The 55,640-nt window shown below is 65.3% G+C and carries 55 protein-coding genes and 1 pseudogene (2 of these 56 only partly in view); 17 read left to right on the forward strand and 39 right to left on the reverse strand.

What is annotated here, in order from left to right; all coding sequences use genetic code 11:
- Positions 1–816, reverse strand: the 5' portion of a protein-coding gene (locus AC1DIO_RS06600) for a M20 family metallopeptidase (protein ID WP_441505956.1). The gene continues 300 nt to the left of window position 1, outside the view; only the first 816 of its 1,116 coding nucleotides appear in the window; its start codon is at positions 814–816; the stop codon falls past the left edge of the window.
- A gap of 175 nt (positions 817–991) precedes the next feature.
- Between AC1DIO_RS06600 and AC1DIO_RS06605 the strand changes: the two genes are divergently transcribed.
- The 3 genes from AC1DIO_RS06605 to AC1DIO_RS06615 all read left to right on the forward strand — a co-directional run bounded on the left by AC1DIO_RS06605 (position 992) and on the right by AC1DIO_RS06615 (position 2,379).
- The gene (locus AC1DIO_RS06605; RefSeq protein ID WP_441505957.1) at positions 992–1,345 is read left to right on the forward strand and encodes an ArsR/SmtB family transcription factor; all 354 of its coding nucleotides are present in this window, start codon (positions 992–994) and stop codon (positions 1,343–1,345) included.
- A 2-nt stretch (positions 1,346–1,347) separates the two neighbouring features.
- On the forward strand, positions 1,348–1,842 hold the full coding sequence (locus tag AC1DIO_RS06610) for an SRPBCC family protein (protein WP_441505958.1): 495 nt from the start codon (positions 1,348–1,350) through the stop codon (positions 1,840–1,842).
- A 102-nt stretch (positions 1,843–1,944) separates the two neighbouring features.
- On the forward strand, positions 1,945–2,379 hold the full coding sequence (locus AC1DIO_RS06615) for a VOC family protein (RefSeq protein ID WP_441505959.1): 435 nt from the start codon (positions 1,945–1,947) through the stop codon (positions 2,377–2,379).
- Positions 2,380–2,861: 482 nt separating this feature from the next.
- On the opposite strand, the gene AC1DIO_RS06620 is transcribed toward AC1DIO_RS06615, so the two are convergent.
- Positions 2,862–3,398, reverse strand: coding sequence for a single-stranded DNA-binding protein (locus AC1DIO_RS06620; RefSeq protein WP_441505960.1), 537 nt, complete (start codon positions 3,396–3,398; stop codon positions 2,862–2,864).
- A 396-nt stretch (positions 3,399–3,794) separates the two neighbouring features.
- On the opposite strand from AC1DIO_RS06620, the gene uvrA reads away from it, so the two are divergent.
- Both uvrA and AC1DIO_RS06630 read left to right on the forward strand, forming a co-directional pair.
- On the forward strand, positions 3,795–6,716 hold the full coding sequence (uvrA, locus tag AC1DIO_RS06625) for an excinuclease ABC subunit UvrA (protein WP_476853280.1): 2,922 nt from the start codon (positions 3,795–3,797) through the stop codon (positions 6,714–6,716).
- A gap of 437 nt (positions 6,717–7,153) precedes the next feature.
- Complete coding sequence (locus tag AC1DIO_RS06630; RefSeq protein ID WP_441489723.1) at positions 7,154–7,651, forward strand: invasion associated locus B family protein; 498 nt, start codon at positions 7,154–7,156, stop codon at positions 7,649–7,651.
- Between the two features lie 33 nt (positions 7,652–7,684).
- On the opposite strand, the gene AC1DIO_RS06635 is transcribed toward AC1DIO_RS06630, so the two are convergent.
- Positions 7,685–8,764: a citrate synthase/methylcitrate synthase gene (locus AC1DIO_RS06635; protein WP_476769770.1), complete on the reverse strand. Its 1,080-nt coding sequence runs from the start codon at positions 8,762–8,764 to the stop codon at positions 7,685–7,687.
- Between the two features lie 84 nt (positions 8,765–8,848).
- Between AC1DIO_RS06635 and AC1DIO_RS06640 the strand changes: the two genes are divergently transcribed.
- The gene (locus AC1DIO_RS06640; protein ID WP_476832176.1) at positions 8,849–9,994 is read left to right on the forward strand and encodes a citrate synthase family protein; all 1,146 of its coding nucleotides are present in this window, start codon (positions 8,849–8,851) and stop codon (positions 9,992–9,994) included.
- A 19-nt stretch (positions 9,995–10,013) separates the two neighbouring features.
- On the opposite strand, the gene AC1DIO_RS06645 is transcribed toward AC1DIO_RS06640, so the two are convergent.
- Entirely contained in the window at positions 10,014–10,688 is a 675-nt protein-coding gene (locus AC1DIO_RS06645; protein ID WP_441505962.1) for an RraA family protein, read from the reverse strand.
- A gap of 116 nt (positions 10,689–10,804) precedes the next feature.
- A complete protein-coding gene (locus AC1DIO_RS06650) occupies positions 10,805–12,358 on the reverse strand; it encodes a phospholipase D family protein (RefSeq protein ID WP_441506014.1) in 1,554 nt (517 codons plus the stop codon).
- A gap of 284 nt (positions 12,359–12,642) precedes the next feature.
- Here AC1DIO_RS06650 and AC1DIO_RS06655 point away from each other — a divergent pair, with 284 nt between their 5' ends.
- The 3 genes and pseudogenes from AC1DIO_RS06655 to AC1DIO_RS06665 all read left to right on the forward strand — a co-directional run.
- On the forward strand, positions 12,643–13,500 hold the full coding sequence (locus tag AC1DIO_RS06655) for an endonuclease/exonuclease/phosphatase family protein (RefSeq protein ID WP_441505963.1): 858 nt from the start codon (positions 12,643–12,645) through the stop codon (positions 13,498–13,500).
- 215 nt (positions 13,501–13,715) lie between these two features.
- Positions 13,716–14,351 (forward strand): pyridoxamine 5'-phosphate oxidase family protein, encoded by a 636-nt coding sequence (locus AC1DIO_RS06660; protein WP_441505964.1) that lies wholly within the window; start codon positions 13,716–13,718, stop codon positions 14,349–14,351.
- A gap of 15 nt (positions 14,352–14,366) precedes the next feature.
- A pseudogene (locus AC1DIO_RS06665) lies at positions 14,367–14,717 on the forward strand (SH3 domain-containing protein); the annotation flags it as partial.
- A 205-nt stretch (positions 14,718–14,922) separates the two neighbouring features.
- On the opposite strand, the gene AC1DIO_RS06670 reads toward AC1DIO_RS06665, so the two are convergent.
- The 3 genes from AC1DIO_RS06670 to AC1DIO_RS06680 form a co-directional block, all read right to left on the reverse strand.
- Positions 14,923–15,612, reverse strand: coding sequence for an isochorismatase family protein (locus AC1DIO_RS06670; protein ID WP_441505965.1), 690 nt, complete (start codon positions 15,610–15,612; stop codon positions 14,923–14,925).
- A 43-nt stretch (positions 15,613–15,655) separates the two neighbouring features.
- Positions 15,656–16,282 (reverse strand): isochorismate family cysteine hydrolase YcaC, encoded by a 627-nt coding sequence (ycaC, locus tag AC1DIO_RS06675; protein ID WP_441505966.1) that lies wholly within the window; start codon positions 16,280–16,282, stop codon positions 15,656–15,658.
- A gap of 100 nt (positions 16,283–16,382) precedes the next feature.
- On the reverse strand, positions 16,383–17,264 hold the full coding sequence (locus AC1DIO_RS06680) for a pirin family protein (protein WP_441505967.1): 882 nt from the start codon (positions 17,262–17,264) through the stop codon (positions 16,383–16,385).
- Between the two features lie 125 nt (positions 17,265–17,389).
- On the opposite strand from AC1DIO_RS06680, the gene AC1DIO_RS06685 reads away from it, so the two are divergent.
- Positions 17,390–18,328: a LysR family transcriptional regulator gene (locus AC1DIO_RS06685; RefSeq protein WP_441505968.1), complete on the forward strand. Its 939-nt coding sequence runs from the start codon at positions 17,390–17,392 to the stop codon at positions 18,326–18,328.
- Positions 18,329–18,349: 21 nt separating this feature from the next.
- Here the strand turns inward: AC1DIO_RS06685 and AC1DIO_RS06690 are convergent, their stop codons facing one another.
- Entirely contained in the window at positions 18,350–19,018 is a 669-nt protein-coding gene (locus AC1DIO_RS06690; RefSeq protein ID WP_441505969.1) for a ceramidase domain-containing protein, read from the reverse strand.
- Between the two features lie 449 nt (positions 19,019–19,467).
- Between AC1DIO_RS06690 and AC1DIO_RS06695 the strand changes: the two genes are divergently transcribed.
- Both AC1DIO_RS06695 and trmFO read left to right on the forward strand, forming a co-directional pair.
- Complete coding sequence (locus tag AC1DIO_RS06695) at positions 19,468–19,620, forward strand: DUF1127 domain-containing protein (protein WP_113515780.1); 153 nt, start codon at positions 19,468–19,470, stop codon at positions 19,618–19,620.
- Positions 19,621–19,790: 170 nt separating this feature from the next.
- Positions 19,791–21,203, forward strand: a complete 1,413-nt coding sequence (gene trmFO / locus AC1DIO_RS06700; protein ID WP_476776244.1) for a methylenetetrahydrofolate--tRNA-(uracil(54)-C(5))-methyltransferase (FADH(2)-oxidizing) TrmFO — start codon at positions 19,791–19,793, stop codon at positions 21,201–21,203.
- A gap of 146 nt (positions 21,204–21,349) precedes the next feature.
- On the opposite strand, the gene AC1DIO_RS06705 is transcribed toward trmFO, so the two are convergent.
- The 5 genes from AC1DIO_RS06705 to yajC all read right to left on the reverse strand — a co-directional run bounded on the left by AC1DIO_RS06705 (position 21,350) and on the right by yajC (position 25,680).
- Positions 21,350–22,243 carry a phytoene/squalene synthase family protein gene (locus tag AC1DIO_RS06705; protein ID WP_441505971.1) on the reverse strand — a complete coding sequence of 298 codons (894 nt, stop codon included), beginning with the start codon at positions 22,241–22,243 and terminating at the stop codon, positions 21,350–21,352.
- A gap of 116 nt (positions 22,244–22,359) precedes the next feature.
- On the reverse strand, positions 22,360–22,737 hold the full coding sequence (locus AC1DIO_RS06710; protein WP_441505972.1) for an Mth938-like domain-containing protein: 378 nt from the start codon (positions 22,735–22,737) through the stop codon (positions 22,360–22,362).
- Positions 22,738–22,757: 20 nt separating this feature from the next.
- Positions 22,758–23,711, reverse strand: a complete 954-nt coding sequence (gene secF, locus AC1DIO_RS06715; RefSeq protein WP_441489709.1) for a protein translocase subunit SecF — start codon at positions 23,709–23,711, stop codon at positions 22,758–22,760.
- A gap of 28 nt (positions 23,712–23,739) precedes the next feature.
- Entirely contained in the window at positions 23,740–25,350 is a 1,611-nt protein-coding gene (gene secD / locus AC1DIO_RS06720) for a protein translocase subunit SecD (RefSeq protein ID WP_441505973.1), read from the reverse strand.
- A 54-nt stretch (positions 25,351–25,404) separates the two neighbouring features.
- A complete protein-coding gene (yajC, locus tag AC1DIO_RS06725; protein WP_441490031.1) occupies positions 25,405–25,680 on the reverse strand; it encodes a preprotein translocase subunit YajC in 276 nt (91 codons plus the stop codon).
- Between the two features lie 383 nt (positions 25,681–26,063).
- Here yajC and AC1DIO_RS06730 point away from each other — a divergent pair, with 383 nt between their 5' ends.
- Positions 26,064–26,942 carry an ATP-binding protein gene (locus AC1DIO_RS06730; protein WP_441489707.1) on the forward strand — a complete coding sequence of 293 codons (879 nt, stop codon included), beginning with the start codon at positions 26,064–26,066 and terminating at the stop codon, positions 26,940–26,942.
- 308 nt (positions 26,943–27,250) lie between these two features.
- Here AC1DIO_RS06730 and AC1DIO_RS06735 read toward each other — a convergent pair whose 3' ends face one another.
- The 15 genes from AC1DIO_RS06735 to AC1DIO_RS06805 form a co-directional block, all read right to left on the reverse strand.
- A complete protein-coding gene (locus tag AC1DIO_RS06735) occupies positions 27,251–28,450 on the reverse strand; it encodes a peptidoglycan DD-metalloendopeptidase family protein (protein ID WP_441489706.1) in 1,200 nt (399 codons plus the stop codon).
- A 282-nt stretch (positions 28,451–28,732) separates the two neighbouring features.
- The gene (locus AC1DIO_RS06740) at positions 28,733–29,401 is read right to left on the reverse strand and encodes a protein-L-isoaspartate O-methyltransferase family protein (RefSeq protein WP_441489705.1); all 669 of its coding nucleotides are present in this window, start codon (positions 29,399–29,401) and stop codon (positions 28,733–28,735) included.
- A gap of 29 nt (positions 29,402–29,430) precedes the next feature.
- Positions 29,431–30,192 (reverse strand): 5'/3'-nucleotidase SurE, encoded by a 762-nt coding sequence (gene surE, locus AC1DIO_RS06745; RefSeq protein ID WP_069880263.1) that lies wholly within the window; start codon positions 30,190–30,192, stop codon positions 29,431–29,433.
- A 4-nt stretch (positions 30,193–30,196) separates the two neighbouring features.
- Complete coding sequence (gene serS / locus AC1DIO_RS06750) at positions 30,197–31,498, reverse strand: serine--tRNA ligase (RefSeq protein ID WP_441505975.1); 1,302 nt, start codon at positions 31,496–31,498, stop codon at positions 30,197–30,199.
- Between the two features lie 52 nt (positions 31,499–31,550).
- Entirely contained in the window at positions 31,551–32,366 is an 816-nt protein-coding gene (tatC, locus tag AC1DIO_RS06755) for a twin-arginine translocase subunit TatC (protein WP_441505976.1), read from the reverse strand.
- Positions 32,363–32,857 (reverse strand): Sec-independent protein translocase protein TatB, encoded by a 495-nt coding sequence (gene tatB, locus AC1DIO_RS06760; protein ID WP_441505977.1) that lies wholly within the window; start codon positions 32,855–32,857, stop codon positions 32,363–32,365. The genes tatC and tatB overlap by 4 nt, the downstream gene beginning before the upstream one ends.
- A 47-nt stretch (positions 32,858–32,904) precedes the next feature.
- On the reverse strand, positions 32,905–33,147 hold the full coding sequence (locus tag AC1DIO_RS06765) for a twin-arginine translocase TatA/TatE family subunit (protein WP_043232977.1): 243 nt from the start codon (positions 33,145–33,147) through the stop codon (positions 32,905–32,907).
- 66 nt (positions 33,148–33,213) lie between these two features.
- Positions 33,214–34,254, reverse strand: a complete 1,041-nt coding sequence (locus AC1DIO_RS06770; RefSeq protein ID WP_441479260.1) for an ABC transporter ATP-binding protein — start codon at positions 34,252–34,254, stop codon at positions 33,214–33,216.
- A gap of 219 nt (positions 34,255–34,473) precedes the next feature.
- On the reverse strand, positions 34,474–35,175 hold the full coding sequence (gene scpB, locus AC1DIO_RS06775) for an SMC-Scp complex subunit ScpB (RefSeq protein WP_441506015.1): 702 nt from the start codon (positions 35,173–35,175) through the stop codon (positions 34,474–34,476).
- Between the two features lie 13 nt (positions 35,176–35,188).
- Entirely contained in the window at positions 35,189–36,007 is an 819-nt protein-coding gene (locus AC1DIO_RS06780; protein ID WP_441505979.1) for a segregation and condensation protein A, read from the reverse strand.
- A gap of 46 nt (positions 36,008–36,053) precedes the next feature.
- The gene (gene nagZ / locus AC1DIO_RS06785) at positions 36,054–37,067 is read right to left on the reverse strand and encodes a beta-N-acetylhexosaminidase (RefSeq protein ID WP_476853270.1); all 1,014 of its coding nucleotides are present in this window, start codon (positions 37,065–37,067) and stop codon (positions 36,054–36,056) included.
- A gap of 154 nt (positions 37,068–37,221) precedes the next feature.
- Positions 37,222–38,319, reverse strand: coding sequence for a TRAP transporter substrate-binding protein (locus AC1DIO_RS06790; RefSeq protein ID WP_441505981.1), 1,098 nt, complete (start codon positions 38,317–38,319; stop codon positions 37,222–37,224).
- Positions 38,320–38,520: 201 nt separating this feature from the next.
- Positions 38,521–40,170 carry an SPOR domain-containing protein gene (locus AC1DIO_RS06795; RefSeq protein WP_441505982.1) on the reverse strand — a complete coding sequence of 550 codons (1,650 nt, stop codon included), beginning with the start codon at positions 40,168–40,170 and terminating at the stop codon, positions 38,521–38,523.
- Between the two features lie 99 nt (positions 40,171–40,269).
- On the reverse strand, positions 40,270–42,036 hold the full coding sequence (gene argS / locus AC1DIO_RS06800) for an arginine--tRNA ligase (protein ID WP_441489698.1): 1,767 nt from the start codon (positions 42,034–42,036) through the stop codon (positions 40,270–40,272).
- A gap of 45 nt (positions 42,037–42,081) precedes the next feature.
- Complete coding sequence (locus AC1DIO_RS06805) at positions 42,082–43,317, reverse strand: deoxyguanosinetriphosphate triphosphohydrolase (RefSeq protein ID WP_476853271.1); 1,236 nt, start codon at positions 43,315–43,317, stop codon at positions 42,082–42,084.
- Positions 43,318–43,403: 86 nt separating this feature from the next.
- On the opposite strand from AC1DIO_RS06805, the gene AC1DIO_RS06810 reads away from it, so the two are divergent.
- Complete coding sequence (locus AC1DIO_RS06810) at positions 43,404–43,754, forward strand: HesB/IscA family protein (RefSeq protein WP_441505984.1); 351 nt, start codon at positions 43,404–43,406, stop codon at positions 43,752–43,754.
- Positions 43,755–43,970: 216 nt separating this feature from the next.
- Here AC1DIO_RS06810 and AC1DIO_RS06815 read toward each other — a convergent pair whose 3' ends face one another.
- Positions 43,971–44,585, reverse strand: coding sequence for a cold-shock protein (locus AC1DIO_RS06815; RefSeq protein ID WP_441489695.1), 615 nt, complete (start codon positions 44,583–44,585; stop codon positions 43,971–43,973).
- A gap of 138 nt (positions 44,586–44,723) precedes the next feature.
- The gene (locus AC1DIO_RS06820) at positions 44,724–45,479 is read right to left on the reverse strand and encodes an SIR2 family NAD-dependent protein deacylase (RefSeq protein WP_441505985.1); all 756 of its coding nucleotides are present in this window, start codon (positions 45,477–45,479) and stop codon (positions 44,724–44,726) included.
- Positions 45,480–45,579: 100 nt separating this feature from the next.
- On the opposite strand from AC1DIO_RS06820, the gene AC1DIO_RS06825 reads away from it, so the two are divergent.
- Complete coding sequence (locus AC1DIO_RS06825) at positions 45,580–46,764, forward strand: aminotransferase (RefSeq protein ID WP_441505986.1); 1,185 nt, start codon at positions 45,580–45,582, stop codon at positions 46,762–46,764.
- Between the two features lie 60 nt (positions 46,765–46,824).
- On the opposite strand, the gene AC1DIO_RS06830 is transcribed toward AC1DIO_RS06825, so the two are convergent.
- The 4 genes from AC1DIO_RS06830 to AC1DIO_RS06845 form a co-directional block, all read right to left on the reverse strand.
- On the reverse strand, positions 46,825–47,217 hold the full coding sequence (locus AC1DIO_RS06830; protein WP_441505987.1) for a hypothetical protein: 393 nt from the start codon (positions 47,215–47,217) through the stop codon (positions 46,825–46,827).
- Positions 47,218–47,294: 77 nt separating this feature from the next.
- Positions 47,295–48,824 (reverse strand): UxaA family hydrolase, encoded by a 1,530-nt coding sequence (locus AC1DIO_RS06835; RefSeq protein ID WP_069880244.1) that lies wholly within the window; start codon positions 48,822–48,824, stop codon positions 47,295–47,297.
- 131 nt (positions 48,825–48,955) lie between these two features.
- On the reverse strand, positions 48,956–50,290 hold the full coding sequence (locus tag AC1DIO_RS06840) for a cytochrome c peroxidase (protein ID WP_476776246.1): 1,335 nt from the start codon (positions 50,288–50,290) through the stop codon (positions 48,956–48,958).
- Between the two features lie 9 nt (positions 50,291–50,299).
- On the reverse strand, positions 50,300–51,166 hold the full coding sequence (locus AC1DIO_RS06845; protein WP_441505989.1) for a hypothetical protein: 867 nt from the start codon (positions 51,164–51,166) through the stop codon (positions 50,300–50,302).
- A 247-nt stretch (positions 51,167–51,413) separates the two neighbouring features.
- Between AC1DIO_RS06845 and AC1DIO_RS06850 the strand changes: the two genes are divergently transcribed.
- Positions 51,414–52,073 (forward strand): Fe2+-dependent dioxygenase, encoded by a 660-nt coding sequence (locus AC1DIO_RS06850; RefSeq protein WP_441505990.1) that lies wholly within the window; start codon positions 51,414–51,416, stop codon positions 52,071–52,073.
- Positions 52,074–52,173: 100 nt separating this feature from the next.
- Here AC1DIO_RS06850 and AC1DIO_RS06855 read toward each other — a convergent pair whose 3' ends face one another.
- From AC1DIO_RS06855 to AC1DIO_RS06865, 3 genes are all read right to left on the reverse strand, one after another.
- Positions 52,174–52,725: a gluconokinase gene (locus AC1DIO_RS06855; protein ID WP_441489689.1), complete on the reverse strand. Its 552-nt coding sequence runs from the start codon at positions 52,723–52,725 to the stop codon at positions 52,174–52,176.
- 5 nt (positions 52,726–52,730) lie between these two features.
- The gene (gene gnd / locus AC1DIO_RS06860) at positions 52,731–53,714 is read right to left on the reverse strand and encodes a phosphogluconate dehydrogenase (NAD(+)-dependent, decarboxylating) (RefSeq protein WP_476776247.1); all 984 of its coding nucleotides are present in this window, start codon (positions 53,712–53,714) and stop codon (positions 52,731–52,733) included.
- 90 nt (positions 53,715–53,804) lie between these two features.
- Positions 53,805–54,668, reverse strand: coding sequence for an AraC family transcriptional regulator (locus AC1DIO_RS06865; RefSeq protein WP_441505992.1), 864 nt, complete (start codon positions 54,666–54,668; stop codon positions 53,805–53,807).
- Here AC1DIO_RS06865 and AC1DIO_RS06870 point away from each other — a divergent pair.
- Positions 54,667–55,077, forward strand: coding sequence for a DUF2000 family protein (locus AC1DIO_RS06870; RefSeq protein WP_441489686.1), 411 nt, complete (start codon positions 54,667–54,669; stop codon positions 55,075–55,077). The genes AC1DIO_RS06865 and AC1DIO_RS06870 overlap by 2 nt on opposite strands.
- Here the strand turns inward: AC1DIO_RS06870 and urtE are convergent.
- Positions 55,068–55,640, reverse strand: partial view of an urea ABC transporter ATP-binding subunit UrtE gene (urtE, locus tag AC1DIO_RS06875; RefSeq protein ID WP_441505993.1) — the 3' portion only. Its footprint extends 123 nt past the window's final position; 573 of the gene's 696 nt are visible here — the last part of the coding sequence; its start codon lies beyond the right edge, outside the window; it ends in the stop codon at positions 55,068–55,070. The genes AC1DIO_RS06870 and urtE overlap by 10 nt on opposite strands.

The following is a 55,640-nucleotide window of genomic DNA, read 5'->3' on the forward strand; positions in this document are numbered from 1 at the left end:
ATCGCGGGGCGTGAGCCCAAGAATGCGGTTCTCCATCATCTGACCGTCGGCAAGCGTGGTGACGCGCACATCGACGCTGAACCAGGCATGCTGCGGAATCACGTTCGCCGCCGTGCCGCCGCCGATCAAGGCGACCGACGTGGTGATGCCGCGCGCATAGTCCGTCATGCCCTCGATGGCGAGGATCTGATGCGCCGCCTCGCGGATGGCGCTGCGTCCGTCAGCATGGCGTGAGCCTGAATGGGCCGGGCGCCCCTCGAGCCTGACGTCGAAGCGGCCGACACCCTTGCGGGCCGTGACGATGCGGCCACCTTCGCGCGCCGGCTCGGTGACCAGCACCGCCGCCGACTGCCGCCCGATATCCTCGATCACCGAACGGGTGGTCGGCGAGCCGATCTCCTCGTCGGGCGTGAACAGGAAGATCATCGGCCGCTTGGCCGAGCCCGCCTTGGCCACATCCTTGAAGGCTTGCAGGGCGAGCCAGGCACCGCCCTTCATATCATAGACGCCAGGACCATAGAGCCTGTCGCCCTCGATCCGGACAGGCAAATCCTTGGCACTCGTCCCGACCGGGTGGACCGTGTCGAGATGTGACATGACCGAAATGGCCTTCTCGCCATTATCGAGCCCGGCCCTCAGGATCACGCTGTCTCCGAGGCCGTCGCGCCCCGGCAGGCGCTCGACCGCGATCGGCAGGCCTTCGACCTCCTTGGCGACGAGGTCCATCATGCCGTTCACGCCAGGAGCGTGATGGGTGGGGCTTTCCAGCGCGATCCAGACGGACAGGGCTGAGGCGGCGGGATCAGTGTTGCTCATGAGCGCTGCACATACGCCCGTTCCCCCATTGCGCACAAGGATTTCACACGCCGGGGCGGAGATGCCTGCCCCGCATGACAGATCGATCGGAAGGGCCGGGCTGCCCGCCCTCAGCCTTKACAACGGCTGCGCCACGTTAAATAACAACTACGTTATATAACCAATTGGTAATTAAATGACGCCATCCAGCCGGCTCGACACCACCTTCGCCGCCCTGGCCGATCCGACACGGCGGGCGATCCTGGCACGCCTCGCCCTTGGCGAGGCTTCGGTGACCGAGCTGGCCCAGCCCTTCGCTATGAGCCAGCCGGCCATCTCCAAGCATCTCAAGATGCTGGAGCGCGCTGGACTGATTTCGCGCGGACGGGACGCACAACGTCGCCCCTGCCGGCTCGAGCCCCAAGCTCTCGCCGACGCAAATGGCTGGCTCGAAGGCTATCGCCAGTTCTGGGAGACGACCTTCCAGCGCCTCGACCTCCTTCTCGACGAGATGAAGGCCGAGAAAGGCATGAAACCCAAAGGAGAGTGACGATGATGACGACCGCCGATCTGTCCGTCTCGACGCCCAGCGACCGCGAGGTCCTGATGACCCGCCTCTTCAACGCACCGCGCGAGCTGGTCTTCGAGGCCATGAACCGGCCTGAGCTGCTGAAGAGGTGGTTGAGCGGCCCTCCAGGCTGGTCACTGCAGCATTGCGAGGTCGATTTTCGGGTCGGCGGCAGCTTCCGCCACGTCTGGCACGGACCGGACGGCACCGTGATGGGAATGGGCGGGATCTACCGCGAGATCGCGCGCCCTGAGCGTATCGTCCGAACCGAACTGTTCGACCAGGACTGGACCGGGGGCGAGGCCATCGCGACGCTGGTTCTGACGGAGCAGGCGGGCAAGACCGAACTCGCGCTGACCGTACTCTATTCCTCGCGCGAGGCCCGCGACGGCGCGCTCAGGAGCGGCATGAAGGAAGGCGTCGCCGCAAGCTACGGGAAGCTCGACACCCTGTTCGCTGAAAGGCGGCAGGCCGCCTGAGCCATTCCACCTGAGCCGTTTCACCGATCAGTTCCGGAAGCCCTGCACTCGCAGCATTCGGGCGACCGCCCCGCGCTCAGCAAGCAAGAGGAGGAGACGACCATGCAGAAGATCACCCCGTTCCTGTGGTTCGATGGCCAGGCTGAGGAGGCGGCAAAATTCTACACCTCCATCTTCAAGAATTCGAAGCTCGGCGGCGTCTCGCCTATGGCCGCATCCTTCGAGCTCGAAGGCCTGCAATTCACGGCACTCAATGGCGGCCCACGCTTCAAGTTCACGGAAGCGATCTCGCTCTATGTGAACTGCGAAACCCAGGACGAGGTCGATTACTACTGGGACAGGCTCGGAGACGGTGGACAGATCCAGCAATGCGGCTGGCTGAAGGACAGGTTCGGCATCTCCTGGCAGGTCATCCCGTCAGTGCTGCCCAAGCTGTTGAGCAGTCCCGAACAGGAGAAGGCCGGCCGGGCCATGCAGGCGATGATGCAGATGCAGAAGATCGACATCGCCGCGCTTCAGAGGGCCTATGACGGCTAAAGCATCGGCCCGAAAAGTAGATTGCGGTTTTCGGGAAAGCCGATGCAAACACAGAAGCTTAGAACATCGGACCGGATATGATATCCGGTCCGATGTTCTAAGCGGCGCGCAGTCACGGCTAGGCCCGGCGCGCGCGTCAGACGCGCCTGACGTTCTAGAAGGTCGGGAAGCTCCGCGCTCAAGTCCGTTCCTCAGCTTGCGCGACAGCGCAGCTTCAGCCCACTCGTTATTGCGGGTGCCCGATAGACGGTCCTTCGCGCCTGGACGGCGGTCGGGTCTGACTGCTCGAGCGCGAATAAATGCAATCTCGCACCGAGATTCGCGATCTAAGTCATCGAATGCCGCTTGCCGCTCTTGGCAATGATGGAGGGAGAGCCGCCCCGTCCTTCGGATATCAACAAAAAGGCCGCTCCGAACGGTCGGGAGCGACCTTCTGATCCTGAGGAGATTGCGATCCGCAAAGCGGTTCGCCCTCGCTTGCCCTAGAACGGGATATCGTCGTCCAGGTGGGTGCTCGACGAACGCCCGCCGCCGCCGCTGGACATAGCCGGCTGGCGCGAGCCGCCACCGCTGCCCATCGGGCTCGAACGCCCGAAGGAACCGCCGCCGCCCGAACGGTCCTCGACCGAACCGCCGCCCTCGCCATACTCGTCCGATCCGCCCTGCCCGCGGCTGTCGAGAATGGTGAGTTCGCCGCGGAAGCGCTGCAGCACGATTTCGGTCGTGTACTTCTCGACGCCGGACTGATCCTGCCACTTGCGCGTCTGGAGCTGGCCCTCGATGTAAACCTTCGAGCCCTTCTTCAGATACTGCTCCGCGACCTTGGCGAGATTCTCGTTGAAGATCACCACCGAGTGCCACTCGGTCTTTTCCTTGCGCTCACCGGACTGCTTGTCGCGCCAGGTCTCGGACGTGGCGATGCGCAGATTGACGACCGGCTCGCCGCTGCCGAGCCGGCGCACCTCGGGGTCGCGCCCGAGATTACCGACCAGAATGACCTTGTTGACGCTACCAGCCATGAGAGGCTCCATTTCCTGCGCACATCTGCAAATCCGATCGACGACCGGAGCCGGACCCTAGCGCCCGCAGACGTCACTATCAACAATGTTCTTGCTTTGTTCAAGCTCGTTTTGCAGAGTTGTCCCCTGTCTTCATCAGGATTCGCGAGGCAGCCGCCGGAGGTCGGACGAGCCTCGGCGGACGGCGGCACCGATCGCCAAACCGGACGCCCTACTCCTGACGCGAATTGTCAGGAGAAAGACAGCAGCCTATCCCGCTGCATGATATTCATGCCTGCCAGACCGCCGTGAGGCTGGCATGGCCGGGCATTTGCCCTATCTCTACGCCTTACCCGAACGGACGCCCCGATGGCCCGCAAGACCTCTTTGGCTGAACAAGCCGCCACGCTTGAGGACATGTTCGACCGCAACCGCGCGGCCGATCCGAATGCACGCGTGATTTCCGTGCGCGGCGCGCGCGAGCACAATCTCAAGAATGTCGACCTGGCGATTCCGCGCGACAAGCTCGTGGTCTTCACCGGCCTTTCAGGCTCGGGCAAATCCTCGCTCGCCTTCGACACGATCTACGCCGAGGGCCAGCGCCGCTATGTCGAGTCCCTCTCGGCCTATGCCCGCCAGTTCCTCGAGATGATGCAGAAGCCCGATGTCGACCAGATCGACGGGCTCTCGCCGGCCATCTCGATCGAGCAGAAGACGACCTCGAAGAACCCGCGCTCGACAGTCGGCACCGTCACCGAGATCCACGACTACATGCGCCTGCTCTGGGCACGTGCCGGCATCCCCTACTCGCCGGCGACGGGCCTGCCGATCGAGAGCCAGACGGTCAGCCAGATGGTCGACCGGCTGCTGGAGTTGCCGGAGAAGACGCGCGGCTATCTGCTGGCGCCCGTGGTGCGCGGTCGCAAGGGCGAATACCGCAAGGAACTGGCCGACTGGCTGAAGCGCGGCTTCCAGCGCGTCAAGATCGACGGCCAGTTCTACGAGATCCCGGACGCTCCCGCCCTCGACAAGAAGTTCAAGCACGACATCGACGTGGTGGTCGACCGCATCGTCATACGCCCCGACCTCGCCGCACGCCTGTCCGACTCGCTGGAACAGGCTCTGGAGCTCGCCGAGGGTATCGCGGTCTTCGAATATGCCGACGAGAAGGAGGAGAGCGGCGAGGCCAGGCGCATCACCTTCTCCTCGAAATTCGCCTGCCCCGTCTCCGGCTTCACCATCCCCGAGATCGAGCCCAGGCTCTTTTCATTCAACAACCCGTTCGGCGCCTGCCCGACCTGCGATGGTCTCGGCCACGAGATGCGCATCGATGCCAATCTGATCGTGCCCGACAATTCCATCTCACTGAAGAAGGGGGCGATCGCGCCCTGGGCCAAGTCGACCTCGCCCTATTACGGCCAGACACTGGACGCGCTCGCCAAGCATTTCGGCTTCTCGATGACCAAGCCCTGGTCCGAGCTGCCGAAGCAGGCGCACGATGCCATCCTGTTCGGCACCGGCACCGAGCCGGTGCGGTTCGCCTATAATGACGGCCTGCGCGCCTATGAGGTGAAGAAGCCCTTCGAGGGCGTCATCACAAACATGGAGCGGCGCTGGAAGGAGACGGAGTCCGACTGGGCGCGTGAGGAAATCGGCCGCTTCATGTCCGAGACGCCCTGCGCCGCCTGCAACGGTTTTCGCCTGAAGCCCGAGGCGCTGGCGGTGAAGATCGCCGGTAGTCATATCGGCGAGATTTCCCGCCTCTCGGTTCGCGATGCGCTGGCCTGGGTCTCCGATCTGCCGCGCCATCTCACGCCGAAGCAGACCGAGATCGCGACGCGCATCCTCAAGGAGATCCGCGACCGCCTGACCTTCCTGCTCGACGTCGGGCTGGAATATCTGACGCTGGCGCGCGGCTCCGGCACGCTCTCGGGCGGCGAGAGCCAGCGTATCCGCCTCGCCTCGCAGATCGGCTCGGGCCTCACCGGCGTCCTCTATGTGCTGGACGAGCCCTCGATCGGCCTGCACCAACGCGACAATGAGCGCCTGCTCGGGACGCTGCGGCGCCTGCGCGACCTCGGCAATACCGTGATCGTCGTCGAGCATGACGAGGACGCGATCCTGACCGCCGACTACGTCGTCGATGTCGGCCCCGGAGCCGGCATCCATGGCGGCGAGATCGTCTCGAAGGGCACGCCGGAGCAGATCCTGGCCGACCCGAACTCGCTGACCGGCCGCTACCTCACGGGCGAGCTCTCGGTGCCGGTGCCGGCCAAGCGCCGCAAACCGCAGAAGGGGCGTTCGCTCAAGATCGTCGGCGCCAGGGGCAACAACCTCAAGGACGTCTCCGTCGAGATCCCGCTCGGGCTCTTCACCTGCATCACCGGCGTCTCCGGCGGCGGCAAGTCGACGCTGGTCATCGACACGCTCTACAAGGCCGTCGCCCGCAAGCTCAACGGCTCGATCGAGCATCCCGCCCAGCATGATCGCATCGAGGGCATGGAGCATCTCGACAAGGTCATCGACATCGACCAGTCGCCGATCGGCCGCACCCCGCGCTCCAATCCCGCGACCTATACCGGCGCCTTCACGCCGATGCGCGAATGGTTCGCCGGCCTGCCCGAGGCGAAGGCGCGCGGCTATCAGCCGGGGCGCTTCTCCTTCAACGTCAAGGGCGGGCGCTGCGAAGCCTGCCAGGGCGACGGCGTCATCAAAATCGAGATGCATTTCCTGCCCGACGTCTACGTCACCTGCGATGTCTGCAAGGGCAAGCGTTACGACCGTGAAACGCTCGAGGTGAAATACCGCGAGCGCTCGATCGCGGATGTGCTCGACATGACCGTCGAGGAGGCGAAGGACCTGTTCAAGGCCGTGCCCTCGATCCGCGACAAGATGGAAACGCTCTCCCGCGTCGGCCTCGGCTATGTCCATGTCGGCCAGCAGGCGACCACGCTGTCCGGCGGCGAAGCCCAGCGCGTGAAACTGTCGAAGGAACTCTCGAAGCGTGCCACCGGCCGCACGCTCTACATCCTGGACGAGCCGACGACCGGCCTGCATTTCCACGATGTCGCCAAGCTCATGGAAGTGCTGCATGAGCTGGTCGAGCAGGGCAATACGGTGGTGGTGATCGAGCACAATCTCGAGGTCATCAAGACCTCCGACTGGATCATCGACATGGGTCCGGAAGGTGGCGATRGCGGCGGCGAGGTCGTGGCTCAGGGCACGCCGGAGGATGTCGTCAAGGTCAGCCGCAGCCATACCGCCCGGTTCCTCAAGGAGGTGCTGGAGCGCCGACCGCTGAAGAAGCCCGCCAAGGCCCCCGCACAAGCGGCGGAATAGGTGTCGAGGAAACGCCGGCTGGCGCCTTGATTCGCGTGAAATTGCACGACCGGCCATGTGCCTGCCGGTGAATTCCGGTCGTTCCAATCATCGAGCGCGGATGCGGCCCCTCCGCTCTGCGTACGGCCCGCGGGACGTAAGGCCCGAAGCTGACGCACCGAGGCGCACAGCCACGTCTCGCAGTCAGGTCTCACAGTCAGGGTAGACCGGCGCCAGTGTGTCCGTAGCCTGCGACGGCAACTTCGCGGAGCGCCGCTTCTTCCTCAACGTTACGCATCTCGCGACATTCCGCCGACTTTCGCCCCGCCGGGCGATGCCGAAAGCAGCCGCGGGCGCGTGCCGCTGCGCCGCAAGGTCGCACGCGCTTTCCGCCGCCTTGTTTACGCCTCGTTAGGCTTCAGGTTCCATCCCTTGAGAACACAAAAGGAGATGAAGCAATGATGAGACTGGCGATCCCGGCGACCTTCGTATTCCTCGCGGTTTCGACCGGAGCAATGGCGAATCCGGCCAAGCCGCTCGGTCAGTTCAAGAACTGGAATGCCTCGTCCTATGCGAGCGGTAATAGCCAACGTTGCTATATCTCCAGCAACCCAATCGCTGAGAAACCTGCCGAGCTTCGCCATGGCGACGTGTATTTCTTCGTCCAGAGCGGCGAGAGCGCTGGCCGCACGGAGTCGAGTTTCCAGACCGGGTACGACTTCGCCAAGGATTCGACCGTCGAGGTCACGATCGGCGAGGAGCGCTTCCGCATGCTGACCGCCGGCCGCAATGCCTGGCTCCAGCGCGTCGAACGCGAGGGCGAGCTGTTCGCGGCGATGAAGGCTGGCGACGAGATGGTGCTCGCAGCGCGCTCGGCCCGCGGCAATGAGACCAGCTACACCTTCTCGCTGGACGGCGTGACCGCCGCCTCGCGGCAACTGCAGCAATGCAGCTGATGGCGGCAGCCGACGCTCACGGCAGCGAGCCCATCAGGCAGCGCGTCTCGGCGCCGGACCGACATAGGTTGACTGCGGGCGAATGAGCCGACCGCCGGCAACCTGCTCCTGGGCATGGGCGATCCAGCCGATCGTCCGTCCCATTGCGAAGACGCAGGTGAAACTGTCGGGCGGGAATGCGAGCGCTTCGAGCAGGAGGGCGGTGTAGAATTCGACATTCGTCTGCAATGCGCGGTTCGGCTTCCGCTCACGAAGAATAGCCAAGGCGGCCTGCTCGACCGCCTCCGCGTAAGCGAGGCGGCCGGAATCCGTATCGAGCTGGCGTATCGCGCGCTTCAATGCGTCGGCACGTGGGTCACGCACGCGATAGACGCGGTGACCGAACCCCATCAGGCGATCACCGCGCTGCAACGCGGCTTCCAGCCAGGCTCGTGCGTTGCCCACCTCGCCGATCTGGTCGAGCATGTCGATCACCGGCCCGGGCGCTCCCCCATGCAGCGGGCCCTTCAGCGCACTCAGCCCGGCCAGCACGGCCGACCCCAGTCCTGCCTGCGTCGACGCGACGACACGGGCGGCGAAGGTCGAGGCATTCAGCCCATGATCGCAAACCGTGACGAGATAAGTATCCAATGCCGCGGCCTGCGCCGGGCTGGCTGCCTCGCCGCGCATCATCCGCAGGATATCGGCCGAGTGGCCCAACCGCCCATCGGGCATGATCGGTGCGAGCCCGCGCTGCAGCCGTATGATCGCCGGCGTGAAGACGGCCGGTGCCGCCAGGAGGCGCAAGGCGGTCGCAGCATCATCGCCATCGGCCAACCGCGCCATCAGCGCGCGAAGCGCTTCGACCGGAGCTCGCCGGACAAGCGTCTCATCGAGACTGGCCACCTCGCCGAACACATCCACCCTGCCCTGGCCGAGCGCAGCTTCGAAGGCATCACCGGGCGGCAATGCGTCGAAGAAGCCAGTCAGCATCAACTGCGCCGCCTCGGCGAAGGTCACGCGGCCGGCAAGGTCGTCGAGACGATGCCCCCGGATGACCAGCTGGCCAGCTGCCCCGTCCACATCCGACAGGACCGTCTGTGCTGCAACGACATTTTCCAACCCATCCGACATCAGGCACTCCCTTGAAGAACTGCCTTGAGGATCGGTTCGGACCGAACTAGAATCAATCTTGAACAATAAAATCAATATATGGCAATGAGCGACTGGTTGACCGCGCAGGAGGTGATGACGCGTCTGCAGCTGAAGCCGCAGACGCTCTATGCCTATGTGAGCCGGGGGCGGATCGAAGCACGGGCGGATACCGGCGCCCCGCGGCGCAGCCTCTACCGCGCTGCCGATGTCGCGCGGCTGGAATACCGGAAGTCACGAGGGCGACGAAACGCGGCGATTGCCGAGGACGCCATCGCCTGGGGCGAGCCGGTGCTGGCATCGAGCATCACGACGATCGCGCATGGGCGGCTGTGGTATCGCGGCCAGGATGCCGAAGCGCTGGCCCGGGCCGCCCGTCTCGAGGATATCGCCCGCCTGCTCTGGGCCTGCGGCGACGCGCGCTTTCCGCCCCAGTTCAATATCGTCGGCCCGGGAACCGGCAATCAGCGGATGTTCGCGATGATCGCGGCACGCGCCGCAGCAGACCCGGTAATCGGCAGCCGGACCCCGAAGGCCTTGTATTTCGAAGCAGCCTCGGTGCTGGACGCACTCGTCGATGCGGTTGCCGGCCGTCCCGGCGAAGGCCCCATTCATGACCGCATCGCGCGCGCCTGGGGTTGCGACCCGACGGGTGCCGATTTCATTCGTACCTGCCTCGTCCTGCTGGCGGACCATGAGCTGAACGCATCGACCTTCGCGGTCCGCGTCACCGCCTCGACACGGGCCTCGCTGGCTGCCTGCGTCCTGGCAGGGCTGTCCGCGCTGTCAGGCCCCTTGCACGGCGGCATGTCGGCCCGGGTTCGCGCCTTCTTCGGCGAAGCGCGGCGGGAGGGTGTCGAGGCCGCGGTCCAATCGCGGCTGGCGCTCGGGACGCCGGTACCGGGGTTCGGGCACCCGCTCTATCCCGAAGGGGATCCCCGGGCGCGGGGGCTGCTGTCGGCCTTCGCTCTTCCCGCCGAATACCAGGAGATTCGTCGCGTCACGGAAGCGATCACCGGCGACGTTCCGAACATAGACTTTGCCTTGACGGCCCTGGCTTCCACACTGGGCCTGCCGCAGGACGCCCCCTTTCAGATTTTCGCTGCGGCACGGTGCACCGGCTGGATCGCCCATGCCCTGGAGCAATTTCAGACTGGCCGCCTCATCCGGCCGCGAGCGCGCTATGTCGGGGTGGCGCCGGGCTCGGCGTGACCCGAAACGGAGGTGCCCGCTAGAGCACACCGTGCCGTTCGAAAACCGAGCGCAAGCTCGCGCCGGCGAGAAGCTCCTCGCGCGTCGTGTCCTCCGCCTCGATCTTGGCAAGGGCGAGCTTCACCACCTCCTCGGCAATGCGCTGCGGCACGACCACCACGCCATCGGCATCACCGAAGATAAAGTCGCCCGGCTCGACCCTTGCTCCGCCGACTTCGACGGCCTCGTCGACCGCCATCATCTCAGCCCGCCCCCTGGTGTCGAGCGGGCCGATGCCGCCATGGAAGAGCGGGAAGCCGAGCTCGCGGATGCGGCGCACGTCGCGAACCAGCCCGTCGGTCAGGCAGCCGGCGGCGCCGCGCACCATCGAGGCCGTGGTCAGGAGCTCGCCCCAGGGCGCGATCCGGTCGGTCGGCCCGTCGCAGGCCAGCACGGCAATCTCGCCGGGTTTCAGGCTGTCGATCAGATCCATCTCGAGCGCGTAGGGATTATGGCCCTCGGCAAGGTGATAGCGCTTCATGTAGAGCCCCGTCCGGGCGAAGCCGCAGAGCATCGTCGCGTCGTCGAGCGGCCGCACGAACGGCTTCACCGCCTGGTTGGGAAAGCCGAGCTGATCGAGCACATCGGAAAGGACAGCGGAGTAGAGCCTGCCCTTCAAGGTTTCCAGATCAGGCAGGGCGGTCAAGGCTGACATCGCGATCTCCTCATGCGGTGCCAGCTTCCGTCCGCCATTCCGGTGCGTCAAGCCGCTCGGAGTTCTGCTCGTGGAACAGGGCGGGTTCCATTCGACAGAAAATCGCTCTGGCGGATCTATAGCTGCGACTGGATCGGCAAGAGGCCGACGATGAACGCCAGCGCGCGGCGGGACGGGCTTGCATCCGGCTCATGTCCGAGACGCCGCGGCTTGCCGTCGCGCTTGCCGTTCCAGTGCAGGCCGCCATCCTCGAGCGAGAGCTCGTAACTGACTTCAGGCGCCGTATCAGCCCTGAAGAGCTGCCGCATCTCGGCCACCAGTGCGGGTTGTTCGAACAGCACCCCCATCTCGGTGTTCAGCGAGGCCGAGCGCGGGTCAAAATTGAACGAGCCGATGAAGCCGGTCTTCCGATCGACCGTGAATGCCTTTGTGTGGAGGCTGGCGCCGCTCGAGCCGAATACGGAGATCTGCTGCCGGCTCGCATAGCGCTGCAGCTCGTAGAGACGCACGCCTCCTTTCAACAGACGCTCGCGGTACTGGGCATAGGCCCCGTGGACTGCAGCGACATCCGTCGCCGCCAGCGAGTTGGTCAGGATCGCGACATCGACCCCCCTTGCGACCAGACCGCTCAACTGCGCCGTCCCGTCGCTGCCGGGAATGAAATAGGGAGACGTGATCTCGAGCACATCCCGGCTGGCGGCGATGCTGGGCATGAGCGCGCCCAGCAACCAGTTCTCCCGCTTGCCGCCGAAAGCCTTCTCGGGTGGATCCGAAATGATCTTGGCCTCGCGTGCCCAGTGGATCTTCTCGGAGAGATTGAGCGTGTCCGTCAGCGACATGCGCTCGCGGACACGCTCGATATAGGGACGCGCGCGAGCGCTCTTGAGCAGCTTCGCGAGTGCGTTGCGCAAGCGCGCCAGCTTCGGTTGCCGCCAGGTCACCAGGGCATCGATCGGGATCACCACGTCGCTGTTCCAGAAGGCGTCGAAGACAGCTTCCGTCTGCTTCACCGCGGCTCCGACGAGCAGAACGTCGAGGTCTTGGAAGTTGGAGGATTTGGCAGCGGCGAAATATTCATTGCCGATGTTGCGGCCACCGACGATTGCCAGCCGACCATCGCTGATCCAGGCCTTGTTGTGCATCCKCCGCGTCACGGAGACCGCGCGCAGCACCATCTCGATGCCGCGCCGCAAGCCACCGCGCCGAGCCCGGCTCGGATTGAACAGTCTGACCGAGATGTTGGGATGCCCATCGAGCGAGAGATAGGCACCGTCCAGCCCGCGGGTGTTGATGTCGTCGATCAGCAGCCTCACCCGCACGCCACGATCGGCGGCAGCCAACAATTCGTGGGCGAGAAGCAGTCCGGTCAGATCGTTCTTCCAGACATAGTACATAAGGTCGAGGCTGCGCCCGGCACTGCGGGCCGCAACCGCCCTCGCCGCAAAAGCGTCGAGATTTTCAGAGAGCAGCAGGAGGCCGGTTTCGTTCTCGCGCCCGGCGACGAGCTGCGAGAGGATCCTGTCCAGCAGCGTCTCGTCATCGGCGACGGCCAGGGCGCTGGACGGCGGCCCCTTCGCACGCCGGGCGAAATGGCCATAGGAATAGGTTGCGATGGCCGATGCCAGGGCGAGCAGGCCAGCGAATGCAACGATGATCAGGAGCAAGTGCATCATGGTCGAGGAGAGGCCGGGTCGTCGCAGCGAGGAGCCACTAGGGCACTCGCGGCGAAGGTTGGATCCATCTCTCCTCTGCTAGATCTGGACGACAGATGAACGACCGCTTGCCGGACACAGTATCGAGAACAGCCCGGGACAGGTTGAACAGACTGCATTACGAATCGTTCTGTTACAAACAAACCTCTGCCCATCACCCTTCCGCCTAACGCCTCAGGAAACCGTTGTTCATGTTCCGGAAACGTCGGCTCCCGCGGGGGCTCAAATCCCTCGGACCGCTGATGGCCACGGCTTTGCGGCAACAGCGCAAATCCTATTCCAACGGCGATCACCGCGCGAGCCGCGGCAACACGCTGGTCGCCTCCTATAACATCCACAAATGTGTGGGCCGCGACCGGCGTTTCAATCCTTGGCGCACGATGAACGTCATCAAGGAGATCGATGCGGATGTGATCGCGCTGCAGGAAGTCGATCAACGCTTCGGAGAGCGCCTGGGACTGCTCGACCTTCACGCGCTGGAGCGTGAATGCGGGCTCACGGCCGTGCCGCTCCGGGCCACCCGCAACGGGCATGGCTGGCATGGCAATCTGGTGCTGTTCCGAGACGGCGTGGTCGACAGGGTCGAGCAACTCGTGCTGCCGGGTGCCGAGCCTCGCGGCGGCCTGGTCGTCGACCTGACATTGCGCGCCGGTCCGGTACGGATCATTGCCGTGCATCTTGGCCTGCTGCACCGCTCGCGGACGCGCCAGGTCCGGAGCATCCTCGCAGCCTCGGAGCCTCCCGACGGCCGCCCGGTCGTGGTGATGGGCGATTTCAACGAGTGGCGGATCGGCAGGCACTCGTCCCTGCAGGAGCTTCATCCGGATTTTGGACCGCTCGACGGTGCCGTGGCGAGTTTCCCGACGCGCTTTCCGGTCTGGTCGCTCGATCGCATCATCGCCAACCCGCATGATCTGGTTTCGCTCATCGAGGTTCACGACAGCCCTCTCGCCCAGATCGCCTCCGATCATCTGCCGATCAAGGCCGCGCTCAGCCTCGGACAGGCGGCTCGCCCCGAGCGTTCCCCCTCCCCGGGCGTGGTGACGGCTGGCCGGATAGAGCACGCCGCCCAGAGGCAGGGCGTGAAGAGCCCCGTTTGAAGAACGGCTCCGGGGGCTCGCCCGTGACGCCCCGCCCCCTGGACTGAGCAACCATCATCAGCAAGAATCGCCTGTACCGCTGGGTAAGCACCCCCGCCATGCATCCGGGCGCGCCGCCTGCGGTGGCATCATCCGAGATCTGACGCTAGCTTGCACAACAATCGATCGCTTAGCCCGTCACGCGGTTGGCACCATGCAAGGGGCGAGAGGACTTCATGACTGCGACAGCCACCGAGCCGGCAGCGTTGATCGAGGATGCGGTTGAACTGCGGACGCATATCGGCCCGGTCAACCCGATCGCCGACAGCAAGGTGCTGAAGCATCTTGATCAGTTCTGCCGCGACTTTATCGCGCTCTCGCCCTTCCTTGTCATCGCCAGCGGTGACGGTGCAGGTGGTGCCGATGCCAGCCCGCGCGGCGATGCACCCGGCTTCGTCAGGGTCCTAGACGACAGGACATTGCTGATCCCGGACCGGCGTGGCAACAACCGGGTCGACACCTTTGGCAACATCCTCGCGTCGCCCGGCATCGGCCTGATCTTCATGGTGCCCGGCATCAACGAGACCCTGCGGGTGAACGGCCGTGCCAGAGTCACACGCGAGCAGGGCCTGCTGGAACCCTCGACCGTCCAGGAACGCACCCCGGTCACCGGCATGCTGGTCGAGATCGACGAAGCCTATTTCCATTGCGGCAAGGCGTTGATCCGCTCGAAGCTCTGGGACCCCGCGACGCAGGTTCCGCGGCACAGCTTCCCTTCGCTCGGCCGCATCGTGGCTGAACAGACCAAGGCGATCGGAGTGGCGGAAGCCGAAGCGAATCTCGCGGAGGGTTACAAATCGCGACTTTATTAGAGTTCAAGCTGCAGGATGCTTAGGGACAGGCGCCGCTTGATCGTCAAAGTTCGCTCGGCCCTGTTCGCCTGCCTGGTCGGGATCTGCTCGCCTGTCATTCCGGCGAGGTCCGAAGTCGCTGGCCCAGATTTCTGGGCCGTCACCGGCATTGCCGGACATGATGTCCTCGCCCTGCGCGCGGCGCCGAAGCCGTCAGCCGCCAGAACGGGGGTGGTTCCGTCCGACGGCCGGCGGCTGCAGAATCTTGGCTGCACCGGCGTGCCATCTCTGGCGGAATGCCAGCGAATGAGCCCGAAGCAGCAACGGGTGGCTCGGGCGGGGCGATGGTGCAAAGTCCGGTACAACGGCCGCACGGGTTGGGTCCGGGGGAAATTTCTGCGCGAGGCGGCGGTTAAGGCAACGGCCGGGGCTTGCGGTTTTCGGGAAAGCCGCTGCAAACACAGAAAGTTAGATCATCGGACCGGATACGAGATCCGGCCCGATGATAGGGACCGCTCGGCCACCGCCTTGAATGAAGCGGCCGAAGCTGCCGGGCGGGCGCCAAGGGGCACACCACCCGGCGTAGCCGACGTCAGCTGCGCTGCGAGTCGAGCTGCTCCTGCTTCTTCTCAACCTCCTGCGCCTTCGTGTAGCTCTCGATCAGGAGCTGATAGGGCGGGAAGATCCTCGTGTAGACCTCCGCCCATTGCTGGGCGTCGTCGCGATTCCAGGTCTTTTGGAGCTCCGAGGCTACCGCCGCGGTGTCCATCGGCACGACGCCGGCCTGGACGACACGAGCAAGCGTGATCTCCTGCGCCATCTTCGAATAGGTGCCGGACGCGTCGATGACCGCGAAGACCTTGTACCCGTCGGCAACCGCGCTGATGCTCGGGAAAGCCATGCACACGCTGGTGATCGTGCCGGCGATGATCAGCGTCTTGCGCCCGGTCGCTTTCACCGCAGCGACGAAGTCCGGATTGTCCCAGGCATTGATCTCGCCACGACGCGCAACATAGGTCGCATGCGGGGCATTCTGGTGGATCTCCGGTATCAGCGGACCGTTTGGCCCCTGCGGCACCGACGCCGTCGTGATCACCGGCATCTTGCTCAGAGTTGCCATCTTGGCCAACGCGGCTGCATGGGCGCGCAGCGTCGTCATCGGCATGTCTGCGACGGTCTGGAACAGCCCGCTCTGATGGTCGATCAGCAGCATCACGGCATCGTCGGGATCGATGACCGGCCGTTGGCCGTTGAAGTTCGCGATATTCGCAAAGGTGCTCATGGCTATCCTCATGTGATCTGGATTGATGCGGTTGCGAGGCCGGTCACTTCGACGCCTTCACCGCGCTGTAGCTGGAAATCAGATTGCGATAGTCGGGGATGTGGTTGGAGAAGAGCGCCCCCAGGCCTTCGACATCGTTGCGCCAGTCGCGATGCAGCTCGCAGGCGACACCGAACCAGGTCGTCAGCTGCGCCCCGGCTTCCGACATCCGATCCCAGGCCGAGTGCCGGGTGATCTCGTTGAAGGTGCCTGAGGCGTCAGTCACAACGAAGACCTCGTAGCCCTCGGCCAACGCGGAAAGCGCCGGAAATGCCACACAGACCTCGGTCACCACGCCCGCAATGATCAGTTGCTTGCGTCCGGTCGCCTTGACCGCCTTGACGAAATCCTCGTTGTCCCAGGCGTTGATCTGGCCCGGGCGCGGGATATAGGGAGCCGAGGGGAAGATCTCCTTCAGCTCCGGAACCAGAGGTCCGTTCGGCCCATCCTCGAAGCTCGTCGTCAGGATGGTGGGCAGCTTGAAGTATTTGGCGAGGTCGGCGAGCGCCAGGACATTGTTCTTGAACTGATCGGGGCCGATATCGCGAACGAGCGACAGCAGGCCGGCCTGATGGTCGACAAGCAACACCGCAGCATTGTCCTTGTCCAGGCGCGTATAGGGCTTGGTCATTGTCATGATCCTTGCTGGTCTTGTGGTTCCGCTATCGGGGCGGCGATGGCGCCGCCCCTCCAGGAACGGCCCCGGCGCGGACATCCGGAGCCTCCTGTCCTCAGCGCCCGTACGCCGCCTGCGGGATGGCGCCGAACCGGCCGCTCTGGAAATCGATCATCGCCTGACGGATCTCCTCGGCCGTGTTCATGACGAAGGGGCCATGCATGACGACCGGCTCGTCGAACGGCGCGCCGCTGACGATCAGCACCGCGGCATCGCTGTCGGCCTCCAGGGTCACCTCGCCGCCCAGACGGTCGAACAGGATGAACTGTGCTTCCCGCGCCTTGTCCGCGCCATTGATCAGGATGTTGCCGCGCAGGACGACGACGCCGAGGGTGTGGCCTTCCGGAAGGACGAGCGAAGTTGCCCCGTCACGCAGCAGCTGCAGGTCCCAGATATTCATGGGCGTGAACGTATGGGCCGGCCCGACATGTCCCTGGTAATTGCCCGCGATCACCCTGAGCGTACCCGCCCCATCGGGCAGCTTGACCGCAGGGATCTCCTTGTCGAGCAGCGTCTGGTAGCCGGGAGCTGCGCTCTTGTCCTTGGCCGGGAGGTTGACCCAGAGCTGAACCATCTCGAGCGTGCCGCCCTTGCGGGTGAAGGCTTCCGAGTGGAACTCCTCATGCAGGATACCTGACGCGGCCGTCATCCACTGCACGTCGCCAGGGCCAATCAGACCGCCCTTGCCGGTTGAATCGCGATGCTCGACCTCCCCCTGATAGACGATGGTCACCGTCTCGAAGCCGCGATGCGGGTGCGTGCCGACACCACGGGGCTGAGCGGCCGGCGCGAACTGTGCCGGCCCGGCATAGTCGAGCAGCAGGAACGGGCTGACATGCTCGCCCTGACCGGCATGCGAGAACATCGAGCGGACGGGAAAGCCATCCCCGATCCAATGGGGATGCGGGCTGCTGAAGACCCCGAGAACCTTTCTCATTGCGTTTCTCCTTGGGAGCGTTGCAAAGGCGTTGCGTTGGCCAGGAGAATAAGAATGAGACAAAATAGCCGGTAGACGGCATTATCTCGCCAATGTGTCCTATCAGCAGGACAATGGAGCATCCGATGCAGGACCTGAACGATCTCTATTTCTTCGCTCAGGTCGTCGACCATCAGGGTTTCGCCGCGGCAGCCCGGGCGCTGGGAATGCCGCGTTCGCGGCTGAGCCGCCGGCTGGCGCTGCTTGAGGAGCGACTGGGCGTGCGTCTCGTGCAGCGCTCGACGCGGCGCTTCGCCGTCACCGAGATCGGCCGCGAGTATTATCGCCATTGCGTCGCGATGCTGGTCGAGGTCGACGCAGGCCAGGAAGCGATCGAGCGGGCCCGGGCCGCACCTCAGGGCATCGTGCGCGTCGCCTGCCCGTCAGCCGTGCTCTATTTTCAGATCGGCGGCATGGTCGCCCGCTTCCTCGCCGCCTGGCCCAAGGTCGAGGTGCAACTGGAAAGCACCAATCGGCGCGTCGACGTCATTCGCGAAGGCTTCGACATCGCCATCCGGGTTCGTTTCCCGCCACTGGAGGAAAGCGAGCTGGTGATGAAGGTTCTGGCTGAGAGCACCCAGCGGCTGGTCGCCGCGCCCCGCGTGCTGAAAGACCTCGCACGGCCTCTTGTTCCCGCCGACCTCAGCGCATTGCCCAGCCTGTCCTGGGGAGATCCGCATCAGGAGCATGAATGGCGCCTCAGCGGGCCCGGCGGCGCCACGGCGATCATCCGCCACACCCCTCGGCTGGTCACGGAGGACATGGTCGCGCTGCGGCTTGCCGCGCTCGAGGGCGTTGGCGTCGTCCAACTCCCGACCATGGTGGTCCAGGACGACCTGCAAGCGGGAACGTTGGTCGAGGTCCTGCCGCACTGGACGCCGCGGGCCGGCATCATCCACGCCGTTTTTCCGTCGCGACGTGGTCTCCTGCCATCCGTCCGTGCCTTGCTTGATGTCCTGGCCGCCGAATACGCGGTGCTTGACCGGGCTGAGAAGGAGGCCTTCGCCGTCGCGGGCCGGCTGTGATCCCGCAATGCCCGGATCGGATCAATTCGCCGAGGGCCGATCGATCGCCGCACGCAGCAACAGATAGAGCACCATTGCGTTCAGCAGGTGCCAGAGCCAATGCGTGCCGAAGGGGACGCTCTGGCACAGAACCTGGTCCAGCGTGCGCAAGCTGAGCGACAGCGCAAAGACCAAACCGGCGAGGCCGAGCAGACGTGCCGCCGTATCGCCCTCACCGCGCATCCGCACCGCGAACGCGACCCCAAACAGCGCCAGCACGAAGGAGGCATATCCGCCGGAGCCGCGCATGCCGGGCGGCAGCAGCGCGCCGAGCCCCGACACGAGCAGGAAGGACGCAAGCAGGAAGAACAGTGTACCGCCGGCCGCGACCGCTGGCCGCGCCCCCATGAAACGGACGAGAGCCAACCCGAAATAGGAGAACGCGAAGAACTGGATCGGAAGCACATCGGCCAGCAGCGTCCAGCGTTGCGGCATGGTGTGGAACAGGAACGAGCCGATACCGATCATGACGACGAGAGCAATCAGCGCGGCAGCTGGCCAGTCGCGCCGACCCGAGCGCCGATAGAGCAGAAGGCCCGCGATCGCGGCCAGGATGAAGCCGCCATTGCTGAGCGCGTTCATCGGCTCTGCCCAGAAGGCCTGGCTGGCGCGTTCGCAGTAGCCAAAGGACATGATCGCTTGTGACGGCAACAGCAGCTTCTCCAGCGTCAGCCCAGCTTGCCACAGCGCCCCGGCGACGGCGACGCAAGCGCGACATTGCGGCGCAACATAAACCTTGACGCAAAAGCGTGACGACCGCGGAAAACCGGCCCGTTCCGGGCTTTTCCGATTCGAGTCAGGCGCGCATGGCAAACCACTGTATATCGCCCAATTGCGCGCCACACCGGAATCGGCTCCTCGGTAGCGAACCGAAACGGCCTACAATTTAGGCACTCGATGGTGCTTGGTTAATAGTTTCCTACGCAACAGACGCGGGGCGTGGCAAAAATGTAAAGGGCTGGTTAAATCGCCATGCGAAAATCGCATAACGGAACTGATATCCTGCCCCTCCAATTAGCAGCCAGCCTCCCTTATATGCAGTGCACAACGAATTCATCGTTGTCGGGCCAGAAATGACCCGGCACCCAGGAGCCAAACCAATGTTCGTCACCATGATTGCTGCTAAAATCCGCGCCTATCTTCGCTATCGCGAAACCGTCCGTGAGCTCTCGCGTCTGACCGACCGTGAGCTGGACGATCTCGGCCTGTCCCGTTCGGAAATCCAGTACGTCGCCCGTTCGCACGCTGCCTGATTACTGTCCGCGCCTACCGAGATCATAGTTTCTCCTGGACCTGCGTCCTCCCCGCGGTCCGGTCGAAGAGCGAATGCCCGCCTCCTCCCAGGCGGGCATTTTGCGTTTCAGGGCTGCGTCACTGACGCCTCTCTCTTGACCTTCGGCCCGCCTGCGGACACATCGCAGGCATGAGCACGAAACCAGTCCATGTCATCGGCGGCGGCCTCGCCGGTTCTGAAGCCACCTGGCAGATCGCGGAAGCCGGAGTCCCGGTCGTCCTGCACGAGATGCGCCCTGTTCGCGGCACCGACGCGCACAAGACCGAGGGGTTGGCGGAGCTCGTCTGCTCCAACTCCTTCCGCTCGGACGATTCCTCGTCCAACGCCGTCGGCCAACTGCATTGGGAGATGCGCCGGCTCAGCTCACTGATCATGGCCAAGGGCGATGCCCATCAGGTCCCGGCCGGCGGAGCCCTCGCGGTCGACCGCGACGGCTTCTCGCAGGCGATCACCGCCGCATTGGAAGCCCACCCGCTCGTCACCATCGAACGTGGCGAGATCGCCGGTCTGCCACCGGCAGACTGGGACAATGTCATCATCGCGACCGGCCCCCTCACCTCGCCGGCGCTCGCTGACGGGATCAAGTCCCTGACCGGCGAGACCGAACTCGCCTTCTTCGACGCCATCGCCCCGATCGTCCATTTCGACTCGATCGACATGGACCAGGCCTGGTTCCAGTCGCGCTACGACAAGGCCGGCCCCGGCGGCACCGGCGCCGACTACATCAACTGCCCGCTCGACCGCGACCAGTACGAGGCCTTCATCGACGCGCTGCTGGCGGCCGAGAAGACCGAGTTCAAGGAATGGGAGGGCACGCCCTATTTCGATGGCTGCCTGCCGATCGAGGTCATGGCCGAGCGCGGGCGCGAGACGTTGCGCTGGGGGCCCATGAAACCGGTCGGCCTGACCAACAAGCACAACCCGACAGTGAAGGCCTATGCGGTCGTGCAGCTGCGCCAGGACAATGCGCTCGGCACGCTGTTCAACATGACAGGCTTCCAGACCAAGCTGAAATACGGCGAGCAGGCTGCGATCTTCCGGATGATCCCCGGGCTCCAGAATGCCGAATTTGCTCGCCTGGGCGGCATCCACCGCAACACGTATCTCAACTCGCCGAAGCTGCTCTCTCCGTCCCTGCAGCTCAAGGCCGATACGCGCCTTCGCTTCGCCGGACAGATCACCGGCTGCGAAGGCTATGTCGAGAGCGCCGCCATTGGCCTGCTGACCGGACGCATGGCCGCGGCCGAGCGGCTCGGACGCCCGCTCGAACTGCCCCCTGCGACGACGGCGCTTGGCGCATTGGTCAACCACATCACCGGCGGGCACATCGTCACCATCGACGAGGGGCCGCGCTCCTTCCAGCCGATGAACATCAATTTCGGCCTGTTCCCGCATATCGAGGACGCACCCAAGACGGGGCCGGACGGCAAGCGCCTGAAGGGCCCTGCCAAGAGCGTGGCCCGCAAGCAGGCGCTGACGGCCCGCGCGAAGGAGCATCTCGATGTGTGGGCGGGCGCCGCTGCGGCTGAGGCGGCAGAGTAGAGAGCCTTCGGCGTGGGGTAATCCATTCCAACCCTCTCCTTCCGGGAGAGGGTTTTTTCTCGGCCGGCGCGGCGTCCTGCGAATTATTGCTTCGGCCCGAAACGTGGATTGCGATTTTCGGGAACGCCGATGCAAACGCGCGCGAACTAACCCCGCATGGCCTTCCTGGCCGCGCGCCAGAGAATCCATTGYCGCTGCCAGGCCGGCAGCGTGATGATGCTCCGGAACGGGTCGTAGCCGGTGCGCTCCATCTTCCTCAGATAGGACTCGACCAGTGCGACCGGCAGGAAGGCCGGTACGAGCGTAGGCGGAATCGTCTCACGCAGCTCCCGCAGCTTGGCGAGGTGCTTGCGCGCGATCGCCCGGAGTTCCTTCAGACTGTAGAGCACGCCGGGCCCGCCGCGCCCTCGCACGATGTCGTCGCGGATTACGCCGTTTCGGGCGAGAATCTCCGCCGGCACGTAGACCTGGCCAGCCGCCGCATGCCAGGGGAAAGCGCGCAACAATCCGGTCAGCGCATAGGCGACGCCGGCATGGCCGCAAGCCGCCGCGCCACCCGGATCACGCCCCTCGGCCAGGATGATCGACGCAAGCCGGAAGAGCGCGCTTGCCGTTTCGCCGGCATACCCCTCGAGATCGCCGAGAGAGGGCATCGGATCGTCATAGAGATCGAAGATGCGCGCCTCGATCAGCCCGGTCAGCGGCGCGATCGGCAGGCGGTAATGCAGAATGGTGTCGAGCAACGCGGCGGCAACAGGATGCGAATGCACCTCGCCCTTGGCGTCGCCCTCCAGCAGGTCGCGCCACCATTGCAGCCTGACCTCGCCGGGCAGCGGCTCGCTCACCGCGGCGCGAACCCTCGCGATCTCGTGGCTGAAGGCATAGAGCGCGAAAAGACCGGGCCGCACGGCCTCAGGCGCGTACAGACTGGCGATATAGCGATCGTGATCGGCCTCGCGCACCAGCGCGGCACAATGAGCATAAGCCTCCGGCAGGGCCTCGGGCAGCGTCTCGCGGCGATCGTCAGTTCTGGTCGTCATGCGGATCRTCCCGCCCAGGCAGTCGCCTCACAGGCGCGGCCTTGGATCAAGTGTCAGTCTAGGCCAGGCAAGGCCGGGCTGGCTACGCCCCACGAGCATGATCGCCGCGCGCCCTGCTACTCAACCGCGATCAGCGCCGCCGCTACACGCCGGTCTTCGCCGACGAGAACATTGTAGGTCCGCGCCGCAGCCCCCGTCGCCATACCCTCGATGGTGATGCCGACCTCGCGAAAGCGCTCGCGCAAGGCTGCGGGCACGAAGGCGATGTCGTGTCCGGTGCCGATCAGCAGGAAGTCGATCGCATCTGCAGCATCKAGAACGGGCTGGAGGCTCTCGATCGTCACCTCCGCGAAAGACGAGACCGGCCAGATATGGACTCCAGCCGGCAAGGCCAGGATCGAGCCGCGATGGCTCATATCGGCAAACCGGAACCCGCCCGCTCCGAAGGCATCGATCTGATGCCGCCCGGGAACGAAACCTTCAAAGCGTGGCATGATCAGGGCGCTCCGCCCGCTCAGCTCGCCTTCGGCTTGGCTCCGGCCGGAACCTTCTCTTCGACATCCGCATCAAGGCGCCCGGCGCGCACATCGAGATAGAGCAGCACGGGTGTCGAGATGAACATCGCCGAATAGGTGCAGACCACCACGCCGAAGAGCATGACGAGCGCAAAGCCTTCAATCGCCGTGCCGCCGAAGAGCACCAGCGCGATGAGCGAGAGAACGGTCGTCGTGGCGGTCATTGCGGTGCGCGACAGCGTCGAGTTGACCGAGAGGTCGAGCAGTTCCTGGACCGGCATGGTCTTGTAGCGGCGCAGCAATTCGCGCGTGCGGTCGAACACCACCACGGTCTCGTTCAGCGAGTACCCGACGATCGTCAGAATCGCCGCGATCGAGGTCAGGTTGAATTCGAGCTGCGTGATCAGGAAGAAGCCGACGGTCAGCACGATATCGTGCAGGGTGCCGACGATCGCGCCGATCGCGAGCTGCATCTCGAAGCGGAACCAGAGATAGATCAGCACGCCGACAATGGCGAGCACGACGCCGAGCGTTCCGGCCTGGACCAGCTCGCCCGACACGCGCGGACCGACGGTCTCGACCCGACGGAAATCATGCGTACCCGCGAAAGCCTCGCGTGCCTTCGCGACCACGGCCTGCTGGGCCGTTTCGCCGCCGGGCTGCAGCGCAAAGCGCATCGAGATGTCGCCGGCGCTGCCGAATTCCTGGACCTCGACTTCGCCGAAGCCGAAACCATTGGCCGTATGGCGGACCGAGGCGATCTCGGCCTTGCCGGCCTTGGACTGCATCTCGATCAGCGTACCGCCGCGGAAGTCGATGCCGAAATTCAGCCCCACCGTGAGGAAGAGCACCAGGACGAGAATCGAATAGGCCGCCGAGAACGGATAGCTGAAGCGCCGGAAGCGGACGATCTTGAAACGGGTATTGTCGGGAACGATGCGAAGCAGACGCATGCGCGTATCTCCTGTCGGGTCGGCAGCGTCAGAACGGAAGGGCCTTGGGCCGAGCCCAGCGATACCACAGCGCGATCAGCATCCTGGTCAGCGTCACGGCCGTGATCACGGTCGTCAGAATGCCCAGGATGAAGACCACGGCGAAACCGCGCACCGGTCCCGAACCCAGTGAGAACAGCGCAACCGCTGCGATCAGCATGGTGACGTTCGAGTCGATGATCGTCGCAAAGGCTCGTTGGAACCCAGCTTCGAGCGCCGAGACCAATGAGCGGCCCATATGCGATTCCTCGCGCATGCGCTCATAGATCAGCACGTTGGAATCGACCGCCGTGCCAATGGTGAGCACGATGCCGGCGATGCCCGGCAAGGTCATGGTTGCCCCGAGCAACGACATCAGTCCGAAGATCAGGCAGACATGGACGAGCAGCGCCACGCTCGCGATGACCCCGAAGACCCCATAGGTCAGGACCATGTAGAGGATCACGAGCGCGGTCGCGATCAGCGTCGCCATCTTGCCCGCCTGGATCGAGTCCTGACCAAGGCCGGGGCCGACGGTGCGCTCCTCGACGATCGTCATCTTGGCCGGAAGGGCGCCGGCGCGCAGCAGGATCGCCAGGTTGTTCACGGACTCAACCGTGAAATTGCCAGAGATCTGGCCAGAGCCGCCGGTAATCGGCGACTGGATGACCGGGGCCGAGATCACCTTGTTGTCGAGCACGATTGCCAGCGCCCGCCCGAGATTCTCGGTCGTCGCCTGGCCAAAGCGCTGGGCGCCACGGATATTGAAGCGGAAATTGACGATTGGCTGGCTGGTGCGCTGGTCGAAGGCAGGCTGCGCGTCGATCAGGTCTTCGCCCTCCACGATGACCTGACGGCTCACCGGCACAAGCTGACCGCCGGCGTCCTGCGAGGGCAGCATGTCGACATCACCGCTGTTCTGGTCGGCGACCATGCGGAACTGCAGTTTGGCGGTGTCGCCAAGGATGTGCTTCAGCCGTTGCGGGTCCTGCAGGCCCGGCACCTGGACAAGAATGCGATCAAGTCCCTGGCGCTGGATATTTGGTTCGGTGGTGCCGAGCGCGTCGACGCGTCGGCGCAACACTTCCATGGCCTGCTCGACGGCACGACGCACGCGCTCATTGGCCCCTGCCTCTGTCAGCTGGAGCTGAACGAGGCCGTCAGGCTGCTCGGAGACCTCGATCGACTGGGTGCCCGAAGGACCGAAGGCGCCGAGCGTACCGACCGGTTGCGCCAGCTCGCGAAGCTTCGGCATCAGCTTGGCACGGTCGCTTGCCTCCGGCACACGCACCTGCACGCCACGCGCGGTCAGGCCGATACCGCCCTGAAAGGCGATGCGCTCCTCGCGCAGGATGCGCCGCATATCGTCGCGAAGCTGCGTCACCTGCGTCTTGATCAGGTCCGCCCTGTCGATTTCAAGCAGAACATGCGAGCCGCCCTGCAGATCGAGGCCAAGCGTCACGGCATGGATCGGCAGCAGGAACCGCGGAATCCAGGACGGGGCGCCCTGCTCGATCGCCTTTCGGGTCTCGGGCGAAAACAGGTTCGGCAAAGCCAGCCCGCAACCGAAGAGCAGGACGAGGAGAACCGCGATGACCTTGCGGGCCTGGAAACGAAGCATCTGCGTGAACAGCCTTGTTGTCGCGCGCCGACCCTGTCAGGGCCGGGACGCCATTCAGCTCTTGACCGGCTCGCTCTTGGAGCGGACGTCCTGGATCATGCCCTTGACCAGCCGGACGCGAACGCCATCGGCAATCTCGGCCTCGATCTCGCCGTCGTCGATCACCTTCGAGACCTTGGCCACGATACCGCCCGAGGTCACGACCGTGTCACCACGCCGCACGTTCTTGATCATCTCCTGATGCGTCTTCACCCGCTTCTGCTGCGGGCGGATGATCAGGAACCACATGATCACGAAGATCAGCACGAACGGAACGAAGCTCATCAGCATTTCGGGCGTTCCGCCGCCGATACCTTGGGCAAATGCAGGGGTAATCACAAAAAGGCTCCTTCACAGCGGCGGCGCGGGCGCGCCTGCCGTCGATGCGGTTGCGGCTTCTTCAGGTCAAAAATCGCGCGGACTATAGCCAGAGACGCCGTTAAATCAATTGTTGGCGCGGCGACGAACCGACCGCGTCGCTTCACCTATGAGCTTGCCGGCATGCGCGCAATGGCCTTGTCCGATTCAGCTTGGCATATTCCATAGAGTTCGTTCCGAAGAATGGCTGTCATGGCTCTCTGACAGGAAACCCCGAACATTGAGCCGCGCCTCCCCTGGGTCGCCTGGCTCGACGTCTCAGCTTGAACACCGCTCGCGCGATAGGCTTTGTCCCGATGACCACCGGCTCTCCCGATCTGAACCTCGAAACTCTCCTCCGCATCGCCTCGGCGCTGGAGCGCCTCGCGCCGCCGGCGCGAAGGGCAGCGGACCTCACTGCCGCCGACGCCTTCGTCTGGCATCCAGCGGCGGCGGACCTGGCTCCCGTCGCCAGGGTCAACCGGGTCGAACTCTCGCTGCTGCGTGGCGTCGACCGGGTCCGTGACACGCTGGCGGAGAACACCGAGCGCTTCGCCCATGGACTGCCGGCCAACAACGTATTGCTCTGGGGGGCGCGCGGCATGGGCAAGTCGTCGCTGGTCAAGTCCGTCCATGCCGACACCAACAAGCGCCTCGCCGGCAAGGCTCTGCCCCTGAAACTGATCGAGATCCACCGCGAGGACATCGAGAGCCTGCCGGCTCTGATGGCCATGCTGCGGCAGGACAAGCACCGCGCCATCGTCTTCTGCGACGACCTCTCCTTCGATGGCCAGGACACCTCCTACAAGTCGCTCAAAGCGGCGCTGGACGGTGGCGTCGAGGGCCGCCCGGACAATGTCGTATTCTACGCCACCTCGAACCGTCGCCACCTGCTGCCGCGCGACATGATGGAGAACGAGCGCTCGACGGCGATCAACCCCGGCGAGGCCGTCGAGGAGAAGGTCTCGCTCTCGGACCGCTTCGGCCTCTGGCTCGGCTTCCACAAGTGCAGCCAGGACGAGTACCTGGAGATGATCAACGGCTATGTCAGCCATTTCAGCCTGACGATCGCACCCGATGAGCTTCGTCGCGAAGCGCTGGAATGGGCGACCACACGCGGATCGCGTTCGGGGCGCACCGCCTGGCAGTACATCCAGGACCTGGCGGGCCGGCTCGGCCAACGGCTCGACGGCTGAGCCGCGCAAGACCATCGCCGCGGGCGGCATGCCCGCGGCCTGATGGAAATAAGCCGGTGTTCTCCGGTGGATAGACGGCGTTCCGGATTCAATCTGGCAGCGTCGCCAGGCTCGGGCCGGATGTTCGGCGCCATGGGGGCGTAGGCCGAGCCACAGAATGAAAACGGCGGGACGGCCTTTCCTGGGACCGTCCCGCCTTGTTTCGATCAGCGGGGTCTCGCGGGAACTGATCGAAGGTGAATGCTTCTGCGTGTCTCCGGACGGAAGTGAGAGCTCAAACCCTGAGGCGGCGTCAGACCAATTCTGGATCAGTTGTTCAGGTAGGGAACCGGATCGACCGGCGACGATCCCTTGCGCAGCTCGAAATGCAGCTGCGGCGAAGAGACGTTGCCGCTCTGGCCCGATTTGGCGACGACCTGGCCGCGCTTCACCGTCTCGCCGCGCTTCACGTTCAGCTCGCCGTTATGGGCGTAGGCCGAGACGTAGCCGTTCGGATGGCGGATGAGCACGAGATTGCCGTAGCCCTTGAGTTCGCTGCCGGCATAGGCGACGACGCCGCCTTCAGCCGCCTTGATCGGCGTTCCCTCAGGCACGGCGATGTTGATGCCCTCATTTGACCCCTTGCCGCCATAGCCGGCAATGACACGGCCGCGGGCCGGCCAGCGGAAATCGGCCTTGGCGGAGGCATCCTCCTCCTTCGGCAGGCTTGCGGTGGTCTTGGGATCGGGCGTCGGCTCCGGAGCCGACTTCGGCACGGCGCTGACCTTCTCTTCGGCCGGAGCGCTGGCAACCACGACCGGCTTGGTCTTCGTCGGAGTCGGCGTCGCGACAGGAGCAGGCGTCGGCGCCTTCGCCTCGACCACCGGCTTCGTCTTGGCCTTGGCTTCGGCCTTCACCTTGGCCTCGGCGGCGAATTTGGCGCGGGCGTCACGCATGGCCTGTGCATCGGCCACAGCCTTTGCCTTGGCGTCGGCCGCAGCTTGCGCCTTGGCTTCGGCAGCGGCCTGGGCCTTCGCCTTGGCGTCGACCGGCACCGCAGCGACGCGTGCCGGCACCACAGGCGCACGCGGCGCCGCCACTGGAGCGGGGCCAGGCACGAAACGCGGCGCTTCGGTGCGCGCATCGCTCTGCGGCGACGCCACCTGGGCCATCTGCTGCGGCGCAGCACCACCACCGGCATTGTAGACCGGGATCGTCAGCCGCGAGCCGGGAGCAACGTTCGCGCTCGAAAGCCCGTTCGCCGACATCAGCGCTGAACGCGGCACGCCGTAGCGCGAGGAGAGGACATCGAGCGTTTCGCCCTGGGCGACGACGATCGGCGTGCCACCCTGGGCCGACCAGCCATTGGCGCTACCGACGACAGGCGCCGGAGCTGCGCTACGCAGCGCAACGGCCGATTGCGGCGGCGGCAGGGGCTGGGCGCGGACCGCCCCGACAGACGGAGCCGGCGAAGACATCGGCGCGCTGGCGCTGCGCCCGATCGAGCCGGTCGTTGCCGGATCACGCATGGCAGGCGCCTGCGCGGTCCTGAAGGGATTGCTGAAGGGTGCCTCAGTGAAGCGCATCGTGTCCGACGAACACGCGCTGACACTCAAGGCGAGCGCGCAGACCGTCGACAGGCGAAGGGCAACGCTGGACTTGAATCCGACTTGGCTACGCATGGACAAGATACTCGCGAACAACGCAACTCGATGAAGGGGATTAAAGCCCCGTTCAGGTTACGAAAACGTTTCGCGCGTGCTTTGCCTCTTCACATTTTTGAGCCGGGGCCGGCTTTCTTCAGCCGCGGTTCAGAGTGCCCGGGCCAAGCCCGGGATCAGCGGCGGCAGGCGCAGGACCGGGCCGAGCGCATGATCATAGGCACTGTCATCCGTCCGCGTGACCACCACCCGACGTGATACGCCTTCAACCCTGAGCGCCCCGACCAGCCGCCCGCCGACCGAAAGCCGCGCCAGCAGGGCCTCGGGAACGGAATGGGTGACGCCATTGACCAGGATTCGGTCGAATCGGCCGAGCGTTCGGTCCGGCTGGAAACCGTCAGCGTGCCGGAGATCGACCATTTTTGCGTAGCCGCTGCCGCCGATGCGCTCATGGGCAGCAAGCGCAAGCGTGCGGTAGCGCTCCAGCGAGACCACCTCTCCGCCCATGGCGGCAAGCAGAGCCGAGACATAGCCGGAGCCGGTGCCGACCTCGAGCACACGGGCGGAGGGCTCCATCTCCAGGGCACTGACGAGATTCGCCACCGTATGCGGGGCGGTCATCGTCTGCCCGCAGGCGAGCGGCACGGAAACGTCCTGGCGGGCGAGGTCGGCAAAGCGGGTCGGCGCGAATCGCTCGCGCGAGACCTTTTCCATCGCCCGGAGCACGGCGAGATCGCGCACGCCCCGTGCCCTCAGCGATAGCAGGAATGCGACGGTTCGCTCACCCTCGCTGCCAGGCGCCTCCTCGGCCTCGCTCATCGCCGCCCCCAATTACCCCCGGTTCGGAATCAGGCAAAAACCTGTGCGAATCGGGTCAGCGTCGGCTCATGCGTGAGGTCGAGTTCGAGCGGGGTGATCGAGATCTTCTGCTCGGACAGCGCCCTCAGATCGGTGCCGTTGGCGGGTTCCTTCCGGCTGCGCTGGAAGGCGATCCAGAAATAGGGATTGCCGCGTCCGTCATGGCGGGGCTCGAGCCGCACCAACTCCTGGTCGCGCCGGCCCTGGACCGTCACCGCCACGCCCGCAACCTCGCTCGGCGCGACATTCGGGAAGTTGAGGTTGAACAGCACGCCCTCGGGAATCCCCTCCTCCAGCAGCCGGCGGATGATGCCTGGAGCATGGTGCTCGGCGCAGTCCCAGTGGATCTGGTGCCGCCCGTCCGGCCCGTAGGCCTGGCTGACCGCGATCGACGGGATGCCGAGCAGCGTACCCTCCATCGCCGCTGCGATGGTGCCGGAATAGGTCACGTCCTCGGCGACGTTCTGACCGCGGTTGACACCGGACAGAACGAGGTCGGGTCGCGCATCGAGCATGATCGAGCGCGCCGCCATGATCACGCAATCGGTCGGCGTGCCGGCAACGGCGTAACGCTTGTCCGAGATCTTGCGCTGGCGCAGCGGATTGCTGAGCGAGAGCGAATGCGCGACGCCCGACTGATCCGTCTCGGGCGCCACGACCCAGACATCGTCCGACAGCTGCGCCGCGATGCGCTCCAGCACCGCAAGGCCTTCGGCATGGATGCCGTCATCATTGGTGACTAGGATACGCATGGAGTCAGGCCGCCTTCTCGATGCGGGTTACCCCGCGCATGTAGGGAACCAGTGCGTCGGGTACCGTGATCGAGCCGTCGGCGTTCTGGTAGTTTTCCATCACCGCGATCAGCGCGCGGCCGACCGCCGTGCCCGAGCCGTTGAGGGTGTGCACGAAGAACGGGCCCTTGCCGTCCCGGGTCTTGTAGCGCGCGTTCATGCGCCGGGCCTGGAAATCGCCGCAGACCGAACAGGACGAGATCTCGCGATAGGTCTTCTGCCCCGGCAGCCAGACCTCGATGTCCCAGGTCTTCTGGCTGGCAAAGCCCATATCGCCGGTGCAGAGCGTCATCACCCGATAATGCAGGTCGAGCTTCTTCAGGATCGCCTCCGCCGCGGCGAGCATGCGCTCGTGCTCCTCGCGCGACTTTTCCGGCAGCGTAATCGAGACGAGCTCGACCTTCTCGAACTGGTGCTGGCGCAGCATGCCGCGCGTATCGCGCCCGGCCGAGCCGGCTTCGGCCCTGAAGCAGGGGGTCAACGCGGAATAGCGACGCGGCAACTCCTCCTCGGAGAGGATCGATTCGCGCACGATATTGGTAAGCGGAACTTCGGCAGTGGGGATCAGCCAGTGATCCTCGCCCGCCCGGAACTGATCGTCGCGGAATTTGGGTAGCTGCGCGGTTCCGAACATCGCCTCATCCCGCACCATCAGCGGCGGGTTGACCTCGGTATAGCCGTGCTCCTCGGTATGGGTATCGAGCATGAACTGGCCGATCGCGCGGTTGAGCCGCGCCAGCCGCGCGTTCAACACGACGAAGCGCGAGCCCGAGAGCTTGGCCGCCGTCTCGAAATCCATCTGGCCGAGCGCTTCGCCGAGCTCGAAATGCTCTTTCGGCTGGTTGACGCCAATGAGACGCTTCCCCTCCTCCGGCTTGGTGCCATGGACATGCAGCACGACGTTACCGTGCTCGTCGGCGCCCTCGGGGACATCGGCATTCGGTATGTTGGGGATCGCCGCGAGCTGTTCGCTCAGCGCTTCGACGGCCGCCTTCTCCTCCGCTTCGAGCGCCGGCTGAGCGTTCTTCAGCGCCGCAACCTCAGCCTTCAGCTTGTCGGCAAGCGCGACGTCCTTCGCGCCCATCGCCTTGCCGATCTCCTTGGAGAGCGCATTGCGGCGTTCCTGCGTGGCCTGCGCCTTGGCGATGGCCGAACGACGGGAATCGTCGAGCACAAGCAGCGAGGACGAGAGCGGCGCAAGGCCCCGCCGTTTCAGCCCGGTATCGAACGCCTCGGCGTTCTCGCGAATCCATTTGATGTCGTACATCGCTGCTCAACCTATCGCGCATCCCAATCGATGCGCGCGAGCCGCGATCGGATCAGGCGTCGCCTGCTTCCTCGGCCGCTTTCGCAGCCTGCCGCTTCTTCTCGACATAGCGCACCGAGAACACCGAAAGCTCGTAGAGGAGCAGCATCGGCACGGCAAGCATGAGCTGGGAGATCACATCCGGCGGCGTCAGCACGGCGGCGACCACGAAGACGAAGACGATGGCGTAGCGCCGCTTGTCCTTGAGGAAGGCCGAATCGATAATTCCGGCTTGCCCGAGCAGGGTCAGGATCACCGGCAGCTGGAACGAGATGCCGAAAGCGAAGATCAGCGTCATGATCAGCGAGAGATACTCACTGACCTTCGGCAAGAGCGCGATACCGGCCTGCCCGTCCGTCGCCGCCTGCTGCATGCCGATCGAGAACTTCATCAGCACGGGCATGGCGAAGAAGAAGACCAGCGCGGCGCCGAGGCAGAAGAAGATCGGCGTCGCGGCCAGATAGGGCGCGAAGGCCTGTTTCTCGTTCTTGTAGAGGCCCGGCGCCACGAATTTGTAGACCTGCGTGGCGATCACCGGAAAAGCGAAGAAACCGGCGCCGAATGCCGCCACCTTGATATGGGTGAAGAGCAGCTCGAGCGGGCCGGTATAGATCAGCTGCGCGTTGCCGTTCGGCCCGGCAGCCCAGACATAGGGCTGCACCAGCACGTTGTAGATCTGCGTCGAGAACGCGAAGCAGATGAAGAACATGATCAGGAAGGCGATCAGCGACTTGATCAGCCGCGCCCTCAGCTCGATCAGGTGCTCGATCAGCGGTGCGCGCGAGGCCTCGATGTCGTCCTCGCCTTCCCTCGGGTTGGCGACGCTCATGCCGGGCTCCCTTCATCCGGCTCACTGACCTTGGCCTTTTTCGTCGAAGCGCGCTTGCGCGGCGCCTTCGGCTTGACCTCGGGTTCAGGCTCCGGTTCCGCGATCGGCGCGGGCTCTATGACGATTTCGGGCAAGGGCTCGGGCCCCGGCAAGGCCGCGAGCGTAGCCTCCGCTTCCTTCAGCGCCGCGTCGTCGCGGACACCGGAGGCGGGTGTGCTGAAATCGTCCTTGATCGGATCGATCGGTTTGAAATCGGTATTGAGCGCGCTCTGCACCGAACCACCGACATCCTCGACCTGCTTCTTCAGATCGTCCAGTTCAGCTTCGCGCATCGCGTCGTTGAACTGGGTCTGAAACTCGCCGGCCATACGGCGAATCTTGCCGATCGCCTGCCCGGCGGTCCGCATGGCTTTCGGCAGATCCTTGGGGCCGATCACGACGAGCGCAACCGCCCCGATCAGCATCAATTCGCTCCAGGCGATGTCGAACATCGACGGCTCGTCCTCTCAACCCCTCGCCGCTCGCTGGCGGCGCGGCGTCAGGCCTTGTGTTCGGCCTTCGCCGTGGCGGAATTGGCAGGCTGCGCGTGATCGATGATCTTCGGGTCAGCCGTGGTCGCAGCAGGCGGCGGCGTGGTCGGCTCGTCTTCGGCCATGCCCTTCTTGAACGACTTGATACCCTTGGCGACGTCGCCCATCAGTTCGGAAACCTTGCCGCGCCCGAACAACAGCATCACGATGACGCCGACGACGATCCAGTGCCAGATACTGACGCCACCCATGGCAAACTCCTCCGAATTCCAGTGCGGCGCAGGCTCCCCACCCGCGCCAAGTGCTTGTGCCGGAACCTATGTGTCMCCCGAGGCGAACACAAGAACTTCGTCCGACTGAATATCGATACCGATGTCCTCGCCTTCCCGGATCGAGCCCGGCAGCGAGACCCGTCCGACCAGCGGCTTTTCAAGCCCGCCGACGGCCAGCAGCAAATGGTCGACCTCACCCAGAAAGCGCCGCATCACCACGCGCGCCGGCAGGCAGAACCCCTTTGGCACCAGCCTGATCGCATGCGGCCTGACGCAGACCACGGCCTCCTGCCCATCGGCAAGGCCCGGTGCCGCAAATCTCCCGACCGGCGTCTCCACCGCGCCACGCTCGGCTATGCCGCTGATCTCGGTAAAATCGCAGAAAAATCGGGCCGCAAAGAGGCTGACGGGCCTCCGGTAGAGCTCCTCGCCAGTCCCGATCTGGACGATCCGCCCCGATCGCATCAGCACGATCCGATCGGCGATCCGCATCGCATCCTCGGGATCGTGCGTGACGATGATCGAGGTCGCCCCGGTTTCCTGCAGCAATGCGGCGGTTTCGTCCCGCACCACATCGCGCAAGCGCCGGTCGAGATTGGAGAAGGGCTCGTCCATCAGGAGCACGCCGGGGCGCGGCGCCACCGCTCGCGCCAGCGCCACGCGCTGCTGCTCGCCGCCTGAAAGCATATGTGGATAAGCCTCGGCCAGATCCGCCAGGCCGACACGGGCAATGGCACGCAGCGCCGTCGCCTTCGCCGAGGCATCGTCATAGCCGCGCAGGCCGAAGCGGACATTCTCGAGCACGTTGAGATGCGGGAACAGCGCGTAATCCTGGAAGACCAGACCAACGCCGCGCTTCTCCGGCTCGACGAAGGCGTCGGGAGCCGAAACGTCCTGACCTTCGAGCAGCACTTTGCCCGAGCTGGGCCGTTCGACGCCCGCCGCGAGGCGGAGCAGCGTCGTCTTGCCGCAGCCCGATTGCCCGAGCAGAGCCACGATTTCACCCGGCGCGATCGCGAGCGTCACGTCCTCGAGCGCCGTCACATCACCGAAGCGCTGGGTGACGCCTTCGAAGGCGAGCGACATTGGAATGGCCGCGCCCGCTGTCCCGCGCCTGCCCCAACTCAGCCACCGCGCCACGCCCTCGCTACGCGCCAAAGAATGCTCCATCGAAACCACGCGTCAGCCCGGCGAAGCGCGGCTGAGAACCGGCGTCCATGCCGAACCTCGGTCGCAAGCGCGCGGCCATGGACCCATGGATCCCTGCGGTCGCCCGGGACGACAATCAGGGACTGTCCCCCGATTTCACTCGTCCGGGGTGTGGGGCGGCCCGTCGCCGTCGTCAAGCGGGGTAAAGAGGTCCCCAAGCGGATCCTCATCCTCCTGCAGGTCGAGACCATCATCGGGGATCGGCACGGTCAGGTCCTTCGAGAGCCGCCCCTCGATGAAGCCCGAGCCCTTCAGTTCGTCCAGGCCAGGGAGGTCGTCGATGCGGTCGAGCCCGAAATGATCAAGGAAGCCCGGCGTCGTGCCGTAGGTCACAGGCCGGCCCGGCGTCCGACGCCGCCCGCGCAGCCTGACCCACCCGGCTTCGAGCAGGATGTCGAGCGTACCTTTGGCGGTGGCAACGCCCCGGATCTCCTCGATCTCGGCCCGTGTCACCGGTTGATGATAGGCAATGATCGCCAACACCTCGAGCGCCGCCCGCGACAACTTGCGCGGCGGCTCCGCCTCGGCCGCCAGCAGGTAGCCGAGGTCCGGTGCGGTCCGAAACGCCCATTTTCCGGCGACCTGCCGCAAATTGACGCCACGCGTCGCGTAGATGTCTGTGAGTCGGGCAAGGAGCTGCCGTACGGCGACGCCGGACGGCACGGAATGGCGGAGTTCCTCTTCCGAGAGCGGTGCAGCCGATGCGAAGAGCAGCGCCTCGACGATGCGCAGCGACTGGGCGAAGAGCTGCGCCTCGCTCCCCACGTCATCGTCGATCCGCTCAGGCGCCGCAGACATCGTCACCGAGCCATCATAGCGGCAGGGTCGGCGGCCGCGCCGAGCGCCGCCGGATATAGAGCGGCGTGAAGGCACCATCCTGGCGCAGATCGAGAATTCCCTCGCGCACCATCTCCAGCATGGCAGACAGCGCGGAGGCACGAACGGTCGCGCGCATTTCGCTTTGCGGCAGCCCGTGGCTCGCCATGTAGCGGGTCAGGTAGGGGTCGATCGCCGTCCAGTCCGCCGCCTCGCCGACCAGTCGCTGCAGGACCTCCCGCGCCTCGACCAGGGACCAGACCATGCGATGCCCGACGGAGATATGGCTTTGCGCCCGCTTCTGGCGCTGCTGGCCATAGGCCGAGAGCAGATCGTAGAGTTCGGCCTCCCAGACCGGGCGGGCGCCGGCAACGATCGGCTCCGGCGCACCACGGGCGAAGACGTCCTGTCCCAGCCTTTCCCGGGACGCCAGCCGCCGCGCCGCCGCGCGGATCGCCTCCAGCCGGCGCAACCGCAAAGCCAGCGCCGTCGCCAGATCCGCGGCACTCGGCCCCTCGCCCTTCGGTGGTTCGGGCAAAAGCAACCGCGACTTCAGATAGGCGAGCCAGGCCGCCATCACGAGATAGTCAGCGGCAAGCTCAAGCCTGAGCGCCCTCGCCTGCTCGACGAAGGCTAGATACTGCTCGGCAAGCGCCAGGATCGAGATGCGGTGCAGATCGACTTTTTGCCGCCGGGCCAGGTCGAGCAGCAGGTCGAGCGGGCCTTCATAGCCGTCGACATCGACGAGCAGCGCCGGCTCGCCGTCAGTGCGTGCCGGCCTGGCCTCGTCCTCGAACGGCAGTTCGGCGTCCATTCCCGCCGCATCCCCAAGCTGTCACCCCTGAGAACGCAGGTTCCGACTATCGGCCGCCCAACGCAAGGGCGCTGGTCAGCCGGGCGCGCGCAGCCTCCACATCGAGCGGCTCGGGCTCATGCCGGATCCGGGCGAGCGCCATCGCGGCGCGGCGGGCCMGTGCCCCCGTCATGTCCGGCACAGCGCCGGCAACGGCGATCATCTCCTCCATGATGCCGTGGCAATGCAACACGACGTCGACCCCGGCGCGGATCGCCGCCCGCGACTTCTCCGCGAAGCTGCCTGAGAGCGCCTTCATCGAGATGTCGTCGGTCATGATCAGGCCGTCGAAGCCGAGTTCGCCGCGCATGATCTCCTTGACGACCCGACGCGAAACCGTGGCCGGATGCCTTTGATCGAGTGCCGTGAACACGACATGTGCCGTCATTGCCATCGGCATGTCGGCGAGATGTCGGAACGGCCGGAAATCATGCCCGCGCAGCGCCTCGAGCGAGGCGTCGACGACCGGCAGGTCATGATGGCTATCGGCCCGCGCCCGGCCGTGGCCGGGCATATGCTTGACCACGGGGATCACCCCGCCCGCCAGGAGTCCCTCCGCCGCCGCGCGGCCGAGGCGCGCGACCATGTCGGGGTCATGGGCATAGGCGCGGTTGCCGATCACGTCATGGCTGCCGGAGACCGGCACGTCGAGTACCGGCAGGCAATCGACATCGATGCCGACGGCCTTGAGATCATGCGCCATCAGCCGTGCCGAGAGCCGCACGATCTCGCGCTGTTGCACGGGGTCGTTGATCCCAAGGAAGGCTTGCGCCGGCGGATAGGCCGGCCAGTGTGGCGGCCCCATCCGCTGCACCCTGCCACCCTCCTGGTCGATCAGGATCGGCGCATGCCAGCCCACGGCCTCCCGCATTTCCGCGGTCAGCGCCGCGGTCTGTTCCGGGGTCTGGGTGTTGCGTTTGAAGACGATAAAGCCCCAGGGCCTGGCATCGCGGAAGAAGGCGCGTTCGTCAGGGGTGAGGCTGGTGCCGAGGCAACCGGCAATGAAGGCGCGGGATTTCATGAAGCAGGCCCGAGGCGGATTGCAAAGCAGCGGAAGCCGTCTTCTCGCATGATTCCCGCTCTGGCGCCTTAACGGAAGAAGCCCGGGACCAACTGGCCCCGGGCTTCGCTCTCGACCTATTTGGCAGAGCCCAGGAGGCTCAGCACATCGAGGCTCAGCGCATCTGCTGCGCCATGCCGGCGTTGAACGCGTCGAAGGGCAGTTCTGCGACACGGAACCAGAGCTGTTCCTTGCGCCAGTAAGGCAACCACGAATCATAGAAGGTCTTGAAGGCCGGATTGCTGGCCGCAAGCTCGCCATAGAGCGCCTGCGCTTCCTTGAAGGCGGCGACCATCACGTCCTGCGGAAACGGCCTGAGCTCAGCGCCGCTGGCGACGAGGCGCAGCAGGGCGTCGGGATTGCCGTGGTCATATTTCGCGACGCAAAGCGCGTTGGCCTCGGCGCAGGCCGCTTCCACGATCGCCTTGTACGAAGCGGGCAGCGCGTTCCACTTCTCCAGGTTCACGATGAAGCTGACATTGGCGCAGCCCTCCCAGAAGCCGGGATAGTAATAGTACTTGGCGACGCGCTGGAAACCGAGCTTCTCGTCGTCGAGCGGACCTGAGAATTCGGCTGCGTCGATCGTGCCGCGCTCCAGCGCAGGATAGATATCGCCACCGCCGATCTGCTGCGGCACGACGCCCAGCTTCGCCAGGATCGTGCCACCGAGGCCGGCAATCCGGAACTTCAGGCCCTTCAGATCCTCGACCGTCTTGATCTCCTTGCGGAACCAGCCACCCATCTGCGCGCCGGTATTCCCCGAGGGGATGGTGTGGAGGTTGTAGGTCTTCATGAAGGCGCGGCAGAGCTCGAGCCCACCGCCCTGATAGAGCCAGGCATTGTGCTGGCGGGTGTTCAAGCCGAAAGGCAGCGAGGTCTCGAAGGCGAAGGCCGGGTTCTTGCCAATGTAGAAACTCGACAGCGTGCTGCTGCACTCGACGGTGCCGTTCTGGACKGCATCGAGCGCCTGCAATGCCGGCACGATCTCACCCGGCGCGAAGACCTGGATCTGGAACTGGTTGTCCGTCGCTTCCGCGACGCGCTTGGCGATCTGCGTGCTGATGCCGAACAGCGTGTCGAGGCTCTTCGGGTAGCTCGAGGTCAGGCGCCAGCTGACCTTCGGCTGGGCCTGCGCGATGGCCGGCGCAGCGATGGTCACGCCACCGGCTGCGACTCCGGCGCCTGAGGCCTTGACGAAAGTACGGCGATCCATGGATGTCCTCCTGAGTTCGGTGTCATCGTTTCAGGGCATGCCCTACCCGGATTCGACGCGTGCGTCTTTGACCGCGATCCCGGACGCCCAGCCCCTGCCAACACAGCACGACATAACACCGCCCCCTGTCCGCGACACACGGCAAAGGAAAACCGCCGGTGGCAGAAGCCACCGGCGGTCTGATCATCTCGAAGTTGGCAATCAGTTCTTGGCGATGAAGCACTGGCCGCCGGCAGCCTGAAGCTGCGTGCACATCGTTGCCGCATCCTCGCGGGAATACGGCCCGATGCGCAGGCGATAGACGGTCTTTCCGCCAGCGAGATCCGTCTTCTTGACGATCGGCGACTGGCCGCCGAGCTGGCCGGGATATTTGCGCTGCAGGGCCGCGAATGCGGCGCGTGCTTCCGCTTCGCTGCCGGGGGCAGCGAGCTGCACGGCAAAGTCGCCGGTGCCGCTACGGATCGCGGCGGTCGCCGGAGCAGGCGTCGCAGCGGGAGCCGGTGTCGGAGCAGCACTTGCAACACGCACCGGCGCGGCCGGAGTGGTCGCCGGCGCAGGGGTCGCGACGCGCTCCTGAGCCTTCGGAGCTTCAGGCGCCACGGCCGGCGTCGCAGCCGTACGCTGCCGCGGCGGATTGGTGCTCGCGGTCGAGGATGGATTGAGCGGCAGGTTCCCGCCGAGCCTGGTCGGCGCTGCGCCGGTCGCGAGCCCTGACGCGCCGTTGCTATAGGCCGCGTTCGCGCCGGGCGGAGGCGCCGGCGTGCCATCGGGACGGATCGAGACGGTACGCACCCGGCGCGGCTCGCCGAGGCCTGGTACGCTGGACGTTGCGATCAGACCAGCTTCGGCCGGCGAGACGGAGCCGCGCTCGGGAGCCGCCGGAGCCTGGGCCAACGGATTGCCGTTGGCGCCTGCCTGCGGCGTCGAGCCGAGCCCCGGCATGACCATCCGGCCCGGCATCGTGCGTGCCGCCTGCTGGATATCGACCGGCTGCTCCTCCCGGCTGACGACCTTGGTCGGGTTCGACGGGCTGTCCCCAGCACGCTCGTAAATCTGCTTGTTCTGATTCGGAATCTCGGCGCCGCCGGGATTGGTCGGCGCAACCTTGCTCGGGCCGCCATCGGCCGCGATGACCGGCGGCTGGCCGTCGCTTGTCACGGACGGACCGCGCAGGCCCATGTAGCCGCCGACGCCGATCACTGCGACGGCAATCGCGGCAGCGGCAGCCCAAAGGCCCTTGCGCGAGCGCCGCGGCGGCAGATCCTGATAATCGTCTTCGGCCATCAGCGGCGGCTCGGGATAGTCCGCCTGCGTGTCGTGGCCGTAATCCTGATATTGCGCGTTGCCACGCTCCTCGTCGAGGTCACGCGCATCATGCGCGGCAGGCCGGGCGGGCTCCGACCGTGCAGTGCGATAGGGCTCCGGCTGTTCGACCGGCGTCGGAACATAGACCGCAGCCTGCCGGACCGGTTCGGCGGCAGGTGCCGGGCGGGCGATATCCCCGCGGCGAAGCAGCGCCTCGAACTCGTCGAGTGCCCCCAGCATATCGGCCGGCGGCTGTGCATTGTTGGCGGCAACAGGCTGCTGAGCCGGTGCCTGGGCAAAAGAAGGCTCCTGGCGCTGCCGGGCGCCCGGCCAGGCTCCAGCGGCGGCCGCTTGCTGCTGCACGGGAGCGGCAGCGGCCCGCGGCGAGAAGAGTTCCTTCAGGGGGTCATCCTGACCGACGATTCGGGTCAGCTCGACAAGCGGGTCGACAGACGCCCCTGCCTTTGGAGGCTGAGCCGCGCCGCGCAGCTGACGCTCGAGGTCATCGAGGTCGAGGGCGAAACGGTTCCTAGCTGGCTCACTCATGGTATGATCCATTCCAGCGCTGTCGGCGCCCGAATGGAACGCCGAACTCTACGCAAGGTCAATCTGACCGACTTTGCGCGCCGCCGGCGATCCTGGCCGTCAACGCATTTCTTCCGGCGCCGCAACCCCGACGACAGCCAGACCGGAGGCAAGGACGCTGCGCACCGCGTGCACGAACGCCAGTCTTGCTACCGTGGATTCTCGATCAGTTTGATTAACGAACCGTAATTGCGGCGAGTCTTTGCCCTTGTTCCAGAGCGAGTGGAACGCGCTCGCCAGCTCATGGACGAAGAATGCGACGCGATGCGGCTCATGTGCGCTGGCCGCTGCATCGATCATTCTTGGATAGGCAGCGATCATCTTGATGATGCCGATCTCCGCCTCGTCGGTCAGGCGCGACAGGTCCGCCTGCGCCAGCACCGCGGGCGACAGATCGATGCCCGGGAACGCCTCGCGCGCCTGCCGGAAGATCGAAGCGCAGCGTGCATGGGCATATTGGACGTAGAAGACGGGATTGTCCTTCGACTGCTCGACGACCTTGGCGAGATCGAAATCAAGCGTCGCGTCGTTCTTGCGGAAGATCATCATGAAGCGCACCGCATCGCGGCCGACTTCGTCGATGACTTCGCGCAGCGTCACGAAATCCCCGGAGCGCTTCGACATGCGCACCTGCTCGCCATTGCGCAGCAGCCGCACGAGCTGGCAGAGCTTGACGTCGAGCGAGCCCTCTCCATGCGTCACCGCCTTCACCGCGGCCGACATGCGCTTGACATAGCCGCCATGATCAGCGCCCCAGACATCGATCATCTCGGCGAAGCCGCGAACGAATTTCGAGCGGTGATAGGCGATGTCATTGGCGAAATAGGTGTAGCTGCCGTCCGACTTGAGCAGCGGCCGGTCGACATCGTCGCCGAACAGCGTGGCCCGGAACAGGGTCTGCTCGCGGTCTTCCCAGTCCTCGTCCTTTTGCCCCTTGGGTGGCGGAAGCCTGCCTTCATAGATCAGGTCGCGCGAGCGCAGGTCCTCGATCGTCTCGCGCACGGCATCGATATTGCCGTCGACCGCCTGAAGCGAGCGCTCCGAGAAGAAGACGTCGTGAACGACCCCGAGTGCAGCGAGATCGTCCCGGATCATCGCCATCATGCCGTCGATCGCGGCAGCGCGCACCGCCACCAGCCATTCGGACTCGTGCTTGCCCCGCAGGCTCTCGCCATAGGTCTTGGCCAGGCTCTCGCCGACCGACTTGAGATAGTCGCCGGGGTAGAGTCCCTCCGGGATCGCCCCGATCTCCTCGCCCAGCGCCTCGCGGTAGCGCAGGAAAGCGGAGCGGGCGAGTACATCGACCTGCGCGCCGGCATCGTTGATATAGTACTCGCGGCTGACCGCGTGGCCGGCAAAGGCGAGCAGGCTCGACAAGGCATCGCCGAAGACAGCGCCGCGCCCGTGGCCGACATGCATAGGCCCGGTCGGATTGGCCGAGACATATTCCACATTGATCTTCGGATCGGGCCGGAGCGCACCGCGGCCGTGATCCAGTCCGGCCTCGATCGCGGATTTCAGAATCCCCGTGAAGACGGCCGGCTGCAGCGTCAGGTTGATGAAGCCCGGCCCCGCGATCTCGGCCTTCGCCACGTCCGGATCACGCGCGAGCTCATCAACCAGCAAGGCTGCCAGAGCGCGTGGGTTGGTGCCGGCCTCCTTGGCGAGCACCATCGCGGCATTGATCGCAAGATCGCCATGGGCCGGGTCCCGCGTCGGCTCGACGACGACACGGGCGAAGGACAGCCCGGTCGGGATGGCGCCGCGATCTGCAAGCAGGGTCAGGGCGCTGTTGATGCGCGCGGAAAAGGTCTCGAACAGGTTCATTGCGACCGCAAGAATACGAAAACTGGAAGGAACAAGTGCCCGGGCCTATCGCAGCGACGGGGTCGCGTCAAACAGGCGGCGATGCTCGTCGAGCGCGTACCAGTCGGTCATACCGGCAATATAGTCGGCAATCCGGCGGGCCTTGCGGGGCTCGTCGAGCTCCGTCATCCCAGCCGCCCAGTCGGGCGGCATCGCCTGCGGCGCCGCAGCAAAGCGCGTGAAAAGGTCGCGCACCACGTCGGCTGCCTGCTGGCGAATGACCCCGACCCGTGGGTGCCGGTACATGTTGGGATAAAGGAAGGCCTTGATCTGGCGATCGGCCGTCGTGATCATCTCCGAGAAGGCGACAACGGGCTCTCCCGCCCGGCGGATCGCATCGGCATCAGTTGGCGCCAGCGCGGCAATGAGCTCCTGGGAGCGCCCGATCACATCCTCGACGAAGCGCGTGATCACCCGGCGCACCAGCTCGTTCGTGGCGCGGGAGGTCTCGAGGCCAGGATGCAACCGCTCGATCTCGTCGAGCAGATCCGCCAGGAACGGCACGACGCGAAGCTCCGCATGCCCGAACAGCCCAGCCCGCAAGCCATCATCGATGTCATGAGCGTTGTAGGCGATGTCGTCGGCKAGCGCGGCGACCTGCGCCTCCGCAGAGGCATGGCTGTCGAGCCAGAGATCCTGCCGCTCCTGATACTCGACGATCGCCGCTGGGATACCAGTCTTCGCATAGCGKGCAGTCGGCATGCCGTCGGGGTCGATCAGCGGGCCGTTATGCTTGACCAGCCCTTCCAGCGTCTCCCAGCTGAGGTTGAGCCCGTCGAAACCGGCATAGCGATGTTCGAGCCGGGTCACGATTCGCAGCGTCTGGGCGTTGTGATCGAAACCACCGAACTTGTGCATGCAGGCATCGAGGGCATCCTCACCGGTATGCCCGAACGGTGTGTGGCCAAGATCATGCGCCAGCGCCAGAGCCTCGGCCAGATCCTCGTCGAGGCCGAGCGCCCGGGCGAGTGCACGCGCGATCTGCGCCACCTCGATCGTATGCGTCAGGCGGGTACGGTAATGATCTCCCTCATGCGAAACAAAGACTTGCGTCTTGTGCTTCAAACGGCGGAAGGCTGTGGAATGAATGATCCGGTCGCGATCGCGMTGGAAATGGCTGCGCGTCGGTGACGCCGGCTCCGCGATCAGGCGGCCGCGGCTCTGGCTCGAACGACAGGCATAGGCCGCGCGCCAGCGGTCGCCGGGCTCGCGGTCGGATGAAGGGCTCTGTGGCTGCGGCATGGCGGACCTATCGACGCCCCCTGCTTGTACAGGCGCTGCGGCGCAATTACCTTCGCAGACAACAAAGGTGCAAGGAGCATCTGCCTATGACGACCGATCTTCAGGTCAATCCGCGTGGCATCGCCGTCACCGGCAAGGCCGCGAATCGCATTGTCGCGGTGATGGCGAAGGAGCCGCCCGGCTCGATGCTGCGCGTCAGCGTCGCCGGTGGCGGCTGCTCGGGCTTCCAGTACATCTTCGATGTCGACCACGAAAAGGCGCCGGGCGACCTCGTGATCGAGCGCGACGGCGCAACCGTCCTGATCGACGAGTCCTCGCTGGACCTGCTCGAAGGCTGCACGATCGATTTCGTCGATGATCTTGTCGGCCAGTCCTTCAAGATCACCAATCCGAACGCGACCAGCTCCTGCGGCTGTGGGACGTCGTTTGCGCTCTAGCGGGTCGGCAATGGGCAGCAGGGCCTGATGACGGGCCGTGCCTGACGCCATTCTCCCGAAGCAGCTGACGATTCTCGGCGAAACGCGCAGATCACCTCGCGCGCGAGAGGCGAGTTCATGGCCGCCGCTGTCCGACGCCGGGCGCTCGGCGCCCACAAAAAGGAAAAGGCGCCCTGACGGCGCCTCTTCCTTGGTCTGCGATCTGATTGTCGGCGCTCAGTGCGAGCTGATCGCGCCGCCCTGCTCCAGCCTGATCTCGGCCGCCATCAGGCCCTTCGGTCCAGGTCCGTAGCGCACCAGCACCGTCTGGCCGGGGATGAGCTCCACGATGCCGTAGCGGCGCAAGGTTTCCATATGGACGAAGATGTCCGGAGCGCCCTCGCCCTTCGAGACGAAACCGAAGCCGCGCAGGCGATTGAACCACTTCACCACCATGCGCTCGAGCCCGCTCGTCGGAGCAACCGAGACATTGGTGCGTGCCAGCGGCATCTCCGCCGGATGGCGCCCGGCCGAGGTATCGATCGACATCACGCGCACCGCCTGACGTCCGCGCGCCTTCGCGATCGCTTCCAGAACGATGCGGGCCCCTTCGGCGATGGCGTTGAAGCCATCGCGCTTCAGGATGGTGACATGGACGAGCACGTCGGCACCGCCATCCTCAGGAACCACGAAACCGTAGCCCTTGCTGACATCGAACCACTTGACGTAGCCCACGACCTCGACGCTTGCGTCGTGATCGAAGCCTTCGCCTCCGTCCAGCCGCATGATGCGGTTGAGTGATTGAATCGGACCGACCGGTGGCCGCCCGCTCTCACCGAACTCGTCGGACATGTCCCGCTCATCTCCGCGCGAACTGTTTGATTCGTGCCGATACGATACCATCGGTTCGAAGGCGCGATACAGCCGGCTTGGCGTCATCCACATCATCGCGATGGACACCGCGGCAGATTGGCAACGCTTTTGGCGCGCTCAGCCTGCCAGCCGGCCAAGCGCGGGGCCGATCTCGGCCCGCACCACGAGATCGGCGATCGCGTCGGGCTCCGTCGGTTCGCGATTGATGATCACGAGCTTCGCTCCATTGCGCTTGGCGATCGCCGGAAACGTCGCAGCCGGAAACACCACCAGCGACGAGCCCGCAACGAGGAAGAGATCCGCCCGCATGGTCAGCGCATGCGCCCGTCGCATCGCCGCTTCCGGCATGGCCTGGCCGAACGAGATCGTCGCGGACTTCACGATGCCGCTGCAGATGATGCAGCGCGGCGGCTCTCCGCTTGCCTCGAAGGCCGGGCGGATCGCGGCCAGTTCATGCCGCCAGCCGCAGGTCAGGCAGGTGGCATAGGTGCCGTTGCCGTGCAGTTCGATGATCCTGTCCTCGGGGATGCCGGAATCCTGATGCAGCCCGTCGATATTCTGCGTGATCACTCCGGGAGAGCGACCCTGGGCCACCAGATTAGCAAGTGCCTTATGGCCGCGATTGGGCATCGCACCGGCAAAATGGTCATCCATCGCGAACTTGCGCCGCCAGGCTTCGACGCGCGCCTCGCGGCTGGCGACGAAAGCGTCGAACGGGATCGGTCTGTGGATCATCCAGGGCGAGCCGGGCGACCGGAAATCCGGCACGCCGGATTCGGTCGAGATCCCGGCACCGGTGAAACTGACGATCACGGCAGCGCGGTCGAGCAGCGCGTGGAGTTCGTCGATCGCGTCGTTGGTCTCGTTCTGCATGGGCCCACTCGTCCGCCTTCGCCGCTGCCTATATGAGCGCTGCCCCGTGCTGCGGCCAAGCCGATTGACGCGGAGCCGGACGCGCCTCAAAGCTGCCGTCATGCTCCAGACTGTCCGCCCCACGCTGAACCCCGACCTTCTCGACACCGGCACGCCGCCGATCCCGCAGGCGCAGGGTTGGGCTCGTTCCTATGACGGCCACTCCGGCCCGCTGATCGATCTTTCGCAGGCTGTGCCAGGCTCGCCACCACCCGCGTCCCTGCTGCAGCGCCTTGGCGAGGCCGCCGCCCTGCCCGATCTGACACGCTACGGCGCGATCACCGGCGATCTTTCGCTGCGTGAAGCCTATGCCGCCGAGATCGGCAGGATCTATGGCACTCCATTTGCGTCGACCGAGATCGCCATCACCTCCGGCTGCAATCAGGCCTATGTCGTGACCATGATGGCGCTCGCCCGGGCAGGTGACAATGTGCTGCTGCCGACGCCCTGGTACTTCAATCACGAGATGACGCTGACAATGCTCGGCGTCGAAGCGCGCCCGCTCCCCTGCGATCCGGCTTGCGGCTTCGTTCCGGATGCCGAGCAGGCGGAAAGCCTGATCGATGCAAAGACCCGCGCGATCGTGCTGGTGACGCCCAACAATCCGACCGGCTCGGTCTATCCGCCCGAGACCATTGCGGCCTTTGCCGCGCTCTGCGCGAGGCGCGGAATCTGGCTCGTCATTGACGAGACTTATCGCGACTTCCTGCCGGACGGAGTGAAGGCGCCGCATGAGATCTTCGCCACAAGCGGCTGGCGGGATTCCGTGATCGGCCTCTACAGCTTCTCAAAGGCCTATGCCGTGCCAGGCTGGCGCCTTGGCGCCATCACCGCCGGAGAGGCGGTCGTAGAGCAGATCGGCAAGGTGCTGGACTGCGTCCAGATCAGCCCCGTGCGGGCCGGCCAGCAGGCGGTTGCCTGGGGCATCGACGGCATTCGCGACTGGCGCGAGACCAACCGTGCCGAGATCAATGCACGGGCCGGCGCCTTCCGTGCCGCGATGGCGCCACTGAACGGCTGGCAGGTGCTCGCAGCCGGGGCCTATTTCGCCTATGTCGCGCATCCATTCGCAGACGTGCCCGCGGCAGAGGTGGTGCGGGCCCTGGTCGGGGAGCGTGGCGTGCTCGCCCTGCCCGGCCCCTATTTCGGCCCCGGGCAGGAACAGCATCTGCGCATCGCCATCGCCAATGTCGGCAAGGAACGGATCAGCGACATCGGCGAACGGCTCTCGGGCTTTACGCTCTGAATGAAACTCGGGTCATCCCGGGTGGCCGATGGGCGACCGGGACGACCATTGGCCAGAACCTTACCGAAGCAGGGCGGCGTAGCGCTCGCGATAGGCGTAGACCAGCAGACCGCCACTGACGATCAGGATGAGTGCGACCGGCAGGCCCTGCGGATTGATGGTGAGGTGGAACAGCACGATCACGGCCATCACCGGCGCAATCAATGCGAGCCCCAGGGCCGGCACGATATTGAGAAGCAGGCTGAGCGCCCCGACAAGATTGACGCTTTTCAGAAAGGGCCAGAAGAAGCCTGAATTCTGCAGAGCGAGCTCGAATTCCATGCCCTTCGGCGAAGTCGGCGGATGGATCAGATGGCTCCCCGTCGCCAGGAACCAGAAACCGTCGACTGCGCTGACCAAGAAGATCAGGCCGAGCAAAAGCCGCGGCACGGTGACAAGCAGAATGTGCTTCATGAGAGCGCCCCCCAGCGCTTCCGTTTTGGACAGCGCGGCCGATGGAACCGCGCTCCCCTACCGTCAAACGACTGCGATCACATCGTTGCGCCGATCTGCCAGGGCACGAACTCGGCATCGCCATAGCCGAGCTGCTCGGATTTGGAGCGCTCGCCGGACGCAACGCGCAGCAGCGTCTCGAAAATCTCGCGGCCCTTCTCCTCCAGCGTCACGCCATCGAGGATGTCCCCGCAATTGATATCCATGTCGTCGATCATCTTCTCGTAGATCGGCGTATTGGTGGCGAGCTTGACCGAAGGTGTCGGCTTGCAGCCATAGGCCGAGCCACGCCCGGTGGTGAAGGCGAGAATATTGGCGCCTCCCGCGACCTGCCCCGTCGCCGCGACCGGGTCGTAGCCAGGCGTGTCCATGTAGACAAAGCCCTTCGATTTCACCGGCTCGGCATAGTGATAGACGGCCGCCAGCGTCTTGGTGCCGCCCTTCGCCGCCGCACCCAGCGACTTCTCCAGGATCGTGGTGAGCCCGCCCGCCTTGTTACCCGGCGAGGGGTTGTTGTTCATGCTCATGCGGGCGCGCTCGGTATACTCCTCCCACCACTTGATCACGCCGACGAGCTTCTCGCCGACCTCGCGCGTTGCAGCGCGGCGGGTGAGCAGGTGCTCGGCTCCGTAGATTTCGGGCGTCTCGGACAGGATCGCCGTGCCGCCATGCTCGACCAGGATGTCGACGGCAGCGCCCAGCGCCGGATTGGCCGTGATGCCGGAATAGCCATCGGAACCGCCGCATTGCAGGGCAAGCGTCAGCTCCGAGGCGGGTACCGTCTCGCGCACGGCGCGGTTGGCGATCGGCAGCATCACCTTCAGCGCCTCGATGCCGGCGGCGACGCTCTTCCTGGTGCCGCCCGTCTCCTGAATCGTCATGGTGCGGAAGATGTCGCTCTCCTCGACGCCATAGGCTTCCTTCATGCGCTTGATCTGAAACCCTTCACAGCCGAGGCCGACGACCAGCACCGCCGCCATGTTGGGGTTGCAGGCATAGCCCCAGGTCGTGCGCTTCAGCACCTCGAAGCTCTCGCCATTGTAGTCGATGCCACAGCCGGTGCCGTGGGTCAGCGCGATGACGCCGTCGACATTGGGGTAATCGGCCAGAATGCCCGAGCGCTTGACCTCCTCGGCCATGAAGCGCGCGACCGAGGCCGAGCAGTTCACCGAAGTGAGGATGCCGACATAGTTGCGGGTGCCGGCCCCACCGCCCTTGCGGCGAAACCCCTCGAACGTCGCCTGCTGCTCGACCGGCAGCACGAATTCAGGCTTCGCCTCGGCACAGAAATCATAGTCGCGCTCGAAGGCGTGGAAGCCGGTATTATGCTCATGCACCCATTCGCCAGGCGGGATGTCGACCGTGGCAAAGCCGATGATCTGGCCGAATTTGCGGATCGGCTCGTCCTTGGCAATTGGGGCCAGTGCGACCTTGTGGCCGCGCGGAATGCGTTTCAGGGCGACGACACCCGCTGCGGTGACGCCTGCATCGATCGGATCGACCGCGACCGCGACATTGTCGGCGGCATTGAGCTTCAGCGTACGCGGCGGCAAGACCTTGTCGAGCATGAGAGGAACCGTCTGCTTGGGGGTGGCGACCCAGGGCCGCGCTCGCCCAAGACATGCGCCTCTCCTGCGCTTTTTTCAATCGGTTGAAAGTAAGCCCGGCCTTGCATGCGACGCCGGATCGTCAGGCCGGCCTATCGCTCGACCGAAACACTGAGCTGCATGGTCGGGTGGATGCCGCAATAGAGCTCATATATGCCGGCCCGCGTGAACAAGAGCGTCACCGACTGGCCKGGCTCCTGCGCTCCGGAGTTGAACGGCTTGGGACCGGTGTCCAGCCGCACATTATGGGTACGGACATCGTCATTGTTGATCGTCAGGCTCTGGCCGGCATGCAGCCTAACGGACGAGGGCTGGAACATCCTGTTCTTCTGCGAGATCGTCGTGCCCAGGTCCGCAACCGCCAGCGCAGCAGGCCGGGCAGCGCTGAGGGCAGAAACCGGTGCGGGCGGATTTTCGCTCGACAGCGTCGCCAGGAAGGCCAACAGCGCGGCGCGCTCCTCCGACGTCAACCCGATCGGCTTGATATCCGGCGAGAGGCTCGGCCGCTGCACGACACCGTGCTCATAGTGATCGAGCACGGCGTCCAGCGTCGGCAGCGAGCCGTCATGCATATAGGGCGCGGTCCAGGCCAGCTCCCGCAGCGACGGCGTCTGGAACGCATGATCGGCTGCTCTCAGATCGATGATCTTGCCGCGCCCGAGATCGCTCCCCGGCAGACCGACATCGTGAAAGGCACGATCGGTGAAAGCCCAGCCGGAGTGGCAATTGCTGCAGCCGGCCCTGCCGGTGAAGAGCGCAAAGCCCCCCTGTTCTTCGCTGGTGAGGGCGGTCTCGTCGCCTTCGACCCAGGCATCGAAGCGGGTCGGCGGCGAGACCAGGCTTCGGACATAGGTCGCGAGCGAGGCGCTGATCTGGTCAGGCCCGATGCTCCGGCTACCGGGAAACGGGCTCGCGAAGGCCTTGCGATAGTCCGGCCTGCGCGAGAGCTTGACGGCGATATGCGGCAACGTCTCGGCCATCTCGAGCGGGTTCTCGATCGGGCCGTGCACCTGCTCCTCGATCGTGCCCGCCCGCCCATCCCAGAAGAAGGCTGCGCCCCAGGCGAGGTTCCATAGATGCGGTGTATGACGTGCCAGCGGCACCAGTGCCACGCCCTTCCCGATCGCAACGCCGTCGGTGAAGCCGAGCGCCGGATCATGGCATGTCGCGCATGAGACCGTACCGTTCGAGGACAAGGCCGGATCGCCGAACAGGCGCCGCCCGAGCTCAAGCTTGGCGGGGTTGAGCGGGTTCGAGGCAGGGAACGGCACGGCGCTGGGACGTCGATAGCTCGCGCGCGCAACGGTCAGCCCTGCACCCGTTGCGGATTGGGCGGGCTCCACCGCCTGCGAGCCACCGATCAGCGCGAGCGCGGCGGTGGTCGCGCCGGCGAGAAAGGCATTCAAAAGGGAGGCCGACCGGGCCATCGCCGCGCCTCAGCGCAGGAAATTCCCAGCCTGGAGCTCGACCCGAGCGATATCGCCGAGCACGGCGCTGGTATCCTTGACCGGCTTCTTCGGCGCGACCGCCGTCGGCCACGCCTTCTTGAGTTCGGCAAGCGCAGCCTGCAATTCCTTGAAGGCAGTCGCGTCCTTGGCGGCAAGCTCGCCGGCAACCGCATCGATCATCGCAGCCGAATGCCAGACGAAGCCGCGCGAGTCCTGATACTCGACCGCCTTGGCGATACGGCCCTTCTCGATGGCGTTGCCATATTCGTCGGCGGCKACCTTCAAGGTCTCGAGCGCTGTCTCGACCGAGAAGCGCGGCCAGTTCTTCTCGGCCTCACGGAGCCCGGCGTCGGCCTCGGCGAGGCGCTCATGCACCAGCTTCAGCGCGCCGTCATAGGCATCCTTCTTCCTGGCCTTGACGGTTTGCGCCAGCGCCTTCAGCGCGGCCTCGAAGGGACGGACCTTGTAGGTTGCGAGATCGTTCTTGATGCCACCATAGATTTCTTCAGCCGGGTGCAGGAAGTGCGGCAGCGCCTCACCGAAGCGCCCATCCTTGACCAGTTCGTCGCCAACCAGGAGATGGCCCCGGATCAGGGCGATCGAACGCGCAAATTTGAGGTTGGGCGCCAGCGCGTCGGCTTTGCCGCCTTCGCCCCCCTCTCCACCTTCGCCGCCCTGCCCCTTGGCCGGCGTTGCCTTCACTGCAGCGCCATGAGCATGCTGGGCGATGTCGAAGGAGCCGCTCGCATGCAGGGCCGGAGCGGCGGAGGTCTCTGCGAAACCGGCCGCCGCCACGCCTGCTCCCGCAGCGATCACCGTACCGAGACCGATCCACAGCTTGCTCGAAGTCTTCATCATGTCATCCCGGGTGGGCCGACAGGCGGCGCTGCCACGCAGGGCCTGGCAGGCATCCCACGTAAGAACACGACCTCTCGAATGAACCCGAAAGCTGACATCGTCAAGCAACCGCATCGCCTAGAAGAACGATTACATTGATTCTAAACTAGACATCAAGGTAATCACCCTAGTAATCCCTTGATGCCAAGCTATTTTCTGCCCCGGCGCAAACTGTAGATGCGGCCTTCAGCCAGCGAGAATCTCCATGATCCTGCCGATCGGCAACATCCTGACACAAGCCGAGATCGAAGATGCCCGTGCCGCGTTGGCCTCGCTGCGCTTCGAGGATGGTGGCAGGACCGCGGGCTGGAATGCGAAACTGGTCAAGAACAACCGGCAGGCGGCTCCGGGTGCGCGCGCTGATGCGCTCAAGGCGCTCCTCGGGGAGCGCATCCTCGCCAATGAGGTCTTCGCGGCCGCCGTCCGCCCCAAGGCCCTGACGCCGCTGCTCTTCAGCCGCTACGAGCCCGGCCATGCCTATGGCAGCCATGTCGACGACGCCCTGATGGGCGGCATGCGCACCGATGTCTCGTTCACCCTCTTCCTGGCCGACCCCGCGACTTATGAAGGCGGCGAACTGGTGATCGAGACCCCGTCGGGCGACGAGGCGATCAAGCTCCCGGCCGGTTCGCTCATCGCCTATCCCTCGACCACGCTGCACCATGTCGCGCCCGTGACCAAGGGCGAACGGATCGCTGCCGTCGGCTGGGCTCGCAGCTTCATCCGCGACGCAAGCCAGCGCGAGATCCTGTTCGATCTCGACCGGGCCCGTCGCGCACTGTTCGGCCGCGAGGGCAAGACGCCCGAGTTCGACCTGATCTCCAAATCGGTCGCGAACCTCACCCGGATGTGGGCGCAGGACTGACTAGATCATTGGACCGGATATCGTATCCAGTCCAATGATCTAACCCTTTGTCTTGCATCGGCTTTCCCGAAAACCGCAATCCACTTTTCGGGCCGATGCCTTAGCGGGTGCCAGCGCCCGGAGTTCCCGTCGCCGCCAGGCCGGCAAGCGTCTCGTCGACGATTGCATCCTTGGCCAGTGCCACCGACACGACCAGCGGGTGCTCATCCGCCCCTGGCTCTTCCAGCGCCGCGAACTGGCTGTCGAGCAGCGCCGGCGGCATGAAATGGTGCTGGCGCGCCGCCATGCGCTGGCCGATCAGCTCCCGCGAGCCCTTGAGATAGACCAGCGCGACATCCGGCCGGTCACCGATGATGACGCGGCGATAGGCACGTTTCAGTGCGGAACAGGTGACGATTCCGTTCTTGCCGGTCGCGCGCAGCTCGTCGATCCAGGCCGCGATCGCCGCCAGCCAGGGCTTGCGGTCCTCATCGTTCAACGGCGTACCGCTCGACATCTTGGCGACGTTCTCGGGCGGGTGGAAGGAATCCGCATCACGAAACGGCCAGCCCAACCGCTCGGCCAGACGCTCGCCGAGCGAGGTCTTGCCGGAGCTGGCGACGCCCATGACGACGATGACGGCCGGCATCTGCCCATGCGGGAAAGCGCTCATGAGGCTCACGGCTTCTTCGGCTCGACATGCCCGCCGAACCCGGCGCGCATCGCCGAGAGCACCTTCTCGGCGAAGGTGTGGTCCTTGCGCGACCGGAAGCGGGTGTAGAGCGAGGAGGTCAGCACCTCGGCCGGCGTCGCGGTCTCCACCGCGGCCTGCACCGTCCAGCGCCCCTCGCCCGAATCCGAGACATGCCCGGTATAGGCAGACAGCTCCTCGTCGGCGGCCAATGCCTCGGCCGTGAGATCGAGCAGCCAGGAGGTCACGACCGAACCGCGCCGCCAGACTTCGGCAATCTCCGCGACATCGAAATCGAAGCCGTATTCGGGTGGCAGACCGTCCTTGGCCGAGGCATTGCGCAACAGGTCGAACCCTTCGGCGAAGGCCTGCATCATGCCGTATTCGATGCCGTTATGAACCATCTTGACGAAATGGCCGGCACCGACCGGGCCGCAATGCAGATAGCCCTGCTCGGATGCCGGGTTGCGGCCCTCGCGGTGCCGGCTCTCTGGAATGTCGCCCTTGCCAGGGGCCAGCGCCTTGAAGATCGGCTCCAGACGGTCGAAGCCCGCCTTGTCGCCACCGACCATCAGGCAATAGCCGCGCTCCAGCCCGTGAACGCCGCCGCTGGTGCCGATATCGAGATAGTGCAGCCCCTTCTCTGCGAGCTCCCGCCCGCGCCGGACATCGTCCTTCCAGAAGGCGTTGCCGCCATCGATCAGTGTGTCGCCGGGCTGGACGAGGGCCGCGAGTTCGCTGAGCGTCGCCTCGGTGATCTCGCCGGCCGGGAGCATCACCCAGATCGCCCGCGGTGCCTTAAGCTTCGAGACGAGATCGGCGAGATCGGCGGCAACCACCGCGCCGTCGCTTGCCAGCGCCGCACCGGGCTTGGGATCACGGTCGTAGACCACGCATTCGTGCCCGGCCTTCATCAGCCGGCGGACGATATTGGCTCCCATGCGGCCGAGGCCGATCATTCCAAGCTGCATAGCAAAGGCTCCTGCCGGGGATCCTGAACCGGCTTTGGGAGCGCTTCATGCCTCGTGCAGCGGGTTGGAGCAAGCGGAACCCGGCAGGGGTCAGCCGCGCTGCAGCGCCCGCCAGCGTCCGGGGGGCACGCCATAGGCGCGGCGAAACTGGCGGGTCAGGTGGCTCTGGTCGGCAAAGCCGCAGGCCATCGCCACCTCGACGAGCGAGGTGCCGCCGAGCAGGAGCCTGCGCACCTGCTGAAGCCGGCGCATCACGAGATAGTTATAGGGGCTGGTGCCGAAACAGGCGCGAAAATGCCGGGCCAGAGTGAAGCGATCGAGGCCGGCAATGGCTTCGAGTTCGCGGGAGGCCACCACCTCGTCGCGATGGGCGTCGAGATATTGGCGGGCTCGCTCAGCGGCAGGCCGGTCGAGCACCTGTCCCGTCGGCCGCGCGGCCGATGGATCGAGCGCGAGCAACGCTTCGGCGAGCGGCAGCAGGATATCCTCGGCGGCGATCTCGTCGAGCGGCGCATCAAGATCGCGCAAGGCATGGGCTACCGCGCGAACGAGCCGCGCATCCTGCGAGACTGCGGTCGAGACGAAGGGCAAGGCGCAGCCCTGCGCTCCCAATGCCTCCCGGATCAGTCGCGGCTCGACATAGAGCATGCGGTAGCTGAACCCCTCCGGAATCCCGGCGCGCCCGTTATGGATCTCGTCGGGATGCAGCACGATCGCATGCCCGCTCAAGCTGTCGCACCGGCTGCCGCGATACTCGAAGCTCTGCACCCCGGACAGCGTCTGCCCGAACGCATAGGTGTCATGGCGATGCGGATCATAGGCAAAGCCGCGGAAGAACGCTTCCATCCGCTCGATGCCGTCTATGCCCGAGCCCGTGCGCACCCAGTCGGTGCCCTCCGGCCCGCACGATCGTTCAAGACGAGCCTTCCCGGCTTCGGTTAGCGATTGGGTCATGCGTTACGATACCAAGATCGCCATCGTGGTACGCGAGAATCTCGCCCCCTGGCAAAAACTCAATGTTGCGAGCTTCCTGGCCGGAGGGCTGGTCGGCGCTTCGCCCGAACTCGCGGGCGAAGCCTATCGCGACGGCTCCGGCCGTTTCTACGGCCCTCTGATCCGCCAGCCCGTCCTGATCTTTGCGGCGGCAGGCGAGCAGTTGAAGCAGGTTCTGGAGCGCGCCCGCGCCCGTGGCGTGCGCCCGCATCTCTATACCAGCGAGCTGTTCACGACCGGCAACGACAGCGACAACCGGGCCGCCGTCGCCGCCCTGCCGACCGAAGCGCTCGATCTCGTCGGGCTGGCGCTCCACGCCGAACGCAAGGAAATCGACAAGATCGTCAAGGGCTTGACCCTTCACACCTGAATCAATCTCTGAACCTGTGCTCCGTCGAGCTCGCCCATCGCACCCGACAACACGATCTCGCCGCGATCCATCACGAACATCGTGTCGGCGAGTTCGCGCGCGAAGTCGAAATATTGCTCGACCAGCACGATCGCCATGTCGCCGCACTGGCGCAGATAGTCGATGGCACGGCCGATATCCTTGATGATCGAGGGCTGGATGCCCTCGGTCGGTTCGTCGAGCACCAGCAATTTGGGTCGGGTGACCAGCGCCCGCGCGATGGCGAGTTGCTGTTGCTGGCCTCCCGAGAGGTCTCCGCCGCGTCGGCCCAGCATGGACTTGAGCACGGGGAATAGGTCGAACAGGTCATCCGGGATGAAGCGGCTGCGGCGTGGCAGCGGCGCGAACCCGGTTTCTAGGTTTTCCTTGACGCTCAGCAGCGGAAAGATCTCGCGCCCCTGGGGCACGAAGCCGATGCCGGCCCGCGCCCGATCCTCGCTGCGCAAGCTCGAGATGTCCTCGCCCGCAAAGCTGATGCGCCCGCCGCTGATCGGCTGCTGGCCGACGATGGCGCGCATCAACGA

Source organism: Allobosea sp. 05T439 (assembly GCF_056396005.1).

What these genes read in the sequence shown, in the direction of transcription:
- AC1DIO_RS06740 (WP_441489705.1), bottom strand. Translation starts at nt 29,401, where the DNA reads ATGAGCGAGGCCGAGGAGGCGCCTGGCAGCGAGGGTGAGCGAACCGTC.
- AC1DIO_RS06655 (WP_441505963.1), top strand. Translation starts at nt 12,643, where the DNA reads ATGGCCACGGCTTTGCGGCAACAGCGCAAATCCTATTCCAACGGCGAT.
- AC1DIO_RS06685 (WP_441505968.1), top strand. Translation starts at nt 17,390, where the DNA reads ATGCAGGACCTGAACGATCTCTATTTCTTCGCTCAGGTCGTCGACCAT.
- secD (WP_441505973.1), bottom strand. Translation starts at nt 25,350, where the DNA reads ATGCTTCGTTTCCAGGCCCGCAAGGTCATCGCGGTTCTCCTCGTCCTG.
- AC1DIO_RS06730 (WP_441489707.1), top strand. Translation starts at nt 26,064, where the DNA reads ATGACCACCGGCTCTCCCGATCTGAACCTCGAAACTCTCCTCCGCATC.
- argS (WP_441489698.1), bottom strand. Translation starts at nt 42,036, where the DNA reads ATGAACCTGTTCGAGACCTTTTCCGCGCGCATCAACAGCGCCCTGACC.
- AC1DIO_RS06615 (WP_441505959.1), top strand. Translation starts at nt 1,945, where the DNA reads ATGCAGAAGATCACCCCGTTCCTGTGGTTCGATGGCCAGGCTGAGGAG.
- AC1DIO_RS06825 (WP_441505986.1), top strand. Translation starts at nt 45,580, where the DNA reads ATGCTCCAGACTGTCCGCCCCACGCTGAACCCCGACCTTCTCGACACC.
- AC1DIO_RS06815 (WP_441489695.1), bottom strand. Translation starts at nt 44,585, where the DNA reads ATGTCCGACGAGTTCGGTGAGAGCGGGCGGCCACCGGTCGGTCCGATT.
- AC1DIO_RS06640 (WP_476832176.1), top strand. Translation starts at nt 8,849, where the DNA reads ATGAGCGACTGGTTGACCGCGCAGGAGGTGATGACGCGTCTGCAGCTG.
- AC1DIO_RS06820 (WP_441505985.1), bottom strand. Translation starts at nt 45,479, where the DNA reads ATGCAGAACGAGACCAACGACGCGATCGACGAACTCCACGCGCTGCTC.
- surE (WP_069880263.1), bottom strand. Translation starts at nt 30,192, where the DNA reads ATGCGTATCCTAGTCACCAATGATGACGGCATCCATGCCGAAGGCCTT.
- secF (WP_441489709.1), bottom strand. Translation starts at nt 23,711, where the DNA reads ATGCGTCTGCTTCGCATCGTTCCCGACAATACCCGTTTCAAGATCGTC.
- tatC (WP_441505976.1), bottom strand. Translation starts at nt 32,366, where the DNA reads ATGAGCGTCGCCAACCCGAGGGAAGGCGAGGACGACATCGAGGCCTCG.
- scpB (WP_441506015.1), bottom strand. Translation starts at nt 35,175, where the DNA reads ATGTCTGCGGCGCCTGAGCGGATCGACGATGACGTGGGGAGCGAGGCG.
- ycaC (WP_441505966.1), bottom strand. Translation starts at nt 16,282, where the DNA reads ATGACCAAGCCCTATACGCGCCTGGACAAGGACAATGCTGCGGTGTTG.
- AC1DIO_RS06810 (WP_441505984.1), top strand. Translation starts at nt 43,404, where the DNA reads ATGACGACCGATCTTCAGGTCAATCCGCGTGGCATCGCCGTCACCGGC.
- AC1DIO_RS06850 (WP_441505990.1), top strand. Translation starts at nt 51,414, where the DNA reads ATGATCCTGCCGATCGGCAACATCCTGACACAAGCCGAGATCGAAGAT.
- AC1DIO_RS06735 (WP_441489706.1), bottom strand. Translation starts at nt 28,450, where the DNA reads ATGCGTGATCCGGCAACGACCGGCTCGATCGGGCGCAGCGCCAGCGCG.
- AC1DIO_RS06830 (WP_441505987.1), bottom strand. Translation starts at nt 47,217, where the DNA reads ATGAAGCACATTCTGCTTGTCACCGTGCCGCGGCTTTTGCTCGGCCTG.
- gnd (WP_476776247.1), bottom strand. Translation starts at nt 53,714, where the DNA reads ATGCAGCTTGGAATGATCGGCCTCGGCCGCATGGGAGCCAATATCGTC.
- AC1DIO_RS06835 (WP_069880244.1), bottom strand. Translation starts at nt 48,824, where the DNA reads ATGCTCGACAAGGTCTTGCCGCCGCGTACGCTGAAGCTCAATGCCGCC.
- AC1DIO_RS06645 (WP_441505962.1), bottom strand. Translation starts at nt 10,688, where the DNA reads ATGTCAGCCTTGACCGCCCTGCCTGATCTGGAAACCTTGAAGGGCAGG.
- AC1DIO_RS06865 (WP_441505992.1), bottom strand. Translation starts at nt 54,668, where the DNA reads ATGACCCAATCGCTAACCGAAGCCGGGAAGGCTCGTCTTGAACGATCG.
- AC1DIO_RS06795 (WP_441505982.1), bottom strand. Translation starts at nt 40,170, where the DNA reads ATGAGTGAGCCAGCTAGGAACCGTTTCGCCCTCGACCTCGATGACCTC.
- serS (WP_441505975.1), bottom strand. Translation starts at nt 31,498, where the DNA reads ATGTACGACATCAAATGGATTCGCGAGAACGCCGAGGCGTTCGATACC.
- AC1DIO_RS06870 (WP_441489686.1), top strand. Translation starts at nt 54,667, where the DNA reads ATGCGTTACGATACCAAGATCGCCATCGTGGTACGCGAGAATCTCGCC.
- AC1DIO_RS06670 (WP_441505965.1), bottom strand. Translation starts at nt 15,612, where the DNA reads ATGAGCACCTTTGCGAATATCGCGAACTTCAACGGCCAACGGCCGGTC.
- AC1DIO_RS06660 (WP_441505964.1), top strand. Translation starts at nt 13,716, where the DNA reads ATGACTGCGACAGCCACCGAGCCGGCAGCGTTGATCGAGGATGCGGTT.
- AC1DIO_RS06605 (WP_441505957.1), top strand. Translation starts at nt 992, where the DNA reads ATGACGCCATCCAGCCGGCTCGACACCACCTTCGCCGCCCTGGCCGAT.
- AC1DIO_RS06855 (WP_441489689.1), bottom strand. Translation starts at nt 52,725, where the DNA reads ATGAGCGCTTTCCCGCATGGGCAGATGCCGGCCGTCATCGTCGTCATG.
- AC1DIO_RS06610 (WP_441505958.1), top strand. Translation starts at nt 1,348, where the DNA reads ATGATGACGACCGCCGATCTGTCCGTCTCGACGCCCAGCGACCGCGAG.
- trmFO (WP_476776244.1), top strand. Translation starts at nt 19,791, where the DNA reads ATGAGCACGAAACCAGTCCATGTCATCGGCGGCGGCCTCGCCGGTTCT.
- AC1DIO_RS06635 (WP_476769770.1), bottom strand. Translation starts at nt 8,764, where the DNA reads ATGTCGGATGGGTTGGAAAATGTCGTTGCAGCACAGACGGTCCTGTCG.
- yajC (WP_441490031.1), bottom strand. Translation starts at nt 25,680, where the DNA reads ATGCTGATGAGCTTCGTTCCGTTCGTGCTGATCTTCGTGATCATGTGG.
- AC1DIO_RS06780 (WP_441505979.1), bottom strand. Translation starts at nt 36,007, where the DNA reads ATGGACGCCGAACTGCCGTTCGAGGACGAGGCCAGGCCGGCACGCACT.
- AC1DIO_RS06620 (WP_441505960.1), bottom strand. Translation starts at nt 3,398, where the DNA reads ATGGCTGGTAGCGTCAACAAGGTCATTCTGGTCGGTAATCTCGGGCGC.
- tatB (WP_441505977.1), bottom strand. Translation starts at nt 32,857, where the DNA reads ATGTTCGACATCGCCTGGAGCGAATTGATGCTGATCGGGGCGGTTGCG.
- AC1DIO_RS06680 (WP_441505967.1), bottom strand. Translation starts at nt 17,264, where the DNA reads ATGAGAAAGGTTCTCGGGGTCTTCAGCAGCCCGCATCCCCATTGGATC.
- AC1DIO_RS06695 (WP_113515780.1), top strand. Translation starts at nt 19,468, where the DNA reads ATGTTCGTCACCATGATTGCTGCTAAAATCCGCGCCTATCTTCGCTAT.
- AC1DIO_RS06765 (WP_043232977.1), bottom strand. Translation starts at nt 33,147, where the DNA reads ATGGGTGGCGTCAGTATCTGGCACTGGATCGTCGTCGGCGTCATCGTG.
- AC1DIO_RS06630 (WP_441489723.1), top strand. Translation starts at nt 7,154, where the DNA reads ATGATGAGACTGGCGATCCCGGCGACCTTCGTATTCCTCGCGGTTTCG.